Origin of the sequence: Porphyromonas sp. COT-290 OH860, from assembly GCF_000768935.1 — a bacterium.
Classification (GTDB): domain Bacteria; phylum Bacteroidota; class Bacteroidia; order Bacteroidales; family Porphyromonadaceae; genus Porphyromonas.
The window spans coordinates 1-41,969 of record NZ_JRAR01000065.1 but is presented as its reverse complement, the minus strand read 5'-3'; the positions used below and the strand labels follow the sequence as shown (position 1 = coordinate 41,969).

The following is a 41,969-nucleotide window of genomic DNA, read 5'->3' as shown; positions in this document are numbered from 1 at the left end:
AAACCACCCGACCTCGTATGAGCGCCGTAGAGGCATCTGCATTGCGTTCACTGCTGTTGGGGCACTTCACCCTAGCCCTATGGAAATCGTCGCCCCAAACGCATCAATTTTAATCCTCTAGAAAACAGATATTTATATCATTTTCTTGAGTGATTGCACGCCTTCTTGGCACACTTAAAGCATTTTCTTCCCATTAATCAGTTTCGATTAGTGGACACATCGTCGAGGATTAGCCCACCAATGTCAGACAATCTTCCCATCAATGAGGCGAGTGAACGCCACCAATCTTTATCAACTGCCCTTCCATTACACCAAATTTAAGGTTAATTCATTAACACTCCTTAACCAAAAAGGTGATGAATAAGCTTCTCTTGCAGAAACCGAATGCCTCCGATTACTCTAGATATATCCTAGCACCTAGTGGGGGCGACCCTACTCAGCATCGCATATTGTAGGGATTTTTGGCTGAAAAAACTTCCAATCTTGTTCACTTAACTTAAATAATCTACATTTGCCACAACTAAAACAACTCAAAAGACCAGCTAACTATGTTATTCGGCAACCAGTGTACATAGGTTGGAGGGCTAATGCAGTATACTCAGCTCCATAGTGAGTACCCGAATCTCCATATATAGAGAGGCGAGGGTGGGTACTAGACACTCCAACTTATTGAACTTAAATTTTATGTCCATAAACCTAAAAATAGCTATCCGAGGCTTGATAGCTACATCGCTCTTGGGTATTTGCGGTGTACAGCCGTCTTATGCCTCAGCGCCTACATCAATTTCTCATCAAACTAAGCTGCTTAGTCCGTCTTTTCCAGATGCTGGCACAGTGTTAGAAAGCAACGAAAATAAGGTGCCCATAGAGCGAAATCTACAGATCCGTGTGCTCGATAAAAAGACACAAGAGCCCGTCGTCGGGGTTGTCCTCAAAACTGGAGGCAAGGTGTACTACACCGATCTTGATGGTTACTGCACCATACCCAGCGTTCGGAGCTCGAAGCTAGTGCTCTCACTCAGGGCGATTGGCTTCGATGAAATTGTATCGCAGACCTATACCTTGCGGGCCACTGGGAAACTAATAGTATACATGACGCCCTCGATCGAGAACCTTGGTGCTGTCTACGTTGAGGCGCAGCGCAAGCATACCACTCAGCTTCAGCAAGCTGTAGCGATAGATACCAAGACGCTTGAGAAGAGTCCTGCGCTATCTCTGGCGCAGCTACTTGAGAAGGTCCCCGGTGTGAGCTCAATCAGTTCAGGCAGTACGATCTCCAAGCCTGTGATCCAAGGAATGCATAGTAGTCGCATTTTGCTAGTCAATAATGGAGTGCGGCTAGAGAGTCAGAGCTGGGGGGCCGATCATGCGCCCGAGATCGACCACACGGGGGCGAGTGTCGTGGAAGTTATCAAGGGAGCCGAAGCTATTCGCTACGGTTATGGAGCTGTCGGTGGTGTAGTACTGTTTAATCAAGCACCTCTGCCATACGGAGCTAAGCGCCCATTGGTTAAAGGGCGTATGAATGCTGGATATGCGACCAATGGCCATGGGTACGATGGAGCTGGTTCGCTTGAGATGGTATATAAGCGTGTCGGCATGAGGCTGCACGGTATGTACCAGAAGGCTGGAGACTACTCTACGGCAGAGTATATCCTCAACAATACGGGTTACAATAACATAAGCTACTCCGGCCTATTGGGTTATAGTGACCCTCGTGTCACAGCCACGCTATATTCTAGCCTTTACTACTCTCGTAGTGGTGTTTATTACGCCAGCAACATCTCCGATATTGATCAACTATTGGCTCGCTTCTTGGCTGGTAGACCCAATCCCGATACCTTTCATCCTTTCTCCTACGACATCAAACCTCCCTTCCAGCAGACTCAGCACTTTACGGTCAAGGGAGATCTCAAGTGGCAATTCCTCAAAGGGCACAACTTGGAGTTCAAGCTATCCTACCAAGACAATCTAAGGCAGGAGTTTGAGAACCGAAAAGTCGACAAGATTAGTTGGATACCTGTGCAGAACCTCCAGCTCACTACATATAGTGCCGAGGGAGTATGGGATGCAAACTGGACGTCTAATATGAGTTCACAAGTTGGGCTCTCGGCAATGTATCAGTACAACTTCAATGTTCCCAATACCAAGCAACCAGCGTTCATACCTAACTATGCAGCTCTGACAACTGGCTTCTTCTTGTTGCATAAGTTACGCTGGGGCAAACTACAAGGTTCTGCTGGTATGCGCTACGACTATAGAGCTCTCGATGTAGATGGCTATACGAGCCTCTCGAGCTTCAAGTACTACAGCGATTTTAGGCTTTATAGCAACTTCACGGGGAGTATAGCTGCACACTACCAGATCACGGATAATATAGACGCGCGTGCCAATATCGGATGGGCTTGGCGACCACCCGATATCAACGAGCTATACGCCACGGGGCTGCATCATGGCACCTACTGGGTTGTGGGAAATAAGTACCTCAAGAGTGAGCGTGGCTACAAGGCTGTTATGGGCGCACGCTACCGCAACACCTACCTGCTTATTGAGCCAAGCCTCTTCTACCAGCATGTAGAGAACTATATATATGACAATATAGGTAAGGGGTTAGACCGATTTCACAATCACCCTAGCGGCAAGTACCCTAAGTTTATCTATGAGCAGGACAATGCACGCTTCGTTGGGGGGGATCTAAGTGCTACGTTTATACCTCTAGATGGGCTAAGCATTACGGGGAAAGGGGAGTGGATCAATGCCCGTAACCTAACACAAAATGCTTGGCTCCCTTTCATGCCTTCCGACCGCTATACCTTGGGCCTATCCTATGACCGTAACTTTGGCTACAAGGATCGTTGGCACTTCTTGTGCTCCCTCGAGGGGGTGTATGTGACCAAGCAGACACGATTCGACCCAGAGAAGGATCTGGTCCCTGACTCGCCGGATGCTTATACCTTACTCAATGCTTCGGCTGAGCTAGGTACGACTCTTAGGAGTGGCACTCGAGTTAAATTTATGCTTCTTGGAGATAATGTCCTCAATGGCTTGTATAAGGAGTATACAGACCGCTTCCGCTATTATGCTCACTCAAGAGGGGCTCAGCTCACCCTAAGAACGATTATAAACTTCTAAGACGATTATGAGAACATTATTTATTGTACTACCCCTACTACTATGCTCCTTGCTACTCTCTAGTTGTAGTGACGAGCGTATGGAAGCACTGATGAGGGATTTGGTCGTGGCACCTCCCTCCACGATCGAGCGTGACGTCAAGGGGCACGAGCAGATCTACTCGATCCAAGCTATCTTGCGCCTAGCACACAAGCGCAAAGACGGTAAAACCTTCGCAGCATACGATATTCCCTCAAGCGCTACGCCCCTGCCGATTTACCAAGAGATAGCCTTTAGCAAAGACAGTAATGGCAAGATGTCCATCACCTCGGCTCGGAAAGTATTTGATGTGGTCAAGGGTGAGGATATCTACTATGCACTAGAGCTAAAGTACTATGACCTCAATGGTCGTCTCATCAACCATCAGTTTTCGGGTTATGACCCCAAAGATGAGGCCAACTCTACGCTGTTGGTGCATCAGCATTTCTTTACGGTACAGGGTTATGCCTTGAGTGGGTATCCGCTTGTCTACCCTATGACGCTCGATAGCATCTATTACGACAAATACCTCTTCCAGCTCGATGGCAAGGGCAATCGTGTACGCGCTACTGCTAGCTCGCCTTCTATTGTCTATGCTCCCGAGGCACATCAGCCCAATTCACTTCGTTATAGCCTACCATTAGCTATTAAGGCAACAGAAGCGGCTCTCACGAAGGAGGCTCAAGTGTCCTATACAGACCCACAGACAGGTAAGCTCTATCAACTCTACAAGACCATTGATGCTTTTGAGTTAAATGGGCTAGTGCCCAAAATCTTTACTTATGAGTATCGAGATACCGACCCTGTGGAGGAGGTACTGGGCTCTGCTATCGTTGGGCAAGATGATCTAGGGCGTATCCGTGCAGGGATACCCGTTATTAGGCTTCGCAAGAAGCGTAGCTTAGACCCAGGGACACCACTCGACGCCTTAGGCTTCAAGGGAGTTCTCAAGTTTCATCAGTCTAATATGGCTTTCCAGATGCGCACCTGCATTAGTCATATCATTACAGCCAACGGTAAGTACGATCTTACTGGGTACGAGAATCCGGGTGGAGTACATCGCTTCAATCAGCTCTCTCCTGCTTGGAATAGCTTCGATATCGACTACCCAGTCCCCTTCCGTATCATCGCAGATGTAGACCGAGATAAGGATGCGTGTGTGAGGGATATACAGCGCTTCTACCCCGACGGGGAGCGAGCAGCTCTAGAGCAGATGCTTTGGGGCGAAGGATACTTCGATCGTATTCCCAAGATAACTATGTAAAATAGGATACTAGCAATGAGTAAATTGTTCAAGATACTTTTCGCCTTGGCGATACTGCTTGGGACCAGCTTCTCGTGCAAGCGCTTTGTTTTTGGGGAGGTTGTGGTTGATGAAGATAACAACCCCTTGGTTCAGAAGAAAGTCCCTCGTACGGGAGCAGATCTATTCGAGGCTCCCGTGGTCAATAGTCCAGATTTGCCTAACCCAGACCCGCAAGGAGCCTTTGCAGATTGGGCTACTTGTCTTGTGATGTTCAAAGAGGGGCATCCACATGGTGGAGGTAAGTTGCATGGCAACTTTGTCTATGCCAAAGCACCGTGGCGGCAAGAGCAGTTTGCCGTCATTCACAATAGAGCCTCTGGGGTCAAGGTAGAGGTCGATCGTAGTAGTGTCGTGACCTATCTGGAGAAAGAGGCTGGTAAGCAGGGTCCCAACCACTTTCGTATCATCGGAGGTAATAGTAAACTTTGGGGGCTCTGTTTCTATTTTTACAACAAGCAGGGTAAGCTCATCAACGAGGAGATACTCAAGCACTCCGATCAATATCAGATCTTTTTTTCCATCAGTGATCTAGATGACAAGGGGCAGCCATACGAGGTGATGGACGTACGCTACACTGGCTCCGACCAAGGACCAGTACCATCTAAGTACTTCTCCAGTCGTAAGAGCTTTGATCAGCGTAGGCTCGCCACGCCTAAGTTGTTGACCTATACATATCGAGATACTTGGTTACACGACGACATGGCCGATGGTGTGCGAGAGCTTTTCAACCTCAAGCTACTTCCTCCCTATACACGCAAAACCTATACTAAGGCCTATTCCGAGGATCAAGACTATGTTGGCCTCAAAGGGCATATTAGGTTTGACCATGATGGGTCCATAGACAGGCAGAGTGAGTGGCCTATCGTGCGTACCGATGGCAGGTACTACAATCGCGGGACGAATCTTTTGCCGCACTTTTATCTTGCCATTAGGGTACTCAAGTGTCCACCGGGCAAGAAGGCTATCTTCCCCAAGACAGAGCCTCGAGGAGAGAATAAATTTGTATGTGCGCCTTATTACGAACCCAACGAGGCGTCTTCTTGGCAGGAAATTATAAGAATTAATTTGCCTATTCGAGTCTTTACAAGCACCTTGGATTCCGACCCTACAGATGACGATCCCAACGAACCCTACTTCGTACACCTAGGGCGAGAGATAGGTTTGTCTGCACAGGAGGCCTACAATGCTGTCAATAATATCATCATTCATGGAGATGATGGCTCTGGTGGATCGGGTTATGGTTCATGGTTTCTCTAGTATAATTAATTATTCATTTATCATACTTAACTAAAACACAAACTAAATGAAACATTTGACGAATAGAGGGCTTGTAGTATTCGCTCTCGCAGCACTAGCACTGTCTAGTTGTAAGTCCAAAGAAGAACCAGATGACCCCAATCGTAAAAATAACGAGAAGGTAGCAACCTTAGATCATCTGATCATACAAGAGGTTTTCCACTCTGGCAACTGGCACCCACGTGGTTATCCTACCAAAGACGATGCGTACATCAAGATTTACAACCCCACCAACAAGACGGTATATCTTGATGGTATGGCTTTGTTGATGACACCTTTTAGTAGCAACATTCAACTTGAGTTAGGGCAAGACTGTGACTTCAGAGAAACTCATATTGCTGGCGACAAGGTAATTCAGTTCCCTAGTAAGGGAGAGGAGTATGCCGTAGAGCCTGGTAAAGTGATCCTCGTGGCCCATACAGCCATAGACTATACCAAAGATGTCGAAGATGGTACAGCTGCCAATCCCAACTCGTTTGACCTCTCGAATGCCAATTTCGAATGGCTCACCAAAGAACAGATCAACGAGGACGATCGTAAGGACAACGAGAAAGTCCCCAATATGTCGGTAATTTATTCTGGCAGGGAGTTTTTTGATCAGACTTCCCCCAGCTTTACAATTAGTTCAGGTTATGGTTTGATTGCTCTAGTCAAATTAGGGGTGCCAGCCAAGGATCTTGAGAAAGATGAGTATAAGTGGGAGTGTACGTGGAATAATGCCTCTGGAGGTCACGGCCATGGAGGTAGTGGTACCTACCTCAAGATACCTAATGCTTGGATCGTTGATGCCGTAAATCTATGTCCCAAAGAGGCATTTAAGTGGTATATCTCTAGCCGCACGATCGACGCTGGGTGGACAAGTGCGATGACTCACCGCCCTAGCAAGAAGAAACCTCTCGGCCTAGCGCTTGTACGCAAGCACGATGGCAAGAACTTCGTCGATACCAACAACTCTACCGTAGACTTTGAGGTAGTGGAACCTAGCCTCAGAGTGAAGAAATAAGTCCTGCCATAGCTAAAAAAGGACGCTGGGGCTGTACCAAAATTTGTTTTTGGTGCGGCCCCTTTTATTGTGCAATAGTCTCATAGCACACTCCTCTAACATAAATGAGGGAAAGAAGCGTATGGCTATCGTATATATGGATATTTAGGATTGGCATAGACTTGCTCGATCATGAAGGTCGTCATCAGACGCCCCGTAGCATCACCCCCTGCGTGTAGTATGGGCTTTTGGTGATGCCCTCCTTCTAGGCCGAGGGCGAGTCGTCCGCCTTCTTGGTCAAAATTCATACCTAGATCTATAAGCTCCTGTATACGTTTAGGAGCTTCCTCGGTGAGTATGTGTACTGCACTGGGTAGACAAAGTCCTCGGCCAGCCTCTATGGTATCTTCATAGTGTGCTTGAGACGAATCCGTCTCTTCGATAACGGCAGCGATGCCTCCCTGTGCATAGTAGGAGTTGCTCTGCTGCAAAGTAGACTTAACTAACAGAGCCACATGTGCATAATGGGAGAGCCGCAGAGCCGAGTATAACCCAGCTAGCCCCCCTCCTACTACGATATAGTCAAATTGTTTCATGACGGACAAAACGATTCGCACGTAAAGATAAGCCTTTTGGTCTGCTCTAGACCCCTAAAGACCTTCTGTTATGCGGAAAGTCTAGGCCGCTGCCTGCCAATCGTCACTGCAATAAGCCCCAAAAATTCATCAAGCCAACTTAAGGATACGTATCGCTCCACGTATGACTACGGCGAAAACCGCTAGGCCTACAAACAAATCGGGGATATTACTCTGCGACCACCAGACCAATAACCCTGCTACAATCACTCCGATATTGACTATAACATCATTGGCTGAGAAGATGACGCTAGCCCTAATGTGCGCCTCTTGGTTCTGCATGCGCTGTAGTAGCCACAGACAAGTTGCGTTACCAAGAAGAGCCAGCAGACTAATGCCAACCATATCCTCAAACTCTGGCATTACTTCTAAACCCCAAAAACGCCTTACCACCTCAACCAAACCAAGAACAGCTAGACCCATTTGTAAATAGCCACTTAGTAGAGCCACTCGCTTCTTCCGCAACACTGTAGCCCCCACAGCCATCAAACTCATGCCATAGACAAGGGCATCGGCAAGCATATCAAGGCTATCGGCCACGAGTCCCATGGAGTTGGAGAGCAACCCAAAAGCCATCTCTACAAGGAATAGCACGAGGTTAATCATGAGTACGATCCATAGTACTCGCCGCTGCCCTCTAGCGTCATAGTCTAGCGGCTCGGCATATTGCTCTAGTTTCGTCTGATTAAGGCGCTCAGCACCTAAGCCTAGAGCATACAGATCCGCCTCAAAAGGGCCGTCGGCGTCGGCATGAAAGACAGAGAGGAGCCGCCTATCAAAATCAAACTCTAGTTGCTTAATGCAACTATACCTCTCGAGCTTCATACGGATTAGACGCTCCTCGCAAGGACAGTCCATGCCCGAGATGTGGAATACAGATTTGTACATCGTGAAGTTCATATCGGCCTCGGGTGCGATGCGCAGGTATGGGTACTATCCACTAAGGCATCGGCCATATCTACGCATCTACCCATAGCTTCGTTACTATTCCGCCTAACACTAAAAACTACTACTCGGGGAGTAGCTCTATTTCCTCCAGCCAAGCCTTAGCCACCGCATCGCTAGGCATACGCCAGTCCCCTCTTGGGGAGAGGCTAATACGGCTAACTTTAGGCCCATCGGGCATACAATTACGCTTAAATTGCTGGGAGAAGAAACGTCTATAAAACTCCTTCATCCAGTGCTTAATGGTCTTGGGAGAATAAACATCTCTAAATGCTACACTCGCCAAATAATGAATTTTGCTAGGTGTGTAGCCATAGGCTAGGAAGTTGTAGATAAAAAAGTCGTGTAACTCGTATGGCCCTACTATGTCCTCCGTGTGCTGGCTAACCTCCTCTCCTATATGCTCGGTGGACTTGAGCTCTGGGCTAATAGGAGTATCGAGAATAGAGTAAAGCACCTCCTTGATAGATACCCCGAAGTGATGAGTATCGGCCAGATAGCGTACGATGTGCTGAATCGAGGTCTTGGGTAAACCTGAGTTGATGGCATACATAGACATATGGTCCCCATTGTAGGTGCACCAGCCGAGAGCAAGCTCCGACAAATCGCCAGTACCTATAACCAAAGCATGATGTTTGTTGGCCAAATCCATAAGGATCTGCGTGCGCTCACGAGCCTGACTATTCTCATACGTTACATCTTGAATCTTGGGGTCATGGTCAATATCTCGGAAGTGTAACATCGTTGCCTCCGTAATGTCAATCTCCATACTTGTGATGCCCAGCTCTTGCATTAGCTTGTGTGCATTGGTTTTCGTACGACTAGAGGTGCCTAAGCCCGGCATCGTCACCCCGATAATCCCCCTGCGTGGTAGGCCAAGGAAGTCGAATGTAGCCACCGTGGCCAGCAGAGCCAGAGTCGAATCGAGGCCACCCGATACTCCGATTACCGCAGACTGAGCTCCAATGTGCTTGAGGCGCTGGCTTAGGGCACAGATCTGTATGTCGAAAACCTCCGCACAGCGTGTCGCTCTCTGATCCTCTGGCAAGAACGGATTAGGCTCTATGTGCCTAGTAATATCTCCCGACTCCTCTGCCGAGCGCAGCATAAAGGGGATCTCTGTAAGCAGACCTCGCTGCGTGTGATGCGAAACGGAGGCTCTGAAGCTGCTGTTGCATAGGCGCTCGCTCTGGATACGGCTAACGTCTATATCGTTGATGAGCAAACGCTCCTCGTAGACGAAGCGTGGCATCTCGTCCATAATACGGCCAATCTCGGCGACGAATGCCTTGCCCGTGTAGACCAAATCGGTAGAGCTCTCTCCGTAGCCACAGGAGCAGTACACATAGCCGCATAGATCTTGGCTAGAGAGGCCGCTTATGAGCGAGCGCAAGTAGGCGTGCTTACCAATGCTCTCGTTGCTAGCAGATAGATTGAAGATGATGTGTGCTCCATAGAGAGCTAGGCGTGTGCCGGGGGTATAGGGCGTCCACATATCCTCACAGATCTCGATACCGATAGCCACTTCGCCCGATCTGAAGAGCAGATTATGCCCGATAGGAACCTCCAAGCCTCCTATATTGGCAATGGTAAACTGCAGATCACGGGCAGGAGAGAACCACCGAGCCTCTTGGAACTCTCGGTAGTTGGGCAGATATGTTTTGGGGATAGCCCCCAGCATACGACCACTCTGGAAGGCGACTGCTGAGTTAAACAACTTTTCTTCCACCTTCACGGGCATTCCCACCAGTACGAGCACCTTAGTATTAGCCGTGCGTTCGACCAGCTCTACGAGCTTACGTTCGGCTTCCTGTATAAGGAAGGGTTGTAGAAATAGATCGCCACAAGTGTATCCCGTGATGCAGAGTTCGGGGAAAGTCATAATCTCCACTCCCTGCCTATCGGCTTGTAGGATCATCTGCTCGATACGCTCTGTGTTGTAGCCGCAATCTGCTACTTTGACGAAAGGGACAGCTGCTGCCACCTTAACGAAACCGTGCTTCATAATGCTTTTCTTCTTTCGTTCGCTCTAGGCTATTGGCCATGTTTTATATAATCTATCTGATAGCCCAGAAAAGTTAATGCACAAATGTAATCAATCTTCGCAAACGAAGATTGATTACACTGAGGTGCACCCCAAAAAGGTTAGCCCCCCAACCGCTATGTTATTAGATTTGGCAGATAGATGCTAGCGAAGCTCGTCGCTAAGCATTGATTCGACTAAATAACTCCTCCGCCGCAGCTCTAGGGCCATCCTTAGCTTGCCCCTCTATGGCTAGAGCTGTATGCATCTCGCCCACCTTGACCCCTTCGTCGAATAGAGCTGTGAAGAACTTACGAATCAGCACCTCGGCCACTGCCTGCTCCTGCACTGGTCCAAATGGATTGGCGAAGTAGGACGTCACTAGGCCCTGCTCGGTTGTCGTACCCTTGGCTCTGCGTGCCCCCGTCTGGAAGACCTCTATCGCCTGCTCTAGGCTATCAAACAGTTGTATCTTCTGCTCTACCTCGGCATAGTTATTGGCATAGAGGAAGTAGTCTACACTATACCCCTTCGAGATCACCTCGTAGGTGGAGATAGGTATGGTCACTCGTGCATTGACCTTATCGGGATTGGTATAGATCCCTCGGTCGAGCTGGGCAAAAGCATACATCGGGTCAAGATCATCGGTACGCACAAAAGCGCCAATCTCTGTGCCATAGGCTCTAATCTTGCCAGACGGATCGAACTGCAGATATCCCATATCGTCGAAGATGACACGCATATGTCTAATGTACCGTTCATTGAGTGTACGGAAAGCTTCTAGGCTCTCGGACTTACCAGCTCCACTATCGCCCATAATCACGATGTTGGCTTCACGCCCATTTTTAAGTGCGATATTGACCATAGCCCCATGAATAGGCAAATTACCTCGCTCCATTTGCTTGATGTTGTGTAGCGTCAAGAGCATCTTTTTCATGTAACCGAAGTAGTCAATCTCATCACTATAATTGGCATAACCGATCATGATGTCGTTCTTGCGGTCTTTGTAGTAGAATGTCCGCTTCTCATCGTGACCATCGTCGTAGCCGAAGACGTAGATCAGATCTGGCTTTTTGCCTACATACTCATCATTTTTAGCCAATTCAAACAGATTGGCAAGACCGATCCCGTGACACATAAAGTCCTTGTGGAAGTAAACAAAGGCCATGAGATTACCAACCTTGGCAGGGAAGAGAAACCACTCATCTTCGTTGAGCACCATGTGTGCGAGCGGATTGGTTTTGTGCTCCATGAAGATGCCGTCACGGGTATTCTTCTTCGTGTACGATATGTAGGGAGGATTGATGATGACCGAGCCAATGAAAGGGATAGACGCCAGACCTCGATACTCGATGGGGCAGTTCCAAGTGACATCATTCAAGATTAGCCCTGCATTGGCTCCAGCCTTGGTCTGATGATAGACGTCTGTATTGAAGCCATTGACGACCCGTTTGGTGCGTCTGTATATGGAGAGGAGCAACTCGTTGAAGAGCTCATAAGCCTGAATGAAGCGAACATTCTGCACCCCCTCACCCAAGCGGCTGTTGTGTACGATGGCGACACGCTCAAGCCGACGCCAGTATTCGTATAGCAACTCGATGAGCTCGATGAATAAATCTCGATCTTTGAAGAACGGCGCATACTTATTGTTTACCTCTAGTAGCTCCTCTACCTCACAGACACTCAAGAAGCGAATAACCTCCATAAGCGAGCGCACCAAGTTATCGTCCGTGTGAAAATCTTCGATGAAAGCATCATAGATGATCGGGTTATCCTTCTTTAGCCTAGAGATAAATGTTTCGACAACCCGTCCGAAGGCGTAGCTACTGAGTATCTTGCGCCGATTATCGCAGTACTTAGAGGTAAAGTTCATGATCGCTCGACCTCTATTTAAGGTAAATTCTTGTAGCATAATTCTCCTTTTTATCGTTATTAAGACTCTCTTTTGCTCTAGTTTTTTTTGGCTCGATATAGCACATAACAAATGTACGATTTTTATTACTGCTCAGCAAAATAGAGGGGGAATGCGCTCTATAAGCTGCCTCTGACCTCTCTAGCTCATACAAGCGCATGGCTATACATAGTATGCAAACTGCTATGCTACTTGTGCGCCCCTGCTCGGCACGAACTTCGTCTTCACCCTCAGTCTTAGTGCCACCTCTCGCACGATTATAGCTGGAGTAAACTCCGCTCTGCTCCCGACTTATGCAATCCTTTTGCATTTTGCATATTCTGAAGCACCTTAAAGGAGCTACTGCACAAGTGAATTTTGATACATACCCTCTAGATCGGGAGTACTAGAGGCACACGCATCAACTCTAGAGCAAACCTTGCGCTACATAGAGGGAGGTTTGCGCTATGTAGAGATAGGCTAACTCTATATAGAGCAAAGCTAGCTCTAAACTTTTCTTGTCGTAGGCCGTCCTTTTTCGTTGGCTATTGACTAACTTTGTTGTATTACTTTTTATTCATCATTTATTCTATCATCTCTATGGCTAAGTATATTATGACACAGCTCCCCGACCTCAATGGGGCGGGCAAGCACATCACCTATCCCAAAATGCAGATTGCAGAGCGCATTGGCCTGCAGGAGCTAGCTCACAAAATCTCTATGGCCTCCAGCTTTACCGAGGGCGATGTCGTCGGGCTTGTAGCCCTTTTATGCGACGAGATAGCAAGCAAGGTGGCCGAAGGCTACTCCGTCAAGGTCGATGGGCTAGGTACTTTCACAGCCAAGCTCGCCCTCAGAAAAGGTATAGATAGAGAAGAAGAGGGCGGCACCAAGCGCAATGCGACAAGTATCGAGCTAAGGGGTATCAACTTCCGAGCAGACAAGGTGCTCGTGCGGACAGCCAATGCCCACTGCAACCTCACTAGAGCACAGAGCCCGAAGAGGCAGACACCTATCGGGGGCGAACAGGAGCGCCTCGGCAGGGCTTTGGCATATCTACATAAGTATCCGACGATGAACATTCGCACCTATGCATCTATTACAGGCCTAGAGCGAACTGCCGCAGGGCGAGAGCTACGAGCCTTCAAACAAAAAGGCTTAGTCGGCTCCATCGGCCGAGGTACTCACCTACTCTATACCCTGCCCTAGCTGGAGTCGTATCTGGTTCAACTGGGACAAAATAGAGGGTGTTGGACAAAAAGACTAATTTTGTTTGAGGATACAGCACTAAAATCTTACAGCAATGGGGTTTCGATCAATGAAATACTTACTCGATAGAGCAATCTCTCCTCGCCCAGCGAAGAGGCATCTACAGGAGGCCGAGGAGGACTTCCTCAAGGCCGTCTATCATGCAGCACAAACGCAGGAGAGCACCACTCTAGAGGCTATCGCCCAAGGGCTGGGGCTATCGGACGAGCTATTGGCGCAGATAGTAGGCTCGCTCGTACTCCAAGGCCATATGCAGTCTACCCCTCTTAGACTTACCAAACAGGGGGAGTACAGAGCATTACGCCTAATCAGAGCGCATCGTATCTACGAGAAGTATTTGGCTGAGCACTCCGGCTACAAGCCCGAGGACTGGCATCAGATGGCCAATAAGATGGAGCACCACATGAGTGAGGAGGAGCAGGCACGCATCGCTTCTCTGCTACGCAATCCTCTCTTCGACCCACACGGTGACCCCATTCCCTCCCATACGTTAGAGCTGCCACAGACGACACAACTAATAACAGGGCATATTACGCCCGGGCAGTGGCTCCGCCTGTTACACATCGAGGACGACGACATAGAGCTCTTTGCCAAGATCAACCAAACACATCTTGCTCGTAATGCAGTGCTTCAGATCACCCAAGTTACACCCGACCATTTCGTTTTTCTCTACGAGGGCGAGCAGCATACCCTACCACTTGTAGCCCTAGAGGCTCTGACTCTTACACAGCTCGAGCCTACGGACGAAGCCATCGAGCAAGCTCGTCGGGTCAGACGTCTGACAGCTCTATCCGAGGGAGAGGAAGCACTTATTGTGGCCCTCTCGCCTAGCTGTCGAGGAGCCATGCGCAGACGATTGATGGATCTGGGCTTCGTACGTGGCAGCCGTGTGAGCATCGAGATGAGAAGCCCTATGGGTAACCCAATAGCCTATGTGGTGCGTGGCTCGGCCATTGCCCTAAGGCACGATCAAGCCCAGTACATCTTGATCGAGAAGAACTAATCAGTACGCATCATGATATATGAATAAGCAATGTCCACCGTCTTCGGGTTGCTCCCACTGCCCTCAAGCTGGCTCTGCCAAACTCGAGCGCAAAGGAGAGCGAGCGACCCAAGCACTCTATACGATAGCCCTAGCAGGCAACCCCAATACAGGCAAGAGCACCATATTCAATAACCTAACAGGGCTCAAGCAACATACTGGGAACTGGCCGGGCAAAACCGTAGGCAAAGCCGAAGGAGCCTTTGCCTATGCAGGACAAGAGTACCGCATCATCGACCTACCCGGTACCTACTCTCTCTCCTCTACGAGTGAGGACGAGGAGATTGCCCGTGACTTTATCCTCTTCGATGCTCCCGACGTGACCATCGTCGTGGCCGATGCGACACGGCTGGAGCGTAACATGAACCTCATCTTGCAGGTGCTACAAATCACCGACCGAGCCATCCTATGCGTTAATCTACTTGACGAGGCCAAGCGCAACGAGATCGAGATAGATCTCAATGCCCTAGCCCGACGCCTAGGGGTGCCAGTCGTAGGCGCATCGGCTAGATCCTCTATGGGTATGGAGGAGCTACTTGCGACCATGCGAGGTGTAGCTAGCGGCGAGATTGTCTGCCAGCCAAGGCGCAGCACCGCTCTACCCAAGGAGGTGGAACAAAAAGTCGCTCGACTGAAAGCAGCCGTACAACAAGCTTACCCCGAGAGCAGTAATGCTCAATGGATCGCCTATCGACTCCTAGAGGAGGATCCTAGTATCGTCGAGCGCTTCGGTTCCGAGCCCCTACTCTCGCTAGCAAGAGAGATACACCTAGAGCTTGGGGAGGATCTACACGAGCGCTGGATTGAGGGGATCTATGCCGAGGCAGAACAAATCTGCTCAGAGGTCGTGCGCCAAGCCAATAGCCGTGGACGCTCACCTATCGACATCAAACTCGATAGGATACTTACGAGTCGCACATGGGGCTTTCCCATCATGATTGGGCTTTTGGCCTTGGTATTTTGGCTAACAATCGTTGGCTCCAACTACCCCTCTGGCTGGCTCAACGAGCTACTAGTTGGCTATCTACACCCAATGTTTCGCTCTGTTTTTGAGCACATACAAGCTCCTTGGTGGCTCACAGGGCTACTAGTCGATGGCGTCTATTTGGCTACGGCATGGGTAGTATCGGTGATGCTCCCACCGATGGCAATTTTCTTCCCGCTCTTTACGCTCTTAGAGGACTTCGGCTATCTCCCTCGTGTGGCCTTCAATCTGGACGAACTGTTTCGTCGCTCTGGGGCACACGGCAAGCAAGCTCTAACGATGAGCATGGGCTTCGGGTGCAATGCCGCTGGGGTTGTTTCCACTCGTATCATAGATAGTAATAGAGAGCGGCTGATCGCTATTATCACGAATAACTTCTCACTTTGCAACGGTCGCTGGCCAACCCAGATCCTTATCGGGACTCTTTTCATCGGGGCTGCCGTACCTAGTGCCTACTCTTCGCTAGCGAGCATCGGGAGTGTGTTGCTGGTTGTGCTACTGGGCATAAGTCTAATGTTCGCTTCCTCATGGTTACTCTCACGCACGGTGCTGCGTGGAGAGGTATCCACCTTCCACCTAGAGCTCCCCCCATACCGACCACCCCAATTCTGGCGCACGCTCTACACATCACTTATAGATCGCACACTTATTGTGCTGTGGAGGGCGATTATTTTCGCTATTCCTGCAGGAGCACTCATCTGGATCTCTAGCAATGTGCACATAGCAGGCGATAGCATTGCGACTCATCTAGTGCATTGGCTAGACGCCCCGGGGTGGTTCCTTGGGCTAAACGGCATTATCCTGCTAGCATACGTGCTAGCTATACCAGCCAACGAGATCGTTATCCCCACCGTCTTGATGCTTACCGTACTGATGAACCCCGAATTGGGCAACGGAGCAGCAGGCGTACTGACCGAGGGGAGCCCAGAGGAAACCAAAGCTCTACTAGAAGCCAGTGGCTGGAGCATGCTTACCGCCGTCAATCTGATGCTATTCTGCCTGCTACACCACCCATGTAGCACGACGATATATACCATATATAAAGAAACTGGTAGCTTGCGCTGGACGGCGATTGCTACGTTCCTACCTCTAGGGCTGGGCATCATCGTCACAGCCCTAGTGGCGACACTCTGGCGTGCTTTCGCCTAGTACAGATTGTGGCAGAGGACGTACAGTTGTGCATTTGTGGCAAGTGGCATATTTTTGGAGAAGAATCAGACTAAAAACTCAAACGAAACAACATAATGATACTAGAAACAAGCTGGGAGGTATGTAATAAAATGGGCGGTATCTATACCGTCCTCAGTTCGAGAGCTAGAGCCATGATGCAGGCGCACGAGGGCTCAGTCGTTTTTATTGGCCCTCTGCTGGCTCAAGAGAGAGAACCTTTACCCATAGACTTCGAGGCTTGCGTCCCCGAGGAGCTAAGCGCATGGGTGAATAGCCAGCAGGCTAAGCTCCCCCTACGTACGGTAGTGGGTCGCTGGAGTGTGCCGGGCAGACCAGCGGTGGTACTGGTAGATTTCACTCCACTATGGCAGGAGCGTGAAAGCCTCTACTTCGAGATGTGGCAGCAGTATGGCTTACAGAGCGACAAGGGTTACGGAGATTACGACGAGGCAAGCTTATTCGGTGTAGCAGCAGCTCGTGTGATGCATAGTATTTTGGAGATACTGCCCAGGCGGAGCAAGCACATTGCTATCTTCAACGAGTGGCAAACGGGAATGGGACTACTCTACTCCAAGACAGTAGAGCCCAAGCTCCGCACCATGTTCATTACCCATGCCACCACGGTGGGTCGCTCAATCGCAGGCAATGGCAAGGAACTCTACGCCTATATGGAGCACTACAATGGTGACCAAATGGCGTGCGAACTGAATGTAGAAGCCAAGCATTCGGTAGAGAAGCGTGCGGCTCACACTGCAGACTGCTTCGCCACTGTGAGCAAACTTACGGCTCGTGAGTGCAAACAGCTCATCGAGCGTGAGCCCGTAGTGCTGCCTAATGGCTTCGAGGGTGACTTCGTCCCCAAGGGACGTGCCTACGATCGTGCACGCAAGAAGGCTCGGGGACGTCTAGCTAAAGTGGCTTCGGCGCTTACTGGTCAGCCCATTACCGACAAGGCTTGCTTCATCTCTCTAGGCGGGCGCTATGAGTACCGCAATAAGGGCATTGATCTCTTCGTTGAGTCTGTAGCTAAGCTCAGACATAGCTATGCGGGCAAACGGCCCATCGTAGCCTTCCTACTCGTACCGGCTTGGGTGGCAGAGGCGCGTGCAGACCTCAAGTATCTGCTAGATCACCCAGAGGAGGCAAGCACAGGGGCACTCCAGCACCCTAGTCTGACGCACTGGCTACACAATATGCAAGACGATGCAGCGCAGAGCCACTTCCGCTACCTAGGGCTTGACCAAGCAAACGAGAGAGTCAATATGATCTTCGTCCCTTGCTATCTACACGGTAACGACGGCATCATAGACCTCAGCTACTATGATCTGCTCATCGGCATGGATCTGACTGTCTACCCAAGCTATTACGAACCTTGGGGATATACTCCGCTAGAAAGCATAGCATTCGGCGTACCGACCATTACAACCAACTTTGCGGGCTTCGGTCTTTGGGCAGAAGATCAGCTCAGTGGCCAAAAACGCTACGCCGAAGCGGGTGTCCCAGTACGCCTCGTGGAGCGAACAGACTACAATACCGAAGAGGTGGTCAACGAAATAGCCAACCATATTGAGGCACTTGCCTCTGGCAAACTAGGCACAACAAAGGAACTACGTGAGGAGGCCATGGCTCTAGCCGAGCAAGCTGAGTGGAAGCACTTCTACAAGCATTACCTCAAGGCCTACAAGGGTATCAAGTAGTAGTAGCAAAACAACACTGTTAATTATATAGACTTTATGGCAAATAGGTTTAGACTCCTTTTGATGCTCCTGCTCCCTCTAGGGCTAACCCCTCAAGCCGAGGGGCAGTACTCGGTACACCGCCCTGCACGCAGCACTAGAGGAGTTGAGATGAGAGCTGTCACCACAAGTGGTGTGGGGGGAGCAAAGACGACAGCACACGTTCGTCTGTCACAGCTCTCCGAGCAGGATTTCCCTCGAGATAGCTCACGAGAGCAAGCGTTTCGTGTGCTTCGCTTTGCTGTGAATAGAGAGCTAAACCTATCGCCAGAGAGCTGTGGTGAGTGGCTGATCGATGATAGTGGTTGCTATACATGGAGTCTTACAATCACAAGCCCTGATGCGAAAGGCATCGGGCTTACTCTCAGTCAATATCATCTACCCAAGGGTGCTGCTCTATACATCTATGGCGCTGATAAGCTCAGACGAGGTGCTTTCACCGATGCCAACAACAACACTGACGGATTGCTCAGCCTAGCTCCTGTGCTGGGCGAACAAATTACTCTAGAGTACGAATGCCCCCCCGATGGTGTGCGCACAGTCCCATTTGTCATCAAGACACTACACCACGACTACCTAGGAATGCGTACCCAGATCGCCCGTAGCGCCATTGCCGGAGAGCCGATATTCGACCGCAATCGCAACACATTACCTAAGCTGGACTGTGCACGCAATGTGGTCGCTTTCCCAGAGTGGAGCAACCAATCTCGTGCCACACTCCTGCAAGTCGTCAGCGGTGGGCTATACAGCACAGGTACGCTAATCAACAATTTGCGAGGCGATGGTACAGCCTATGTACTCACTGCGGCTCACAACGTCAATCGACTCTACGATCTCATCGACCTAGAGCAAATCAAGCAAGAGGCCAAAACGACTGTTTTCTTCTTTGGCTTCCAAAGTCAAAAAGCCAATGGCAACATACGTGGGACAGAAGAAATGACGCTCAGTGGCGCCGAATTGGTAGCCTATAACCCCGAGGCTGATATGGCCTTGCTCCGCATCACAGGGCTACCCAAGGACGCAGACGACAATCTGTTACCTATCCCTGCGGCCTACAATGCCTACTATGCTGGCTGGAATACTAGCCCTACCCCTCCCCACCCCTACGTCGGTATTCATCACCCTCTGGCTACAACTAAGCGATACAACCAAACGACAAATGCACCAATAGCTATCGAGGACAACTACTCCATAGGTATCGGACTCTCATGGGACGAGAAGCACTGGTACATTCCTCGCTGGGAGATTGGCACAACGGCGGCAGGATCGTCGGGATCTGGCCTATTTGACAAGAGCGGTCTGCTAATCGGCGCTCTGACGGGAGGTGCCTCAACCTGTAGCTCGCCCGAGAGCGACCACTACTACGCCATTCACCGCACTTGGCTTGAGAAGACTGACTTTATGAGCCTAAAGCCTTTCCTAGATCCAGATGATACGGGTGCTACTTTGTGCGCAGGTTATGATCCCAATGCGACTAATGCTATTTATCGCCTAAGTGATTTCCCCCCCAATTCGCCCAAGCAGGACGACATACAGCTGCTGCCAGCCGAGAAGCTCAGAGGTATAGGACGTATCGTCAAGCTAAAAGAAGGTGCAGTTACCCCCCTTGGAGTCTATCTACTCTTCCGTGGCGATAATCATCTGCAGACATCGTTCCCACAGATAGACATCAGACTGAGAGAACTCTCCCAAGACCACACCTTAGGGCAAACGGTCTGGCAAACGGAGCTAAACACTGCGACCTTCCAACGCTACGAGGAGAAGAAGAATAAATTCGATAGCGCAGGTCGCACCCTAGAGGGAGATACCATTGAGCTATTCGTGCCTACATTATCAACTCAGCAGCCAACCTCTCTCAAGAAAGGATCCTATATGCTCACGCTCACACCTAAATCTGCAAACGAGTTTATCCGACTACCCTTACTCTATCAAGCCAAACGTAAGACGGCAACGAGCTGGAATATGTTTGAGTTGAGCGAGTCTGGCTGGGCGCCTAGCAACGGAGACCTATGGGTAGACCTCCTAGTGCAGTCGCCTACGCCACCCGAGGTGCTAGCTATCCCCAACCCCGCTGTGTCGGGTACAGAGATACAATGCTACTACTACCAATCTCACCTCTACATACTCCTGCCCAAACAATTGCCCTCGGCACAGCTGCGTTTGTATAGCCTCAATGGGCAACTAATATATGAGCAGAATCTCTCCTCGGGAGTAGAGCACATCTTGCCGATCAACTTCTTGGCTACTGGTGGGGTGTACATCGCTCATATTGAGGCTGAGGGAGTGAAGCGTACGCTTAAATTCATCTATCAATAAAATACGATGACACTGATCGAGTTACTCAAACGCAATCGGAGCTATCGCCGCTTCGATCGCTCGGTACGTCCTAGCCAAGAAATTATGGCCTCTTGGATAGAAGGACTGCGCTATACGGCCTCGGCACGCAATATGCAACCGCTCAAATATCTACTTGTGACAGACGATGCTCTGTGCCACACACTCAGCCAATCAGTCGTTTGGGCTGGATACCTAGTCGAATGGGCTGGGCCATGCGAAAACGAACGCCCGACGGCCTTCGTGGTGCAGCTACTTGATACACGCTTGGCCTCAAATGCTAGATTTGATGAAGGGCTACATCTAGAAGCCCTAGGGCTAATGGCCGTAGAATCTGGCTTCGGAGCATGTATCTTTCTCTCTTTCGACCCCAAAAGAATAGCAACTATGCTCGACCTCCCTGAGCATCTGATGCCCATCAGCCTCGTAGCCATTGGTAAACCTATTGAGCAGGTAGAAGTCAGAGATGTAGATGCTGAGGCAAATATCCGCTACTATCGAGATGAAGAAGGACGACACTACGTCCCCAAACGCAAACGAGAGGAACTAATCTATCGTACAATCCAATAATCCCCCGTAGAGTTATGAAAAAGAGCTTGCTTAGCTACTTCAAAGAGTGCTACATGGTGAACTATATAAACCCTCGTGGCCGTGCACGCCGCAGGGAGTTTTGGGGCTTCCAACTGTTCTATGCAGTTATTTTGGTCTTGCTTTTGTTTGCGGGATTGCTTCTTTGGGGGCCGCACGAAGACGAAGCATGGGTGTCGGGTACGACACAGACACCTCTAGGGAGTAGCAATCCTTTGCAAATGTCCTTGGCTATCGTTTTTTCACTAATTAGCCTTCCTCCATTCTTAACCCTCTGTATGCGCCGATTGCACGACATCAACCGATCGGGCTGGTGGGCTACGCCTATCCTCATAGTAGGTGCTATATGGGGAGTTCTCATGCTCTTCTCCCTGACAGCCACCTCCAGTGAGCACTCTATGCTACTAATATGGGGCAATGCCGTAGTAGGTATTGCTTCGATTGTCGTAGCGCTCATCTTCATTGTCTTCTTCCTCATGTCTGGCACACGTGGCGCCAATCGCTATGGCCAAGACCCCAAAGCTCTACACGCCACAAATTCGGAACCCAATTAGCCCCGAAAGTCCATAAGACAGAGGAGGATATAAGTAACAAAAACGATAAGCCCTTGGGAGGTTGCGTTGAGCAACAGCTCCCAAGGGCTTATTCGTAACAATACCAGCGCTCCAACCAGTTCTATTTTGCACACCCCTACACACGAGCAGAAATTGAGCCTCCTGTGGTATTCTTCCAGCGCAAAGTTTTCTTAGCTAGCTATTAGCATATCCCATTCGAAAGTCCAAAAGGATTTTTGGGCGGTAGAAGTTGAACCAAGAAATCAGGTCGAGAGCATCGAACCTCCCAGAAAAATCTCTAGAGCAAGCCTTGCTCTATCGGAAGTAAGGCTTGCTCTACATAGAGGAAGACCCCCTCTATATAGAGGTAAGTTAGCTCTAGAGAAAATGTACCGCAAAGCTAACCCTACATAGGCCTGCCAAACAACCTCTGGACTAAGACAGCTAGCGCATCAGACACATCACTCATGCAACGCAAACACACATATGGTGGCAACAAGCACGATCAAACTCTATCAAACTAGAAGATAAATCTAAGTCAATAGGTCAAACTCCTCGCCCAGCACCCCTCTAGTCATGGTAGTCAATACCGAAATCTGCTTACCTTTGTGAGAAAATTAATTAATAGACCCAAATGACAGAGAATCCTATATTCGCACCATTTAAGACGCCACATGGTGCGTACCCATTCGATCGCATCACAGAGGGGGACTATCGTGAGGCTTTCGCCGAGGCAATTGCTCAGAAGCGTGCCGAGGTCGATGCCATAATCTCCTGCTCCGAGGCTCCCACGTTCGAGAATACAATCCTTGCCCTAGAGCGCTGTGGCAGTGCCTTGGAGCGTGTTACCGGCATCTTCTTCAACCTACTACATGCTCACAGTACGGACGAGCTGATGAAAATCTCGGAGGAGATCATGCCTACGCTCTCCGAGCTCTCTACCTACATCATATTATCAGCTCCTCTATTCGAACGCATCAAGACTGTCTACGACTCTCGTGAGAGCCTCAATCTAGAGGAAGAGGAGCTTCGCCTGCTGACAAATTGCTACGAAGGCTTTGCCGAGAGCGGTGCATTACTCTCGCCTGAGGGCAAAGCACGACTAGAGGAGCTCAGCCTAAGCCTAAGCCAGTGTAGCCTAATGTATGGTCAAAATACGCTAAAAGACCAGAAGCGCTATCGTCTACACTTGACCGATGAGTGCGATGTAGCTGGCATGCCAGAGAGCGCCCTAACAATAGCCAGAGAGGCAGCCACAAGAGAGGGACACAAGGACGGCTGGCTATTTGACCTAAGTGCACCAAGCTACTTCGCCTTTATGCAGCACGCCCCCAAGAGCGATCTGCGGCGCAAGATGTATCTAGCCAAGATGAGCGTCGGAGCGGCAGGTGACGAGTACGACAACCAAGCCAACATACGTACCCTCGTCAATGGACGCCTTGAGGAGGCAAAGCTCCTCGGATATCCTACTTTTGCAGACTATGCCCTGCACAAGCGTATGGCACGCAAGCCAGAGCGTGTGTACGAGCTACTAGACAAGCTTCTACTTGCCTACAAGCCTGTTGCCGAGCGTGAGATCGAGCAGATCAAGACCTTCGCTCACGAGCGGGGAGCTATGGGAGAGCTAATGAGCTGGGATTGGAGCTACTGGGCAGAACAGTACAAGCAAGCCTACTACGAGCTAGACGATGAGATGCTGAGGCCGTACTTTGAACTTGGTCGTGTTACCGATGCTATCTTTAGCCTAGCCCATCAGCTCTACGGCATCAGCTTTGTCGAGCGCCAAGATGTACCCGTCTATCACCCAGACGTCAAGACCTATGAGGTGCACGACTCAGACGGTGGCTATCTAGCTTTGCTCTACACCGACTTCTTCCCCAGAGAGGGTAAGCAGAGTGGTGCGTGGATGAATACACTGCAAGATCAGTATGAGCAAGAAGACGGCTCTGACCATCGCCCACACATCATCTTGGTAATGAACTTCACACCACCGACGAGCGACCGCCCTGCACTGCTGACGGCAGGAGAGGTCAATACTTTCCTACACGAGTTCGGCCACGCCCTACACGGTATGCTCTCCAAGTGCCGATTTGCCTCTCTTAGCGGTACAAGCGTGGCACGTGACTTCGTAGAGCTACCTAGCCAACTGATGGAGAACTGGCTCGCAGAGGAGGACTGGCTGCGTAGCTTCGCTTTCCACTACCAAACTGGCGAACCAATCCCAAGTGAATACGTGGAGCGTATGGAGCGTGCCAAGCACTTCCTCGTGGGCTATGCCGCTTGCCGACAGCTTAGCTTCGGCTTGCTCGATATGGCTTGGCACACACTCACAGAGCCCGTAGCGGACGACCTAGACATCAAGAGATTTGAAGGTGAGGCATGGCAAAGGGCTCTAGTACTACCGCCTTCGCCCGAGGGTACAATGATGAGCACCTCTTTCGGGCACATCTTCTCAGGGGGATATAGCGCTGGCTACTATGGTTACAAGTGGGCTGAGGTCTTAGATGCTGATGCGTTCTCTGTCTTCAAGTCCCAAGGATTATTTAGCCGTGAAGTGGCTGATCGCTTCAGACGAGAGATCCTCTCGCAAGGAGACAAGCGTGAGGCGATGAATCTGTATGTAGCTTTCCGTGGCCAAGAGCCGACGATCGACGCTCTACTGGAGCGTGACGGCATTAGCCCCCAAGGCGCATAGCCCTAATAGATCATCACTTCAGATGTAACAGACGAGATACTTTCGGATATAACGCAGCAGGGGCTGTAGTATGCGAGCCAATTAGCTCTACTACTACAGCCCCTGCTGCATACCCCAATGAAGTATTAAGGCTCAAGCCACTCCCTCGTCCCTTATAGGCAGAATGAGCTAAGCTCATTGAGGTTAGGCTCCGTGGCGGAATCTCGAAATCAATCTAGAGCCACCGTCTAGTTCTGTGGCAATACTCATCAAAAGATTTGCCAAATTTCGCCTTCAATACTTGCTCCTCGGGCCTAATTTGGAAGTAAGTTATGTACACCATGAAACCTACAACCCCAAGCAAGGTCAGCAGCTCTCCCTGCCAAAAAGCCCAGCCAACAAGCATGATCGCCAGCCCCAAATACATCGGGTTGCGAGTAAATGCATAGATCCCCGAGGCAACAAGCGCTGTGCTGTTCTCAACTCTATGTGGGTTAAGCGTCGTACGGGCTCGTCGAAAGGCTACTACACCGGCAAAAGCCACGCACACACCTACCATGAGACATGCCACAGCGAGGTAGAGTGAGCGAAAGTCAATAAACGAGACATGACGTGCCACAACCCACATCAGTAAGGCGAATAGAGCAAAAACTACTACGGGGGGTATTTTCAGCTTCATGATACTTCCGTTCCTTTATTGATCGCTAATAATATCAAATGGTCATCTACTTTTGGCGCAAAGGTATCATTTATCCTAGAGATAGCTTATTGATACATTGCCTACTATAATCATCTACCCTAATCACTATCTCGAAGACACATCAAACAACGCATCTAAACTACACCTTATGAGCCTATTGCTCAATGCTAGGGTTATATCACCATGTTCTTTCCAATCGTTTTTTGCTGCTTGAGGCTGTGTTTTTTTGCGTGTTTGAGCGGCTTTGGGAGCCTTGAATACTATCCCCCTATCCCCATCCCTGAGGGAAATATCCCTCAGGGATGGGGATTTTACGGTTATTTGGCTGCTTGTGCTTCAAGCAGCCAAATAAGCACAAAATGCCCGACCTTGTAGCCCATTGCTCACAAGGTCGGGGTAAAGGGGGAGGATACCCAAGTTGNGTGCTTCAAGCAGCCAAATAAGCACAAAATGCCCGACCTTGTAGCCCATTGCTCACAAGGTCGGGGTAAAGGGGGAGGATACCCAAGTTGAAAAACACAGCCTCAAGCAGCAAAACACGACTCGAAGGAACTGAGGCGACGAAGGGGTTTATTGTGCAATGGTCTCATTTTTGTAGTTGCTGTAACAAGGGAAAAGTTAGAAAAAGGAGACGCTAAAGATAATTTGTTCTCTGCAAGGAGCGCAGGCAAAATGATATACTCAGAGAAGTAATGCTCTATCTTGATGCTTGCACAGCTCAATCGCTCCCAAGCACCAACCCGCCCTGTTCCTTGATTACAGTAATACGTAGTTTTACCTCTACATTCTCCTCTCTCCCCAAAAAGAGAAACTCCGAAACCCTTTACTACAAGGACTTCGGAGCTTCGTTTGAGGTTCCTGGCGGATTCGAACCGCCGTAAACGGTTTTGCAGACCGGTGCCTAACCACTCGGCCAAGGAACCTTATTTTGAGTGAGTCGCCTGGGGTTCGAACCCAGGACCCCATCCTTAAAAGGGATGTGCTCTACCGACTGAGCTAGCGACTCTACCCTAAGCAATCGTCAATACCTGATCTCGAATTGCGATGCAAAGATAGGAAAAGAAACCGAATAATACAAGCAATTTGACCAACTAAACCCTCATTTAATCTCATCTGTACTGATAAAGAGCTGATGACAAAAACTTTAATATTGACACAAAATCTCTACCAGCAAGCATCAACAATGAGAAATAAAAAAACTTACCCCAACCTCTACAACCTATATCGTAGAGGCTGGGGCAAGTGTGTAGCTATTTATACTACTAAGCCGATGAGCTTAGACTAGCAGAGCTTCCATCTCAGCTGCCTTCTCCTCTAGGCACTGCAGATAGCGGAACTGTGCCAGACTTCTGTGTAGGTTGTGTTCTGGGTGATGCACCTTGAAGTAGGTATCTCCGTTGATGTAGTCTGCCAAGAAGCGCACGGTCTGCATGTAAGTCATTAGGCGACCACCATAGGCAATCAGACTACGCTCCGTTTCGTTGAGGAACTTGCCTGCGGTAGAGAGATAGCCCTCGACGAATGCCTTATAGATCCCCATATTCACACCGATTTTGCTTAGATCTACCTCATCTTCTGGAGCTAGATTAACGCCCGTACGAATAAAATCACCCACATCACTGAGTATGAATCCCGGCATCACCGTATCCCAATCGACTACACAGAGCACACGCCCACTCTTGTCGAAAAGTACATTGTCCACTTTAGTATCACAGTGAATCGTACGCTTAGGTAGCTTACCCTCGGCATATAGTCGATCTTGTAGCAGCATATCTTCACTACGCTTCTCTAGCTCTGCCACCAAATCTTTAACCTTAACTGCTCGCCCTACGGGATCGGCAGAGATGGCCTCACGCAACTGCTGCAAACGGAAAGACATGCTGTGGAAGTCTACAATCGTATCGCCAAGCACACCCTCTGGGATATCGGAGAGCATCTCCTCAAACTGCCCGAAGGCTTCGCCTGCATAGCGAGCAGACTCACAAGATAGCTCCGAGAGGCTCATGCTATCGGGGATGAATGTACATAGACGCCAGTAGTTCTCGCCATCGAAGTAATAGTTGCATTCAGGATTGCTCTTCAGGGGCAAGAAGTTGAGATACTTACGCTCCACATCGGGATCTCCAGCCTCTGTAAGCTTGCGGCGAATAGTGTCGGCGACAATAGCTACATTGCGCTGCAAAACCTCTACACGAGGGAAGACGTGGTGGTTGATACGTTGTAGCACCCAACGGTCTACGCCTTGGGCATCCGCTACTGCATAAGTATCGTTGATGTGACCATTACCAAAGGCTCTAACGCCACCGTACTGATCACAAGCGATAAACTGACAGACTATATCCTTCATCATTATGAGTATGATAATTTATAATGTGGCACAAATATAATATAATTATGTTTGATAGAGAGCTCTATTTTTTTGATTTATCGTACTATGCGGCCATGCCTCTCCTTACAACTAGAGATTACTTCCACCCAAAAATTAGTCAAGCAATGGCAAAAGCAATCTAGAAGACAATAAAAAGACCTTGCCCCACAAATCCATCAAAGGGATTTGTGGGGCAAGGAGCTAAATTATCAAAACTATAGGTAAACGGGAAAAGACTAGAAAGTAACTGTCGTACCTAGCAAGAAATTAATCCCAGCCTGTGGGAAGTAGCGCACATCGCTATAGGTCGTACCATCGGCTTGGATACCTGTATCATAGATATAACCATTGCTAGAGTAAAGCGTATTGAGCAGGTTATTGACCTGCAGAGATACGTTCCATTGCTTAGCTAGCGACAGAGGCAGGTCATACCCTAGGCGAAGGCCAAGCGTATGATAGGCAGGCAAACTGCGTACGGCGTCGGCTGTATTGTCGAGATACTGCTTGCCGACGAACTGAGAGATCAGACTAGCATCAAGGCCAGAGTATACGAAGTTCAAGGCGTTGGTCATAATCACCGAGGGAGAGTAGGCAATATCCGTATCCTTGTACTTGACTTCCTTCAGGCCAGACCACTCCCAGTCCTTATCATAAGTAGAGAAGTGATAACTATAGTCCTTAATCTTGCTTTGGCTCAAGGCGAGCGAAGCGTCCCAGCGTAGCCAGCTAGTCAGCTTAAAAGCTGACATCACCTCTAGCCCCATTCGGTAACTCTTGTCCACGTTCTCTTGGAGCACACCACCCACATCGCTCAGCTTACCATTAGCCACCAACTGATCCTTGTAGTCCATGTAGTAGAGATTAGCAGATAGCTTGAAGTTCTCACCTGTGTAGCCATAGCCGAGCTCATAGTCAATCATACGCTCGTGGCGTGGATAATCTGCGGGCGATACCTCTGTATAGCCCTTACGATTAGGCTCGCGGTGCGCCACAGCCACAGAAGCATAAGCGTGATGCTCTGGGGCGATTTGATAGTATAGACCAGCCTTGGGGTTGACGAAGTTGAAGGTCTTATTCAGATTAATGTCCTGCATCTTCTTGCGCTTGGAGTCGTAGCCATCATAAGTTCCATCAATGCGGTAGTTGATGAAGCGATACTGTAGGTCGGCGTACGCCGAGAGCGCCTGCGTGATCTGATAATTGGCCTTAACGTAGGCAGCAGCCTGCCCCTTGCGTCCAATATCTTGATAGTAGCGACTCTCAGGGTAAACAGGCTCGGAATAGTTCTCTACCCAGCGGCGCTCGCCGTAGTGATCGCCATAGTAGTAGTTGCCCGAGAGGCCTGCATTCAACTCCCAAGCCCCCTGCTTCCAGTTGGCAGAAGCGATGAAACCATAGAAATCATTATCTAGGTACTTACGGCGGATAAGCGAAGTATTCGATACAGTCTTGCCATTGGCATCCTTAAACTTATTGAGCCCGTACTCTACCAGTTTACGTCCTGTGCGGTATTCGTCGGTATAGCCGAAGCCCTCGGTATAGTGCCCTGTAAGGTTGAGGGATAGGCTCTCACTAGGGCGATGCGTCAAGATGAGCTGATAGTGCTTCTGCTTGTAGTTGTCCGTATTGGGGTAGTAATAGGCCTGATTAGCGGGAGCTTTGGGGTTGACATGCCCGGCAGGATTGTATGTACGACCAAATTTCTCCTCCTGCTCCTTACTGATTCCATTCCACGCAATGCCCGTCTTCTCTACACCACCAAAGGTAACGAAGCGCAGAGCCGTACGCTCGCCGAAGTAACCAGCTTGTACGAAGTAGCTACCCAAATCGACCGTAGCGCGATCGACATAGCCATTGCTCGTAATCTTGGAGAGGCGCGCATCTACAGCCCAGTGTCCCCCGAGACGTCCTGTGCCGACACGTACATTGCGGCGAAAAGTCGAGAACGATCCTCCACTCACCCCCACCTCTGCGTGCGGCTTGAGCGACAGATTGTCCGTACGCATATTGATGCTTGCCCCGAATGCGGCTGCACCATTGGCGGAGGTACCTACCCCGCGCTGTATCTGTAGCTCTTGGACGCTAGAGGCGAAGTCTGGCATATTGACCCAAAAGACAGCTTGGCTCTCGGAGTCGTTGACGGGCACACCATTAGTGGTGATATTGATGCCCGCAGCATCTACCCCACGCACCCTAAGGGCAGTATAGCCCATACCCGTACCAGCATCGCTAGTAGCTAAGACAGAGGGTTGCATCTGTAGGAGGAAGGGCAGGTCTTGCCCGAGATTGCCCTTCTTGATGGTCTCTTTGGTTAGATTGGAGTAGGACATCGGAGTCTTTTTAGTAGCCTTGGTACCCAGGACCGACACCTCTTGTAGTGCGATCACCTTAGTGGTGTCTAGTACGCTTGTGCTCTGCGCAGTGGCCCCATAGACACAGCTAAGGCATAGAGCTGATAATGCAATTTGCTTCATCGATGATAATCTTGATTATTGATTGAACATACGCGACGAAGAAATCAAAACGGGGGAGGAGGCTCTCCTGATTAAAGTTTGATGGGCGTATGGATGTACTCGAATGTGGTACGTGCAACCTGTCTATGGTGGAAAATCCCTACGCCGGTATTACCCGGATCAGGTGTTGAGGGTCTCATCTCAGCTAGACTACAGTCTAGCACCCCTTTATCCTTCTAAGTCGTGGACAAAGATAGGATAAAAACCTATCTGACCAAAAACAAGACTACCAAGCCCTCTGCAATAGAACTAGCTCGGGGTACTCTAGCTCCTCAACCAGTAAATCAACCGTAGTGCATGGATTGTGTTGTGCGTAGTTGGTATCGGAGAATAGCCCCCTTAGTGTTCGTGCATTTCTTTTAGCTCTATCTACAAAACCTCCTGCGTCCACTAGGAGACGACGCATATTGGTCGCATTCTTCTTGTAGCGATATCTGCGCTTTCGATTGTATCTGGGGTGTCCTTGCTGAATGAGATACTCCAACCGAGGCCGAAACTCTCGCCTATCTACAGGACCTCTAGGAAGCTCAAAATGAAGCAAGAACCACAACTCAAAGGCTTGATTTGACCAAGCTAACCGAATATCTTCCTGCTCGGCCATACGAATTGCTTCATTGAAGTCCCGATCTGGGAAATCGTCTTTATCGAAAACAACCCAGACTCGATCGAACTGCCGATGAAGCAACCACTCTAGCTCCGCACGCTTGGCAAGCGCATATCTGACGAGTGAACAAGTATTACGCCCCGCTCCCTCTATCTCAATATGAATCTCTTCGGGACGTCTATTCATCGCAAAGGACGCAAAATAATTGGGCTCGGTCTTCTCCCCTTCGCTTACGATTAGGAAGTAAACAGCCTGTGAGCGTGTCCCCTCCCTACGCCCCAACTTCGTCTTAGGCGTGGCTCCAACCCTAGATCTTCTCATCTTCTTTTTTGTCAATTAGGCCCAGAAATGGGATTGCACCATACCGTCCGTTAATATAATCTCTTGCCACATTACGTTCGTCGCTCGGAGTCGAGCGAAACTCCACTAAAGAGTATAAGTCACTCGAACTAGTGCGATCTTTCTCTGTAAACCAAATCTGATCTCTACGCAGGTAGGTAAGATTGAGGAGATTAGTATCGTGTGTGGCGAAGATGAGCTGAGCTCCATGAGGATTACTGCAAGGATTCATGAAGAGCTGGAGGATATTACGAGTCATAATTGGATGAAGCTTAGCGTCTAGCTCATCAATGATAAGCACTTTACCATCTCGGAGAGAGTCAAAAATAGGGCCAGCCATCTCAATCAGCTTCTTAGTTCCATCAGACTCCATACGATCCTTTGGAAAGTGCCGTGTGCCGATAATCTTACCTTTAGCATTATATATATTGTGTACCGTCTGTGCTTCCAGAAATGTTTTTCCCTGCAGCTGCTCAACCAGCTCACGACGAATACGATCTGGCATGGCCCCCTCCGCAAGATCCTCGTCGGTAAACTCTCTCTCCGATATTCTAAGGTCATTAAACCCTAGCTGCATTCTCCTAAAGAAGTCACGTGCCTCTTGGCAGCCTTCTAGCTCCTTATGAAACATACGTACAGTATAGCCCTCATAGTCTGATCCACTAAGACCGGAAAGATAGTTGCATCGACGAAACCACTCAAGGATCAACTGAGATTTAGCTCCATTAAGCTGCGCTACGAGAGAGAGGAAGAGCCTATTGGGTGGTGTAGCCTTCTCCTTTCCATTGCCTTCCTTAAATCTCGATTGATTGATCTCGTAGCGACTGCCCTCACGCCTGAACAAGAAAGCCTCCTTCTTTTTAGTTTCGTAGAGCCATTCACGTAGGATCTTAGTTTCGTTATAATCGAACCCGTAGCGGTATAAAGCATCGTTTTGGATAAATTGGATTTCAAATGAGCTCTCTCTCTGAGGCGTATCTCGTAGCAAAAAGGGCTCGAAGCTGAGATTGTCGGTAGGATCTAGCTTAACTGAGTTCAGCACCACCCGACGCATGGTACGTAGGGCTTCTAACACATTACTCTTACCACTAGAGTTGGCGCCATAAATGGCCAGCACCGGGAGCAACCGATAGCCAGCACGACGTACTACTGAGTTCTCAAGATCCTCGATAGAACTAGCCTCCAAGCTGAGGGTTTTCGCTTCACGAAAAGAGCGAAAATTCTGAAATGTAAAATTGACCAACATACCTTCTCCTATAAATTCATTAGCAATAACGTCAGTATTCCTCGAGGCATACCACACAAATTTAGCCATTTATATCGAGAGCAACAGCTACGACAGATGAAATGTATACACAGCGATGGGACAAAAAATGGGACGTACCGAGATTAACCCTCGGCACGCCCCATGTACAAAGCCCCTAAGACTACTTACGATAGAGGCGTAAGCTATTGCTAACGACACTCACACTACTCAAGGTCATGGCAATACTTGCCAGCATAGGCGTCATCTGATATCCCGTAAAAGGATATAGAATGCCTGCTGCTATAGGAATAGCTACGACATTGTAGATAAACGCCCAGAATAAATTCTGATGAATCGTGCGTACCGTAAGGTGAGAGATATGGATAAGCTCTGGCAAACGAAGGAGGTCGCTTGAAACAATCGTGACCATAGCAGTATCAATAGCAATATCACTCCCCTGCCCCATAGCAATGCTTACATCGGCAGTTGCCAAGGCGGCACTATCATTGATCCCATCGCCAATCATCGCCACCTTACGGCCTTGGGCTCTGAGCTCGGCTATAAAATCAGCTTTCTGCTCGGGCAATACACCTGCTTTCACATGGTCGATCCCTAGATCTCGAGCCACTCTATGGGCTACTGCCTCATGGTCCCCTGTCAGCATCCAGACCTCGATTCCCTTCTTTCGAAGGCGACTGATTGCCTCTGCCGAAGTAGCTTTGGAACTATCGGCAATACCGAGCACAGCAACGAGTTCACCCTCTCTAGCAAAGTAGACCACCGTTTGCTCCAAGCTGAGTATCTCCTGAGCCCTAATCTGCATACTGGTATCTGGAGCTACCTCGTACTGGGCGAGGAGTGCTAGATTGCCGACTAGATAAGTCTGCCCAGAAGCTTCCGCCACGACTCCCAAACCGACAAGATACTCCCAGCGCGAGAACTCAATGGGAGGATACCCTACAGTCTCGGACGACAGAGCCGCAACTATCGCTTTAGCCAACGGATGCTCACTCTTGCTCTCCAAAGCATGCAATATACCTTTGAGCTGTAGTTCTTCTGGCACAAACCATAATTGATCTACTAGCTTAGGCTTACCCTCGGTGAGGGTTCCGGTCTTATCCAGTACAATCGTATCTATGTTCTTCGTTTGCTCCAGACTCTCGGCATCCTTAATCAGAATCCCCTCAGAGGCAGCTCGTCCTATCCCCACCATGATGGCTGTGGGAGTAGCTAATCCAAGAGCACATGGACAAGCAATAATCAATACCGTCACTGTGGCAATAAGTGCCTGAGCGAGTACTTGCCCCTGCGTACCGCCTAACCACATCCACAGAGAGAAAGTCACTAGGGCTATAACAAGGATCACGAGCACGAACTTCGCTGCAATGCGGTCTACCAGCCTCTGAATAGGAGCTCGTGATCCCTGAGCATCCTTGACTCTATTGATGATGCGTGCTAGTACTGTATCTCCCTTTAGGCTAAGAGCCTCGACCGTCAAGACTCCATCATGGTTAATCGTCCCGGCATATACCCGATCCCCCACAGACTTATCTATGGGCATCGACTCTCCAGTGAGCATACTCTCATCTACCGCCGAGTGCCCCTGAAGCACGATTCCGTCCACTGCTACTCCCTCACCCGGACGTACTAGGATACGATCTCCCAAGCTAAGCCGATCAATCGCACAAACCTCCTCGAGTCCCTCTAGAGTGAGGCGAACAACCTCCTTGGGTTGTAGCCCCATTAACTTCTTGATTGCTTCAGTGGTATTGCCTTTGGCTCTCTCTTCTAAGAATTTGCCCAAGAGAACAAAAGCGATGATCATAGCTGGAGCCTCAAAGTACAGATGAGGTTCCTCTCCCATAGAACGTAGCACATCGGGGAAAAACAAATTGAACGTACTATACAGATAAGCAATACCCGTACTCACTGCTACCAAGGTATCCATACCGAGGCTTCTGCTCTTGACCTGGCTGTATGCCCTCTGGAAGAATGCCCAGCCGGGGACAACCATAATGTAAGAAGCCAGCAACCAACAGATATAAGCATTGTAAGCTCCCAATAAATTATACATACTGAGTACCATGACGACTGCCCCAACGATGAGAGCATAGATCGTATTATTGCGGAGCCAACGATAGGCCTCTTGGCGCTTAGCCTCGATACTTCGATCCTCTAGATCGCCTACAACCAAATCATAGCCAGCATTTTCTATGGCTTGGCGCATCTGATCTAGGGTGATAGCCTCCTCATCATAGACGATGCTGACAGTTGCAGAGGCTAGATTGACGTTCGCCTCTATCACTCCTGTAAGCTCTCCTAGCACCTGACCTGCACGGGCTGCACAAGAGGCACAGTGTAGCCCTAGTAGGGGGCAGTGTATTTTCTTCGTTGTAGCCATAATAACTAGTGTATGATATATTTTCTTAATAACATCTTTACCCCCTCTAAAGTTAGCTATCCCATAGATTAAATATGGGGCAAAAAAGGAAGCGGTGCGTCGAAGGTTTCACTCCGACACACCGCCCTCAAGATTTCTCTCTATATATAATACGGTTTCTGCAGGAGTACTTCCCTACAACCGACACTTATGCAGAGATCTTCTAAAATGAAAACTTAACTCCCATATAGCCAGAGCGAGGCATCGTAGGTCCATAGATATAACCGCTATCACGATCTGGGCCAAAGTCGAAGTCATTTTGGAAAGCACCGAAGAGATTATTCACACCACAATAGACTTGTACTTTGGTCTTGGTAAACATCTGGAAGTCGTATGAGATGCGTACCCCCATATCGAAGAATGATGGTGTATGCACAAGCTCGTCCCACTGTGGAGCAGCACTCTTAGCTTCGCCTCCCTCCATGATGGGCGCTCCCTTATCATCTACTAGACCTACCACAAAGTCTTGCTTACGAAGGCCAGCAGCGATTGCTTCTCTATCTGTTACAGCTGAGTTCTGCCCCCAAACGACTGCGTGTGGTGCCCACATACGGCCTGTGTACGTACCCGTAAGCGAAAGATTCAGAGGCTTAATCGGATTAATGCCGATGGTGAAGTAGCCATAGACAGATGGCGTACGTAAGATTTCCTTGCTTGTCATAGAGATAGTCTGAGCCTCAGAATCCTCGGCCTCAGCCACGAATTGGCTACCATCAGCCTTAGGCACATAGTCCAAGTACTGCTCTTCCTTATCTAGCCCCTCGATCTTGTGGCGAGTACCCCACTCTTGGTTGGCATCGTACTTATTGCTTGTCAGGGTCAGCCCTGCCTGTACTTGTAGCCAGCGGTAAGCTACCTTGGTCTCTAGGTTAGCTCCCATAACCGTGGCACCAGAGCTTACGACTTTACGATCATCATCTAGACCGTAGTTGGAGCGACGGAAATAAGTGACACCATTCTCTGTCTTGACCTTGTGATTGGTAAATACATCAAGCAGTCTGGTATAGAAACCCTCAACCAATACATTGAGCTGAGTTTCTGCACCTAGACGGAAGTACATATCATTGCTTAGGCTGAAGGCATGGGAAATCTCGGGGCGTAGATTGTCATCATTCACCACACGAGTAGCTTCTCCATTCACAACACCCACATGCAAGTCTTCATCGAAGACCTGTGGTGCACGGAAGCCCTTAGCATATGTAGCACGCAGATTAATGTTCTTCGTTGGGTTAAAGCGAAGCGTAGCACGAGGGCTAAGGATCATATCCTTCACTGCTGAGTTCTGGTCGAGGCGTGCACCTAGCAAGAAGCTCCACATATCATTCTTCCACTCGATCTGAGCAAACTGACTTGCATTGCGAATTGTCTGATTGATTGGCTCGGACAGCGACTTACCTCCGTGCTTACCCTCGAGCCAGTTCTCCGTGTACCACTGGCGGATAGGCATCACATCGGACAGATAGTCGTGTGTGTACTCTGATCCCACAAGCAGTTGAGCAGGCATAAAGAGCAGCTTGTCAAAGTCGTATGTGTACTGCAAACCTCCTACATAGGTACGTCCACTAGTAAGACCATAGTTAAGCCCATAGTCCGATGGGTGAATTGGGAAGCCAATGCGACCACCGGGTACTGGCTCTCCACCTATTTTGATTTCATTGCCGTCCTTGTTTTTAGCATTAGGCTTGCCGATACCGCCGTAGTAACTTTCACGGCGCACAGCCTGGCCCGAAGCATAAACCTGTAGATGGTGCTTATAGCTCTCCGAGAAAAGATCGAACTTGATATTGCCGCTGTAGACAGAGTGCTTAGTAGCTTCACGGACAGCTGCCACGTGATCTGGCCAGTTTAGGTTATCTCCACCTCGGCGATCTTCGTGGAAAGTGTGCACCTCAGCCGTAAGTTTAGTCAGGTCGCTAGGACGAATATAGGCACGTCCGCCAAGGGCTCGTGAGTCGATGCGACCAAGCTCAGTGTAGCCATCTCCATTGACGTCATGGCCTCTGCGGAAGCGAGATTGCCCAAAGACCATAGCTCCTGAACGATTGTCTTCGCTCACGACAGAAGCATTGAAGCCTAGGTTGTTGTCTAGAGACTTGAAGCCAGTCATACCAAGAGATTCGTTCACCATAACGCTATTGTTGATAGGCTCCTTGGTAATCACATTAACAACCCCAGCAATAGCTGACGAACCGAAGAGTGCCGATCCGCCTCCACGTACGACTTCTACACGATCTATCATATTGGCAGGGATCTGCTCTAGTCCATAGACGCCAGCCAGAGCACTCATTACGGGGCGGCTATCAATAAGGATCTGAGAGTAGCGACCATCTAGACCATTGATGCGCACTTGGTTGAAGCCGCAGTTCTGACAGTTATTCTCTACACGCACCCCGGGCTGGAAGACCAACCCCTGAGCTAGGTTGTTGGCATTGGCTTGCTCAAACGTTTTACCATCTACGACATTGACAAGTGTAGGAGCCAAACGACGCAGTGTGTTCTGTCGGTTGGAAGAAACGACTACCTCGTCCAGACGAATATCATCTTGTATGGCTTCAAAATTGATTTCGATGGTACGATTCCTCTCGATGGTCACGACCTTCTCTTGGCTCTTGTAGCCGAGCCCATGCATCACGAGCGTGACCTGCCCCGGCTTGAGATGCTTGAGGTAATAGTGTCCAGTGGCATCGGTAGCTGTGCCAAAGGTCGTGCCTTTGATGCCGATTGTGATGCCGGGAAGATGATCACCGGTTTTCTTGTCAATAACGTGCCCAATCACATTAGCATCTGTAGTTTGATGCTTGCGCTGCTCCACAGGCTCGGCCTTGATAACAGAGATTGGACTGATCGCTAGGTGTGCTAGCAGGAGTAATAAGTACTTACGATCCATAGTAATAAATGTTTCAAGTCAGTGTTCATTTGACTGATCTCGGCGCAAATGTATAAAAAAAAAAGGAGGCCAAAGCCTCCTTATATTCTATAATAGGTATGATGCACAGTAATATACCTAATGATAGGTACACCCTCTGTACTACCAGCCAGAAGTAGCACCACCACCACCTGAAGAACCGCCTCCGAAGCCTCCGCCATACGAGCCCGATGAGCCTCCTCTAGCTGCACCCGAAATGACGGCTCCTGCGATTGCGCCTAGGAGACCAGCGTTGGAGTCTAGGAGCGACTCGCCATGGTCTTCACGATCCTCCTCGTCGATGTAGGAGCAGTTGATACAAGATCGATAAGCACGAATAAAGCGCCTGCCCCGTTGATCACGAACTATACTCTGGGAATCTACCTTCATTGTGAAGTGATCACAGTTGGGGCAACGCTTATAGCTGGTTTCTGTGCGTGCCAGATCTACGGCATCGACTGCACTACATGCGCCACACTGATAGGCAATATAGTAGCGAGATTTGAGCTGCATCTCAAGCCTCTGCCCTCGCGTCAGATGCTGCATCGTCTGTTCCTTGGGCAATAGCGCCATCGTCTGTTGATGGCAATTCGGACACGTAGCAACCAGAGGTTTGATGCGTTTGAACGCTCTATAACGCCAATATAATAGGATTAGCGTCACTGGCCAAAGTAGGAGCAGAAAAGATGTGATAATCGAGAGCTTGAAGTAGGACTTGACATGAGGGAAGAAACGACGAGCAGTGTAAGGATCTCGAACCAGAGCTATATTCTTGAAGGTCGAGGAGATAAACGAGAGGAAAAGAGCAAAGACAAATATCCCAAACAACACGATTACGACAGGCATCAAGTCGTCTTCCTCCTGCCTGCCTCGGTTTTGCTCCTCGGCAATCCATGAGCTATCCGCCAGCACATGGCCCACTGCCCGAATGCCCGAGATAATCCCCGACTCATAGTCGCCATTCTTGAAGTGCGGCAACATATACGTACGCTGTATCTTATGAGATGTAGCATCGGTAAGATCTCCCTCCAGCCCATAGCCAACCTCGAAACGCACTTGCCGACGATCCATAACGAGCAGGAGCAAAAGCCCATTGTCCTTGGTCTTACTCCCCAAACCCCATAGGCGAAACAAGTCGGTAGAGAAACTCTCGATATCACGATCGCCTATGGAGGGAAGCAATACGACGGCGAACTCAACCCCATGAGCCTTACGTATAGTCACCAGCTCACGATCAATGTTGCGCACTTGTGCCTCCGTCAGTGTACCACTGGGGTCGGAGGTCAGACGCAAGCTATCTCTGAGCTGTACATTGGGCACATTCTCCGGCGTGTAGACTTGGGCATACACGCCAAAGAACCCAGAGAGCATCAACCCACACACAAGCAAGAGCAGGCGTAGGCCTATCGATCTCAGTGCCTTCATAGTCATCGCTCTCTAGCTTTGATTACTTACCGAAGTCTACCGTCGGAGCAACCTCGCTACCAGCCTGAGCCTCGAAGTAGGGACGTTTATCGAAGCCTGCGATCGAGGCCACAAGATTGCTTGGGAAGCGACGAATCCCGGTATTATACTTCTTCGCAGCTTCATTGAAGTCTCGGCGTGCTACGGTGATACGATTTTCCGTGCCCTCTAGTTGGCTCTGCAGTGCCATAAAGTTCTCATTGGCTTTGAGCTCTGGATATTTCTCTACCACCACCATCAGACGGCTGAGTGCAGAGGAGAGAGCATCCTGATTGCGCTGAAACTGTGCTAGAGCGGCTTCATCCATGTTATTGGCATCAATGGTTGTGCTCGTAGCCTTGCTACGTGCTTCCACCACAGCTTGTAGAGTTTCCTGCTCGTGAGCAGCATAGCCCTTGACCGTAGCAACGAGATTAGGGATTAGATCGGCACGACGCTGGTACTGGTTCTCTACTTGGCTCCAAGCCGTATTAACCTCCTCTTCCTGCTGTACAAAGCCATTGTATAGGCTTACACCCCAAGCTAGGGCTACGATAGCTAGGACTACTAGGCCTATTAATGCAAACTTTTTGTTCATCTTCTTGGCTAATTGATTGGTTTACTATTCTTGTTTTGTTGCTATTACTTAATCTTTCGTGACTCGTGAGCTCGTCGCTTACGCTCCTCCTCTCGGGTCGTTTTCTTGACTGACCAGCCAAAATGCCCAAGGAACTCTCCAAGGGCAAAATACTCGCCATGAGCGTATGCCAGCAGACCTGCTCGCTCCATATCGAAGCCTCCGGTCTTAGGATCGAGATAGCGCTCATTGGCACGCACATTAATCACATCTGCTAGAAACATATCGTGGCTACCTAGTGGCATAATCTCACGTACTCGGCACTCCAAACTCAGAGGACTATCAACCAAGAGTGGAGCAGATATAAGGCTTGCAGGCTCGATCTCTAGACCCATCTCTGCGACCTTGTCATACTTACGCCCAGACACTACGCCACACCAGTCTGTCTGGCGGGCCATCTCTACGGTCGTCAGGTTGAGGCCAAACTCCATACGTTCCTTGATCATCGCATACGAGTGGCGCTCTGGCCGAATGCTCACATAGCACATAGGCGGGTTCGTACAAACCGTGCCGACCCAGCTAGCCGTCAAGAGATTCATCTCTGCCCCAAAGTCGCCGCAACTGACGAGGATAGCGGGTAGCGGATAGATCAGCGTCCCGGGTTTCCAGTCTACACGTCCCATACTAGAGTAGTTGAGCCTCGCTACCCATACACTTGCGTCCACAGTAGTGGCACTCCAGATGTACCCTCTGCTTATCCTGCACCACAGAGAAGCGTGTAGGCATTGGTTCGTTGTTGGTAATGCATTTGGGATTGAGGCAACGCACCAGAGCCACAACCTCTTTGGGAAGCTTGAGGGCCTTCTTCTCTACAACCTTGAAGTCACGAATAACGTTTAGCCTAATGTCCGGAGCGAGAATAGTAATACGGCTGATCTCCTCCTCGGTGAAGAAACGGTCAGTCATCTTAATAATACCTTTACGCCCATAGCGTTTACTCTCCAGATTATTCCCTATGGTTACCGGAGCAGAGAACTGATCCAACCTAAGTAGTGCAACTATGGCAAATAACTTATCCGAGGGAATGTGGTCAAGCACCGTACCATCACAGATGCTCTCCACCATCATTGTGTTCTTGTTCATACCTTATATATAATATGGTATTGTACTCTATTGGGCTACGAAACCTCTATCTCTAGCACCTCGCAGATGATAGACTGACGAGTATAGAGTCCGTTCTGTGCTTGCTGTACGTAGTACGCCTTAGGATTGTCATCCACATCTTGTGCAATCTCGCCAACTCTTGGCAGGGGGTGAAGCACTCTAAGGTTATCCTTACTCCCAGAGAGCATATCGTTGGTCAAGACATACACATTCTTGACTCGCTCATACTCCTCTAGATCGACAAAACGCTCACGCTGAACGCGAGTCATATAGAGGATATCTGCCTGATTGATGACCCTTGAGTCAAAGTCACGAGTCTCTTCATAGGGGATACCATGTGCGTCGCAGAAGTCGAGGTACTCCTGTGGCATACGTAGCTCATCGGGCGATACGAAGATGAAGCGAGGGCGGAAGTGAGATAGCCCATGAATGAGCGAGTGCACCGTACGCCCATACTTGAGATCTCCTACCATAACTATCGTACGATCAAAGAGAGTCCCCTGAGTCTTGCGAATAGAGTATAGATCAAGTAGCGTCTGCGAGGGGTGCTGATTGGCTCCGTCGCCGGCATTGACGATAGGGGCTCTATTGAGCTCCGAGGCATAGAGGGCAGCACCCTCTAGGTAGTGCCGCATGATGATTAGGTCGGCATAGTTGCCCACCATACTGATGGTATCCTTGAGTGTTTCGCCCTTGGCTGAGCTACTGGTCGAGGCATCTGAGAAACCTATGATGCGTCCGCCAAGCCTATTGACTGCGGTCTCGAAGCTAAGGCGTGTACGGGTAGAGGGTTCAAAGAAAAGAGTAGCGATGACACGTCCTTCCAGAAGTTTTCGATTGGGACATTGCTCAAAGAGCTCAGCTCTGTCGAGAATGCGCACGATATCGTCTGCGCTAAGCTGATGAATAGATACTAAATGTTTCATTGCGATGTGGTCGGCAAGCATTTAGGCTATGTAGACCAAACAAAGATAACGATTTTCGCCCATTGAGAGACCATTGCACAAGTCCATTCTATGAGTTTGTCCCTCCTTTCGTTATGTTTTCTGAGTTTATAAAGGTTCTCGAGTTTGGATATTAGCAGCTCTTT

Annotated in this window: 28 protein-coding genes, 2 tRNA genes and 1 riboswitch; of the genes, 12 read left to right on the top strand and 18 right to left on the bottom strand. The window is 49.4% G+C overall.

Features of this window, described 5'->3' with window-relative positions; all coding sequences use genetic code 11:
- Positions 1-684: 684 nt before the first annotated feature.
- Genes HQ41_RS07510 through HQ41_RS07495 form a run of 4 tightly spaced genes read left to right on the top strand, consistent with a single transcriptional unit; the run spans position 685 to position 6,755 of the window.
- A complete protein-coding gene (locus HQ41_RS07510; protein ID WP_081964802.1) occupies positions 685-3,132 on the top strand; it encodes a TonB-dependent receptor domain-containing protein in 2,448 nt (815 codons plus the stop codon).
- Between the two features lie 7 nt (positions 3,133-3,139).
- Positions 3,140-4,414: a hypothetical protein gene (locus HQ41_RS07505; RefSeq protein WP_044189997.1), complete on the top strand. Its 1,275-nt coding sequence runs from the start codon at positions 3,140-3,142 to the stop codon at positions 4,412-4,414.
- A gap of 15 nt (positions 4,415-4,429) precedes the next feature.
- The gene (locus tag HQ41_RS07500; protein ID WP_044189994.1) at positions 4,430-5,713 is read left to right on the top strand and encodes a hypothetical protein; all 1,284 of its coding nucleotides are present in this window, start codon (positions 4,430-4,432) and stop codon (positions 5,711-5,713) included.
- Positions 5,714-5,759: 46 nt separating this feature from the next.
- Positions 5,760-6,755 carry a DUF4876 domain-containing protein gene (locus tag HQ41_RS07495; RefSeq protein ID WP_044189991.1) on the top strand — a complete coding sequence of 332 codons (996 nt, stop codon included), beginning with the start codon at positions 5,760-5,762 and terminating at the stop codon, positions 6,753-6,755.
- A 125-nt stretch (positions 6,756-6,880) separates the two neighbouring features.
- Here the strand turns inward: HQ41_RS07495 and HQ41_RS07490 are convergent, their stop codons facing one another.
- The 4 genes from HQ41_RS07490 to HQ41_RS07475 form a co-directional block, all read right to left on the bottom strand.
- Positions 6,881-7,330 (bottom strand): FAD-dependent oxidoreductase, encoded by a 450-nt coding sequence (locus HQ41_RS07490; RefSeq protein WP_044189988.1) that lies wholly within the window; start codon positions 7,328-7,330, stop codon positions 6,881-6,883.
- A gap of 129 nt (positions 7,331-7,459) precedes the next feature.
- On the bottom strand, positions 7,460-8,269 hold the full coding sequence (locus HQ41_RS07485; RefSeq protein ID WP_235316932.1) for a cation transporter: 810 nt from the start codon (positions 8,267-8,269) through the stop codon (positions 7,460-7,462).
- Between the two features lie 109 nt (positions 8,270-8,378).
- Positions 8,379-10,322 carry an NAD(+) synthase gene (locus tag HQ41_RS07480; RefSeq protein WP_255327563.1) on the bottom strand — a complete coding sequence of 648 codons (1,944 nt, stop codon included), beginning with the start codon at positions 10,320-10,322 and terminating at the stop codon, positions 8,379-8,381.
- A gap of 196 nt (positions 10,323-10,518) precedes the next feature.
- Positions 10,519-12,249 carry a hypothetical protein gene (locus HQ41_RS07475; RefSeq protein ID WP_044189982.1) on the bottom strand — a complete coding sequence of 577 codons (1,731 nt, stop codon included), beginning with the start codon at positions 12,247-12,249 and terminating at the stop codon, positions 10,519-10,521.
- Positions 12,250-12,828: 579 nt separating this feature from the next.
- Between HQ41_RS07475 and HQ41_RS07465 the strand changes: the two genes are divergently transcribed.
- The 8 genes from HQ41_RS07465 (at position 12,829) to HQ41_RS07430 (ending at position 24,601) form a co-directional block, all read left to right on the top strand.
- On the top strand, positions 12,829-13,437 hold the full coding sequence (locus tag HQ41_RS07465) for an HU family DNA-binding protein (protein ID WP_044189978.1): 609 nt from the start codon (positions 12,829-12,831) through the stop codon (positions 13,435-13,437).
- 109 nt (positions 13,438-13,546) lie between these two features.
- Complete coding sequence (locus HQ41_RS07460; protein ID WP_044189975.1) at positions 13,547-14,500, top strand: metal-dependent transcriptional regulator; 954 nt, start codon at positions 13,547-13,549, stop codon at positions 14,498-14,500.
- 19 nt (positions 14,501-14,519) lie between these two features.
- Positions 14,520-16,673, top strand: a complete 2,154-nt coding sequence (feoB, locus tag HQ41_RS07455) for a ferrous iron transport protein B (RefSeq protein ID WP_044189973.1) — start codon at positions 14,520-14,522, stop codon at positions 16,671-16,673.
- Between the two features lie 95 nt (positions 16,674-16,768).
- Positions 16,769-18,391 carry a glycogen/starch synthase gene (locus tag HQ41_RS07450; protein WP_044189971.1) on the top strand — a complete coding sequence of 541 codons (1,623 nt, stop codon included), beginning with the start codon at positions 16,769-16,771 and terminating at the stop codon, positions 18,389-18,391.
- Between the two features lie 36 nt (positions 18,392-18,427).
- Positions 18,428-20,746 carry a T9SS type A sorting domain-containing protein gene (locus tag HQ41_RS07445; protein ID WP_152567366.1) on the top strand — a complete coding sequence of 773 codons (2,319 nt, stop codon included), beginning with the start codon at positions 18,428-18,430 and terminating at the stop codon, positions 20,744-20,746.
- Positions 20,747-20,752: 6 nt separating this feature from the next.
- Positions 20,753-21,334 carry a hypothetical protein gene (locus HQ41_RS07440; RefSeq protein ID WP_044189967.1) on the top strand — a complete coding sequence of 194 codons (582 nt, stop codon included), beginning with the start codon at positions 20,753-20,755 and terminating at the stop codon, positions 21,332-21,334.
- Between the two features lie 14 nt (positions 21,335-21,348).
- Complete coding sequence (locus HQ41_RS07435; protein ID WP_044189966.1) at positions 21,349-21,906, top strand: DUF805 domain-containing protein; 558 nt, start codon at positions 21,349-21,351, stop codon at positions 21,904-21,906.
- 634 nt (positions 21,907-22,540) lie between these two features.
- Positions 22,541-24,601 (top strand): M3 family metallopeptidase, encoded by a 2,061-nt coding sequence (locus HQ41_RS07430; protein WP_044189964.1) that lies wholly within the window; start codon positions 22,541-22,543, stop codon positions 24,599-24,601.
- A 214-nt stretch (positions 24,602-24,815) separates the two neighbouring features.
- On the opposite strand, the gene HQ41_RS07425 is transcribed toward HQ41_RS07430, so the two are convergent.
- The 14 genes from HQ41_RS07425 to pyrB all read right to left on the bottom strand — a co-directional run bounded on the left by HQ41_RS07425 (position 24,816) and on the right by pyrB (position 41,811).
- On the bottom strand, positions 24,816-25,259 hold the full coding sequence (locus HQ41_RS07425) for an isoprenylcysteine carboxylmethyltransferase family protein (protein WP_052405347.1): 444 nt from the start codon (positions 25,257-25,259) through the stop codon (positions 24,816-24,818).
- A gap of 873 nt (positions 25,260-26,132) precedes the next feature.
- Positions 26,133-26,203, bottom strand: a tRNA-Cys gene (locus HQ41_RS07420).
- A 10-nt stretch (positions 26,204-26,213) separates the two neighbouring features.
- Positions 26,214-26,286, bottom strand: a tRNA-Lys gene (locus HQ41_RS07415).
- Between the two features lie 270 nt (positions 26,287-26,556).
- The gene (locus HQ41_RS07410) at positions 26,557-27,627 is read right to left on the bottom strand and encodes an aminoglycoside phosphotransferase family protein (protein ID WP_152567369.1); all 1,071 of its coding nucleotides are present in this window, start codon (positions 27,625-27,627) and stop codon (positions 26,557-26,559) included.
- A 257-nt stretch (positions 27,628-27,884) separates the two neighbouring features.
- Positions 27,885-30,122 (bottom strand): TonB-dependent receptor, encoded by a 2,238-nt coding sequence (locus tag HQ41_RS07405; protein ID WP_044189958.1) that lies wholly within the window; start codon positions 30,120-30,122, stop codon positions 27,885-27,887.
- A gap of 119 nt (positions 30,123-30,241) precedes the next feature.
- Positions 30,242-30,339, bottom strand: a riboswitch (TPP riboswitch).
- Positions 30,340-30,387: 48 nt separating this feature from the next.
- Complete coding sequence (locus HQ41_RS07400) at positions 30,388-31,086, bottom strand: RloB family protein (protein WP_044189953.1); 699 nt, start codon at positions 31,084-31,086, stop codon at positions 30,388-30,390.
- Positions 31,073-32,350 (bottom strand): ATP/GTP-binding protein, encoded by a 1,278-nt coding sequence (locus HQ41_RS07395; RefSeq protein WP_044190007.1) that lies wholly within the window; start codon positions 32,348-32,350, stop codon positions 31,073-31,075. Before HQ41_RS07395 ends, HQ41_RS07400 begins: the two co-directional genes overlap by 14 nt.
- Before the next feature lie 181 nt (positions 32,351-32,531).
- Positions 32,532-34,751 (bottom strand): cation-translocating P-type ATPase, encoded by a 2,220-nt coding sequence (locus HQ41_RS07390; RefSeq protein WP_044189950.1) that lies wholly within the window; start codon positions 34,749-34,751, stop codon positions 32,532-32,534.
- 202 nt (positions 34,752-34,953) lie between these two features.
- Positions 34,954-37,677, bottom strand: a complete 2,724-nt coding sequence (locus tag HQ41_RS07385) for a TonB-dependent receptor (protein ID WP_052405346.1) — start codon at positions 37,675-37,677, stop codon at positions 34,954-34,956.
- A gap of 141 nt (positions 37,678-37,818) precedes the next feature.
- Positions 37,819-39,120, bottom strand: a complete 1,302-nt coding sequence (locus HQ41_RS07380; RefSeq protein ID WP_044189947.1) for a TPM domain-containing protein — start codon at positions 39,118-39,120, stop codon at positions 37,819-37,821.
- 22 nt (positions 39,121-39,142) lie between these two features.
- Positions 39,143-39,736 carry a LemA family protein gene (locus tag HQ41_RS07375; RefSeq protein WP_044189945.1) on the bottom strand — a complete coding sequence of 198 codons (594 nt, stop codon included), beginning with the start codon at positions 39,734-39,736 and terminating at the stop codon, positions 39,143-39,145.
- 44 nt (positions 39,737-39,780) lie between these two features.
- The gene (locus tag HQ41_RS07370; protein WP_044189940.1) at positions 39,781-40,398 is read right to left on the bottom strand and encodes a flavin reductase family protein; all 618 of its coding nucleotides are present in this window, start codon (positions 40,396-40,398) and stop codon (positions 39,781-39,783) included.
- Between the two features lies 1 nt (position 40,399).
- Positions 40,400-40,858, bottom strand: a complete 459-nt coding sequence (locus HQ41_RS07365; RefSeq protein ID WP_044189938.1) for an aspartate carbamoyltransferase regulatory subunit — start codon at positions 40,856-40,858, stop codon at positions 40,400-40,402.
- Positions 40,859-40,893: 35 nt separating this feature from the next.
- Positions 40,894-41,811: an aspartate carbamoyltransferase gene (gene pyrB, locus HQ41_RS07360; protein ID WP_152567368.1), complete on the bottom strand. Its 918-nt coding sequence runs from the start codon at positions 41,809-41,811 to the stop codon at positions 40,894-40,896.
- Positions 41,812-41,969 lie beyond the last annotated feature (158 nt).

Excerpts from the sequence above, each read along its gene's own strand:
- HQ41_RS07370 (WP_044189940.1), bottom strand. The coding sequence starts at position 40,398 with ATGGGACGTGTAGACTGGAAACCCGGGACGCTGATCTATCCGCTACCC.
- HQ41_RS07390 (WP_044189950.1), bottom strand. The coding sequence starts at position 34,751 with ATGGCTACAACGAAGAAAATACACTGCCCCCTACTAGGGCTACACTGT.
- HQ41_RS07465 (WP_044189978.1), top strand. The coding sequence starts at position 12,829 with ATGGCTAAGTATATTATGACACAGCTCCCCGACCTCAATGGGGCGGGC.
- HQ41_RS07405 (WP_044189958.1), bottom strand. The coding sequence starts at position 30,122 with ATGAAGCAAATTGCATTATCAGCTCTATGCCTTAGCTGTGTCTATGGG.
- HQ41_RS07385 (WP_052405346.1), bottom strand. The coding sequence starts at position 37,677 with ATGGATCGTAAGTACTTATTACTCCTGCTAGCACACCTAGCGATCAGT.
- HQ41_RS07395 (WP_044190007.1), bottom strand. The coding sequence starts at position 32,350 with ATGTTGGTCAATTTTACATTTCAGAATTTTCGCTCTTTTCGTGAAGCG.
- HQ41_RS07475 (WP_044189982.1), bottom strand. The coding sequence starts at position 12,249 with ATGCTACAAGAATTTACCTTAAATAGAGGTCGAGCGATCATGAACTTT.
- HQ41_RS07410 (WP_152567369.1), bottom strand. The coding sequence starts at position 27,627 with ATGAAGGATATAGTCTGTCAGTTTATCGCTTGTGATCAGTACGGTGGC.
- HQ41_RS07430 (WP_044189964.1), top strand. The coding sequence starts at position 22,541 with ATGACAGAGAATCCTATATTCGCACCATTTAAGACGCCACATGGTGCG.
- HQ41_RS07495 (WP_044189991.1), top strand. The coding sequence starts at position 5,760 with ATGAAACATTTGACGAATAGAGGGCTTGTAGTATTCGCTCTCGCAGCA.
- HQ41_RS07450 (WP_044189971.1), top strand. The coding sequence starts at position 16,769 with ATGATACTAGAAACAAGCTGGGAGGTATGTAATAAAATGGGCGGTATC.
- HQ41_RS07375 (WP_044189945.1), bottom strand. The coding sequence starts at position 39,736 with ATGAACAAAAAGTTTGCATTAATAGGCCTAGTAGTCCTAGCTATCGTA.
- HQ41_RS07380 (WP_044189947.1), bottom strand. The coding sequence starts at position 39,120 with ATGAAGGCACTGAGATCGATAGGCCTACGCCTGCTCTTGCTTGTGTGT.
- HQ41_RS07445 (WP_152567366.1), top strand. The coding sequence starts at position 18,428 with ATGGCAAATAGGTTTAGACTCCTTTTGATGCTCCTGCTCCCTCTAGGG.
- HQ41_RS07490 (WP_044189988.1), bottom strand. The coding sequence starts at position 7,330 with ATGAAACAATTTGACTATATCGTAGTAGGAGGGGGGCTAGCTGGGTTA.
- feoB (WP_044189973.1), top strand. The coding sequence starts at position 14,520 with ATGAATAAGCAATGTCCACCGTCTTCGGGTTGCTCCCACTGCCCTCAA.
- HQ41_RS07435 (WP_044189966.1), top strand. The coding sequence starts at position 21,349 with ATGAAAAAGAGCTTGCTTAGCTACTTCAAAGAGTGCTACATGGTGAAC.
- HQ41_RS07440 (WP_044189967.1), top strand. The coding sequence starts at position 20,753 with ATGACACTGATCGAGTTACTCAAACGCAATCGGAGCTATCGCCGCTTC.
- HQ41_RS07510 (WP_081964802.1), top strand. The coding sequence starts at position 685 with ATGTCCATAAACCTAAAAATAGCTATCCGAGGCTTGATAGCTACATCG.
- HQ41_RS07505 (WP_044189997.1), top strand. The coding sequence starts at position 3,140 with ATGAGAACATTATTTATTGTACTACCCCTACTACTATGCTCCTTGCTA.
- HQ41_RS07365 (WP_044189938.1), bottom strand. The coding sequence starts at position 40,858 with ATGAACAAGAACACAATGATGGTGGAGAGCATCTGTGATGGTACGGTG.
- HQ41_RS07485 (WP_235316932.1), bottom strand. The coding sequence starts at position 8,269 with ATGAACTTCACGATGTACAAATCTGTATTCCACATCTCGGGCATGGAC.
- HQ41_RS07500 (WP_044189994.1), top strand. The coding sequence starts at position 4,430 with ATGAGTAAATTGTTCAAGATACTTTTCGCCTTGGCGATACTGCTTGGG.
- HQ41_RS07400 (WP_044189953.1), bottom strand. The coding sequence starts at position 31,086 with ATGAGAAGATCTAGGGTTGGAGCCACGCCTAAGACGAAGTTGGGGCGT.
- HQ41_RS07460 (WP_044189975.1), top strand. The coding sequence starts at position 13,547 with ATGAAATACTTACTCGATAGAGCAATCTCTCCTCGCCCAGCGAAGAGG.
- HQ41_RS07425 (WP_052405347.1), bottom strand. The coding sequence starts at position 25,259 with ATGAAGCTGAAAATACCCCCCGTAGTAGTTTTTGCTCTATTCGCCTTA.